This window comes from Pseudomonas sp. FSL R10-2189, assembly GCF_009600325.1.
GTDB lineage: Bacteria > Pseudomonadota > Gammaproteobacteria > Pseudomonadales > Pseudomonadaceae > Aquipseudomonas > Aquipseudomonas helleri.
In genome coordinates this window covers 171344-226829 of record NZ_WIVZ01000003.1, presented here as the reverse complement: position 1 = coordinate 226829, position 55486 = coordinate 171344, and the positions used below count along the sequence as shown (strand labels likewise).

The following is a 55486-nucleotide window of genomic DNA, read 5'->3' as shown; positions in this document are numbered from 1 at the left end:
TTGTGCGCCTCGGAGCCCGCTTGCGGCTCTGTCAGGCAGAAACAGCCGATGGTCTGGCCGCTCGCCAAGTCGGCTAGCCAAGTGTGTTTTTGCGCTTCGCTGCCGTATTTGAGAATCGGCCCGCAGCCTACCGAGTTATGGATGCTCATCAGCGCACCCGTCGCGCCGTCCCCGGCCGAAATCTCTTCGACGGCCAGCGCGTAGGCGACGTAGTCGACATAAGTGCCGCCCCATTCCTCGGGGACGACCATGCCGAGCAGGCCCAGCTCGCCCATTTTTGATACCAGCGCGTCGTCGATCCAGCCTGCTTTTTCCCAGGCTTGTGCGTGAGGGGCAATTTCGCCACGGGCAAAATCACGCGCCATGTCACGGATCATCACTTGTTCTTCAGTCAGTTCGAGGTCTTGCATGGCTTACACCTCGCTCTTTTTGAAGTCGGTGAAGAAGCTGGCGACGTGCTTGGGGTCCAGTTCGCTCAAGGTCGGCGGGTTCCAGTGCGGGGTCTTGTCCTTGTCGATAATCAGTGCGCGCACGCCTTCGATCAGGTCGCCGCGATCAAACCACTGGCGGTCCAGGTGCAATTCCAGCTCGAAGCATTGCTCAAGGGGCAGTTGACGGCCGTGGCGGAGCATTTCGAGAGTGACGGCCATGCCCAGCGGTGAGCGGGTTTCCAGCAGGTCGGCGGTCTCGGTGGCCCATTCGCGGTGTTGCGGTGCCGTCACGGCGCGCAGGTGAGCGACGATCTCGGGCACGCTGTTGTGGGCAAACACTTCGTCAATCAAGGGCCGCAAGTTGGCCAGCGGCGCGTCGGGCAAGGTTTGCACGGCAAAGGTAGCCAGCAGCGCCTTGAGGTCTTCAAGGGGCGATTGGCGCCACTGGAGGCGGTCGAGGCTTTGATCCAGTTCAGGCAGTTTGCTGCTGTCGGTGTACCAGTCGGCCAGCCCGCAATACAACGCATCGCTGGCGCGGATTTGCACGCCGCTGACGCCCAGGTAGGTGCCGATCTGGCCGGGGGTGCGGGTCAGGAAGTAGCTGCCGCCGACGTCCGGGAAGTAACCAATGGCCACTTCCGGCATGGCCAGACGACTGCGTTCGGTGATCAGGCGCAGATCGCAGCCTTGTGCCAGGCCCATGCCGCCACCCAAAACGTAGCCATCGAGCAACGCGAGTAGCGGTTTTGGGTAGTGGTGCAGCGTGCGGTCAAGGGCGTATTCCTCTTCGAAGAACACGGTGTGCAGGGTGTCTTTGCTTTTGTAGCTGTCGTACAGCGAGCGAATGTCGCCGCCCGCACAAAAGGCTTTTTCGCCAGCGCCGCGCAATACCACGGCCTTGATGTTGGCATCGTCGACCCAGGCATCGAGCTGCTGTTGCAGGCTGCGGACCATGGGCAGGTCGAGGGCGTTGAGGCCGCTGGGGCGGTTGAGGGTCAGGTGGCCAATATGGTTGCGGACCTCGGCCAGTACCGTGCTTTGGGTCGGCTCGACATCCTGTGTCGGCGAGGATGAAACCTGAGCAGTCATCACTAACTCCCTGCTGTGCTTTATTTTTAGAATGTGTTCGCGGGCGAACGATGGTCGATGCTAACAGTGCAAATTTGCTGATGACAACCCGGATGCGTGCAGGCTTGGCATGCATTTTTGCATGGCTAACAAGCAGGATTGCGCGCCTGCTATTGCGCCAACCAACCGCCATCGACGTTCCAGGCCGCGCCGCGCACCTGGCTGCCGGCTTCACTGCACAGAAACAGCACCAACTCGCCGAGTTGCGGCGGGGTGACGAACTCCAGAGACGGTTGTTTCTCGGCCAGCAGGTCATGCTGGGCCTGGTACGGGTCGATGCCCTGGCTGATGCGCTGGTCGATTTGCTTTTGCACCAGCGGCGTGAGTACCCAGCCGGGGCAGATGGCGTTGCAGGTGATATTGCTGGTGGCGGTTTCAAGGCCGACCACTTTGGTCAGGCCGATGACCCCGTGCTTGGCAGCCACATAGGCGGCTTTGCCGACCGAGCCGACCAAACCATGAACCGAGGCGATATTGACGATGCGGCCCCAGCCGCGCTTGCGCATGCCGGGCAGGGTGAGGCGGGTACTGTGGAACACCGAGGACAGGTTGATCGCGATGATCGAGTCCCACCGCTCAACCGGGAATTCTTCGACGCTGGACACGTGCTGAATGCCCGCGTTGTTGACCAGTATGTCGATGCCGCCGAATTCGCGTTCGGCGTAGTGGATCATGTCGGCGATTTGCGCCGGGTCGCTGACATCGGCCGGGTGGTGCCCCACCTTGCCGCCAAACTGCTGCAGTTCGGCAATGACTTTGCTGGCGTCGCCAAAACCATTGAGTATCAGGTCGGCGCCCGCCTTGGCCAGGCTTTGCGCGATACCCAGACCAATACCGCTGGTGGAACCGGTAACCAAGGCGGTTTTACCTTTCAGGCTCATGATCAATTCCTCAGGTGAGACACGGTGATTTCATCGTTGAGGAAACTTAGCACGCGTTTCGCGACTGCGGATACGAAACGGCCCACCAAAAGGTGGGCCGCTTTCACGCAGAGCCTGGGGGATTAGTCCTGGCGGCTGGTGACTTCCAGCAGGTGGTAACCGAACTGGGTTTTAACCGGGCCTTGCACCACGTTGATTGGCGCGCTGAAGACCACGGTGTCGAATTCTTTAACCATCTGGCCTGGACCGAACGAACCCAGGTCGCCGCCCTGACGGCTGGACGGGCAAGAGGAGTTGGCCTTTGCAACTTCGGCGAAATCAGCGCCGCCTTCGATTTGTGCTTTCAGTTCGTTGCACTTGGCTTCGCTGGAAACCAGGATATGACGGGCAGTGGCTTTGGCCATGGGGAGTTACTCCTTTCAAGAAAGTGGTGAGCCTACCGGATTCAGTGGCTTTTTTCTCGGCAAAGTTCCCATGGGCTGATGATCCGGCCTTCAGCCTCAAAGGCCTTGGTTCTTCAAGCGTTGCGCATGCTCGATATACAGCGCCACGGGGTTGGCCTTGCGGCGAGTCATGCCGGCCATTTGATTGATGGTGTCCAGATGGTCCATTTCATAATCCGATTGAATGACCGTGCCCAGGTGCGAGCTGAAGCGGCCTACCAGACCGTCATTGGCTTTGCTTTCACGGGTAAAGAAGCTGGAAAACACGCGGCAGGCGTTGTGCATGGGATCAAACAGGTTCATTGATTCTGAGAGTAACGAGCCTTTGATAATGCCGCTCCAGGAGTAATAGAACACGTCGTTGACCTGCGCCGCGCCCATACCGCCCCACGTTGCTGGCAGGCCTAGCGGGTATTTTTTGTTGAAGTCGGCAACACCTTTTGAGGTCAGCGCATTGAGGGCTTCGAGTGAATGTTGGGGCAGTTTGGGTTTGCCGCTGAGTATCGACATGAAGGTGCTGAAGGCGGTGATCAGGGCTGCCGCCGCAGTCTCTGGCAATTGGCCGGGGGTGAAGGCCAGGCGCAGGCGGTCGGCAAGCTCGGAGCCGTGATTGGGGCCGCTGACGGAGGTCACCGAGGCCACCGACTCAGGGTCGATAGCAGCGGCATAGCGTGCGGTCAGGGCGCCCTGGCTGTGCCCGATCAAATTGACCCGCTTGGCGCCCGTTTGCTGGCGCAGGTCATGGATGTGCGCGAGCAATTGTTCGCCACGGGTTTCGTTGTTGTGGGCGGCGGACACGGAGGCCGTGAATACTTGGGCGCCTGAATCGTGCAGCGCTTCCTTGATGCCGTTGAAGTAATGCAATGGCCCGATCCGTTCAAAGCCGAACAGTCCATGGACCAATAAAAGGGGGTAGCGAGTGCTGGGGGTGCGGTGCATGTTGTTTCTCCAGAGAGTGTTTTTGAGGTCATAAAAACACCTTAGTCGACAACAAGAAGCGGGCAGATTGGGTTGCAGGGTATTACCGTCGGCCAGGCCAGGCTGTGGGCCTTCAGGCAGAGCGGGCGCTGGATGATTCCAGGTGCGCGAGGGCGGTAATCGTTTAGAGCCGGGAGTGTTTCAGACGGCATCTGTCGGCTTGCCTGTCAGACGGGATCGACTTCGCGCAACCGTGGGCAGGGCCCAGCGGTGCGCATTCAGTCAGGCAGGACGATTTTTAGCTGGCGGCCAGCAGCGCACGGCGTTGCTGTTGCAGTTGGCTTGCCGCATCGCGCAGTAACTGCTCGGTGGCTTCCCATCCCAGGCAGCCGTCAGTGACGGAGACGCCGTAGCGCAGGTCGTTGCCCAGCGCTTGGCAACCCTCGAAAAGATGGCTTTCGAGCATCACGCCAATCAGCGAGTGATCACCTTCCAGGCGTTGCGCCAATACGTCTTTGAATACGTGCGGCTGGCGCAGAGGGTCTTTGCCGCTATTGGCGTGGCTGCAGTCAACCATCAGGCGCGCAGGGATGGCGTTTTTTTCAAGACCTGCACGGGCCTTGGCCACGCTGCTGCGGTCGTAGTTCGGGCCGCTGTGGCCGCCGCGCAAGACCAGATGGGTGTCCGGGTTGCCGGAGGTCATGATGATGGCGGGATGCCCTTGGCTGTCGACACCGAAGTGGCGGTGCCCGTGGGCGGATGAACGCATGGCGTCGCATGCAATGCCTACGCCGCCGTCAGTACCGTTTTTGAAGCCGACGGGCAGGTCCAGGCCGCTGGCCATTTCGCGGTGGATTTGGGATTCGGTGGTGCGCGCACCAATCGCCGCCCAGCCCAGTACGTCATCGAAGTAGCCGGCCGCCATGGGTTGCAGCAGTTCGGTAGACACGGGCAAGCCCATGCGCAGCATTTCAATCATCAGCTCGCGCGACAGCGTCAGGCCGTGGGCCATGTCGTCGCTGCCGTCCAGATGCGGGTCGTAGGCCAGGCCTTTCCAGCCGATGGTGGTGCGGGGTTTTTCGACGTAGGCACGCATCACCAGCAACAGGTCTTCGCTCAGGTCGCGAGACAGGGCGGCCAGTTGGCTGGCGTATTCCAGTGCCGAGACCGGATCATGAAGGGAGCAAGGGCCAACGACCACTAACAGGCGGGAGTCTTCGCCATTGAGGATGGCGCGGATGGCCTGGCGCTGCTGACTCACCATCAGGCTGAGTTCTGCGCCCAGTGGCAGTTGCTGCTTGAGCTGTGAGGCGCTGGGCAGGCGCTGGGTCAGGGCAGCTTTGGTGTCTGTGTGAGCGGTGTTTGGCAGAGCAGATACAGATGCGTTCATGGTGTGTGCTTCCTGGGCAGGCGGCGGGGTTTCCCGCGCGCTCAGCCCTACTGGGGTGTTCGACAATTGGCCAGACTGGCTGTGAGTTCATGCGTGCCACCGATGTGGGTCCGTTCGGAGGCGGCAGGCTGTCCCGAACGGCGGCTGATAAATCGCCAGGCAGTGCAAAGGTCGAAGCGGTAATAAGTGGTGGAGTTCATGTGTGCATTCCTCAAATAAGTCATTTTTTAGGGGGCTAAAAAAACAAAACCCCCGGTCGGGTAGCCGACCGGGGGTGAGAATTCTCTGGTAGGCGACCCCTTGAAAGTGGCCGCCGGATGGGTATCAGGCGCGCCAGTGGCTAAACCAATACCCAAAATAAAATCGTGCAGTCGAGTGTGCATTGTGCGTGCGCACAGCAGCAGCCTGGCGCTGGGTAGCGACCTGCTTGCTAATGGCTGTGTGTACGTTATGCAACATGTGTGTTCTCCACTGAATGGTCAGGAGCTTACTCGAGAGCGGTAGCGCGATTCAATTAAAAATTGCTATCGGCATCATGTCTTTAAACCTGCGGCTTTGGCACCGTATCTGCGACAGAGCGAGGTGGATGAGCAGATAGTGCTACTCTGATTGCAGGTTCCTCGCTTGTACCTTAGAACAGTTGATCCGTTCAATCAGGTTTGTCTTTTTCACTACCTGTTGATTCGCTGATAGACGGAGCAATGATGCCGTCCTTCATTCCCAGAAGAACAGCCACCTTGTGGGCCTCTCCACGCTTCCCTTTTTTTCGGCCCGCGAGCACTTGATAGGTCGTTGCTGCGTCGACGCCGTGTTCTCGAGCGAACTCTTGAACAGATTTTCCTTGATGTTCAAGCCAGGCCTTGGCTTGTGCGGCAGTACGGATTCCGGGCATAGTTCAAAACCGTTCAAAAAGGTTCAATTCAAGCGAATTATACCATCCTTATGGGTGTTTAAAATGGGATCTAGTATTCAAATGAGTTAGATCGGTTCGCGTTTGAGGCAAGAAAGAGAACGTCTTGGCCTTTCGCAGAAAGTTTTTGGCGAGGTTGGAGGCGTTGAGGCCAATGCCCAAGGTAAGTATGAACATGGTGATCGTGCGCCAAAAGCTGATTATTTGTCACGTGTAGCGCAGCGGGGTGTAGACGTTCTATATGTATTGACCGGTACACGTACCCCAACGCTGGTCGATAATTTGACTCAACTGGAAGAAAAAGTTTTGGTCAATTACCGGGGCCTTCATAAAGATGATCAGGATGCCATTCGCCAGTTGACTACCACCCTGGCGAAAGTGTCGGTTACTCAATCAGTGAGAAAGCTTCAAGAACCTAATGACGCATAAGTCGTTCTAAGTGAATCGTTTTTGTATTGTTCGACGAATGGGATTGAGCCACGCGCGAATGATAGAGAGGTCGACGCAACTATTTTTTGTTAAGGTGGTCGGCACCAACTTAGACGCAATTTGCGAGGTGTCGACTTGATTCGGGTTCTGGTGGTCGATGATCACGATCTTGTGCGTACGGGCATTACACGAATGCTGTCGGATATCGATGGTCTGCAGGTCGTCGGTCAAGCCGAGTCTGGCGAAGAGGCACTCGCCAAGGCGCGCGAGTTGAAACCGGATGTCGTCCTGATGGATGTCAAGATGCCCGGCATTGGTGGCCTGGAAGCGACGCGTAAAATGATGCGCAGCCATCCGGACATCAAAGTCGTCGCGGTAACCGTGTGTGAAGAGGACCCGTTCCCGACGCGTTTGTTGCAGGCAGGCGCTGCGGGCTATATGACCAAAGGGGCTGGTTTGGCCGAAATGGTTCAGGCCATTCGCCTGGTATTTGCCGGGCAGCGCTATATCAGCCCGCAAGTGGCTCAGCAGTTGGCGCTCAAGTCTTTCCAGCCTGCCAGTGATTCCCCTTTTGATGCCTTGTCTGAACGCGAGATCCAGATTGCGTTGATGATTGTCGGCTGCCAAAAGGTCCAGGTCATTTCCGATAAGCTTTGCCTGTCGCCTAAAACAGTCAACACCTACCGCTATCGCATTTATGAAAAACTCTCGGTCAAAAGTGATGTTGAACTGGCGTTGCTCGCCGTTCGTCATGGCATGGTAGATGCTGGCTGACGATGACTGACGTGTTTGATTCCAGTGCATTTCTGTCGACGTGTAGCGGCAGGCCCGGCGTGTATCGCATGTTCGACAGTGAGGCGCGCCTGCTTTATGTGGGTAAAGCCAAGAATCTGAAAAAACGCCTGGCCAGCTATTTCCGCAAAACCGGGCTGGCGCCTAAAACAGCGGCACTGGTTAGCCGTATTGCGCAAATCGAAACCACGATCACCGCCAACGAAACCGAGGCGTTGCTGCTTGAGCAGACGCTGATCAAGGAATGGCGCCCGCCGTACAACATCCTGCTGCGCGACGATAAGTCTTATCCGTATGTGTTTCTGTCGGATGGTCAATACCCGCGCCTGAGCATTCATCGTGGGGCCAAGAAGCAGAAGGGCAAGTATTTCGGGCCTTACCCAAGCGCGGGGGCAATCCGTGAAAGTTTGAGCCTGTTGCAAAAAACCTTCATGGTCCGTCAGTGCGAGGACAGCTATTTCAAGAACCGCACCCGGCCTTGCTTGCAGTACCAGATAAAGCGTTGCAAAGGACCGTGTGTCGGTCTGGTTGAGCCAGAGGTGTATGCCCAGGATGTGCGCCACTCGGTGATGTTCCTTGAGGGGCGCAGCAGTGCATTGACTGAAGAGCTCGGTAACGAGATGGAGCAGGCCGCCAGCACCCTCGATTTTGAGCGGGCAGCCGAAATACGCGATCAGATCTCGTTATTGCGTCGGGTTCAGGACCAGCAAAGTATGGAGGGTGGTACTGGCGATGTGGATATCGTCGCGGCCTTCGTCAACCCGGGCGGTGCCTGTGTGCATTTGATCAATGTGCGCGGTGGTCGCGTGCTGGGCAGCAAAAACTTCTTCCCGCAGGTGGGGATCGAGGAGGAAGTGGCCGAAGTCATGGCCGCGTTCCTCGGGCAGTACTACATCAGCAGTCCCGAGCGCGATTTGCCGAGCGAGCTGATCGTTAACGTCGAACACGAGAGCTTTACTGCTATCAGCGAAGCGATTGAAGCCCTGCGCGGGCGCGAGATGGCCATCAGTTATCGCGTGCGCGGTACCCGCGCGCGCTGGCAGCAATTGGCCGTGACCAACGCTGAGCAGGCGTTGAGCGCGCGCCTGACCAACCGTCTGCATGTTGCGGCGCGCTTTGAAGCGCTGGCGCAAGTCTTGAAGCTCGATGAAGTCCCCCAGCGGCTGGAATGCTACGACATCAGCCACTCCAGCGGCGAAGCCACCGTTGCCTCTTGCGTGGTATTTGGCCCGGAAGGCCCGATCAAATCTGACTACCGGCGTTTTAACATCGAAGGTGTGACCCCGGGCGATGACTATGCAGCCATGCACCAGGCCTTGATGCGCCGTTTCAGTCGGCTCAAGGAAGGCGAGGGCAAGCTGCCCGACATCCTCCTGGTCGACGGGGGCAAGGGGCAGCTTTCGATGGCCCGTGACGTGCTCAATGAGCTGGCCGTACCGGACCTGATTTTGCTCGGCGTGGCCAAAGGCACGACGCGCAAGGCGGGCTTTGAAACTCTATACCTGAACGATGCAGCCCATGAATTCACCTTGAAAGGTGACTCGCCGGCGCTACATTTGATCCAGCAGATCCGCGACGAGGCCCACCGTTTTGCCATTACCGGGCATCGTGCGCGACGTGGTAAAACCCGTAACACGTCTACCCTGGAAGGGATTGCGGGGGTGGGGCCAACTCGTCGCCGTGACCTGCTGAAACATTTTGGTGGATTACAAGAGCTGTCTCGTGCCAGCATCGAAGAAATTGCCAAAGCACCCGGTATCAGTAAAAAGCTCGCTGAGTTGATTTATGCAAACCTGCACAGCGAGTAGAATGCTCCCTCACCTCGTAGCCAGTTGTGCCGATGAATATCCCTAATTTGATCACCGTTCTACGCGTTCTTCTGATTCCGTTCTTTATTCTGTTGTTTTACCTCCCGTACAGCTGGAGTTATGCCGCTGCAAGCTCGGTGTTCGCCTTTGCCGCTGCAACGGACTGGCTGGATGGTTATCTGGCCCGCCGACTGGAACAAAGCACACCGTTCGGCGCCTTTCTGGACCCGGTTGCCGACAAATTGATGGTGGCGGTCGCGCTGGTGTTGCTGGTGCAAGAACATCACAACTTCTGGCTGACCTTACCGGCAGCGGTGATCATAGGCCGTGAAATAGTCATCTCGGCCTTGCGCGAGTGGATGGCAGAGCTGGGCGCGCGGGCCCAGGTTGCCGTGTCGAACATGGGCAAATGGAAAACAGCGGCGCAAATGCTGGCGTTGGTCATTTTGCTGGCCAACCCGTCAGACTTCAGCTTCTGGGTCCTGATCGGCTATGGGTTGCTGATGGTCGCGGCGGGGTTGACGCTGTGGTCGATGGTTCAATACTTGCGTGCTGCCTGGCCGCATTTGAAGACCACCTCGACAAAATAAATAAAACTTTTTGAATCAAGGGGTTGACGCATTCTTTGAAATCTATAGAATGCGCAACACCAAAACGCGGGAATAGCTCAGTTGGTAGAGCACGACCTTGCCAAGGTCGGGGTCGCGAGTTCGAGTCTCGTTTCCCGCTCCAAATAAAGATTCACAGAGTTCAACTGAAGTCTGTGAATCGTTGAAAAAAGGACCTTCGGGTCCTTTTTTCGTTTCTTCGCACCTACTAAAACCATCGTTGTCGGGCGCGCTTACATCTCTCTTGGCCGTTGCGTCAGTGCTCTATTCCATCCTTCAATTCCATAATGTTTGGAATTAATCCCGCATTATCTTTCTCCTAATCTTGACTACAGTGACCTTTCTACTGATTGGGCGTTGGCACCCAATCCCCAGGCATGCATCTTTAAGAGGTCACTGGCATGGACATCAAACTCAAGGCACTGCTGGATCGCGAAGAGATTCGCGCACTTCGCACGCTTTACGCACACCATCTGGACAGCAACAATATCGCGGCGCTGGACCAGGTTTTTTCGGCAGACGCCGTGGTGGAGGTCACGGTCGGTAAGATGCAGGGCATCGACGCCATACGTGCTGGCCTGGCTGAGGCTTTCACGCTGTTCGATCGGGACAAGCAAGGGAGTTATCCCTTTATGCATGCCATTGTGAACCACTGGATCCAGTTGACCGGGCCCGATACGGCGCAAGGTCGCTGCTACTTGATCGATTTTGAAACGGCTTCGAAACCCGATCCAAACCCGTTGCTGTTGCTTGGCCTGTATGCCGATCAGTATCAGCGAATCGACGGGGAGTGGCGCATCACCCATACCCGCCTTGAGGTGGTCTGGCCTGAGCGTAATGCCCGTGAATAAGCCACGATCAAGCTGACAGACGAGCGATCCCTTTCTGAAAGCAACCCAGGCCCCGGAGCGTTTAATGTCTGCAAACCCTTTTGACGGTATTCGCGAGTTTGTGTCTGCCGCTCAGTCACTAAGCTTCACGGCAGCCGCGCTTGAGCTGGGTGTGACCAGTTCGGCGGTGGGTAAAAGTGTCACGCGCCTTGAGGCACGTTTAGGGGTGAAGCTGCTGCATCGCACCACCCGGCGTCTGGTGTTGACCGCTGAAGGCGAGGCATATCTGGCCAGTTGCCTGCGAGTGATGGATGAGCTGGCCGAAACGCAGGGTTTTTTAACCACTGGCCAGCAAGCGCCTGTTGGCCGGCTGCGCATTGATCTTCCTGCAGCCTTTGGCCGTCGGCATATTTTGCCGACGCTGATCGACATGGCGGTGCGTTATCAGCAGCTCGATCTGTCCGTCAGCTTCAGTGAGCGGCTGGTAGATATCGTCAACGAGGGTGTCGACCTGGTGGTCAGAATCGGTGTGTTGAAAGATGACGCCGAAATAGTTGCCCGCAAACTGGGCAGCCAGAGCCTGCTGATTTGTGCGACCCCGGCCTATCTACAAGCGCATGGCACGCCACAGGCGCCCGATGATCTGCTGCATCACGATTGCATTGTCGGCTGGCGTAATGGCACCCGCAAAACCTGGATGTTGAAGGACGAAAAGGGGCAGACCCATGAACACGAGGTGCGGGTCAAGCATGAGGTGGGTGATGGGGAGATGTTATTGAACCTGACCCTTGCCGGGGGCGGCCTGGCGCAACTGCCCACTTGGCTGGTGCAAACACCTGTTGAGCAGGGCCTGTTGGTCCCGGTGCTTGAAGCCTGTGCCGGGGCTGAAATGCCGATTCACGTGATCTGGCCACGGACGCGTTATCTTCAGCCCAAGGTCCGCATGGTCGTGGATGAACTGCTGGCACTGGCACAACGTGATGTGCTGATTTTTCGACCGGATTTGGGCCCTGCGGCAGTTTAAAACAGTGACTTGAAGCGCCCTGGGCGGGCGCTTCAAGTGAGTCCGGTTACTGGGCCGGCGTATAAAACGGGTAGTCGACGTAGCCTTTTTCGCCGCTGTTGCCGTAGAACGTTGAGCGATCAGGCACTGCAATCGGCCAGCCGTTTTTCATCCGCTCTACCAGGTCCGGGTTGGCAATAAAGGGTCGGCCAAATGCGACCAGATCCAGCTCACCTGACGCCAGCGCCGCCTCGGCCGATTCGCGATCAAAGCCACCGGCGGCAATCAAGGTGCCTTGGTACGAATCGCGAAAGGTCTGGGCAAAACCTTCAGGCATGCGTTCGGCGCCAATGGTCAATTGATCGCTCAGGTGAACATAGGCAATGCGACGGTTTTGCAGTTCGCGCGCGACGGCGACCCAGGTCTCTGCCTCGTCAGCAAAGGGCGCCATATCAAACAGCCGGCCAAAGGGCGAAACCCGCACCCCCACCTTGCTGCGACCGATTGCATCGGCGACCGCATCCAGGGTTTCCAGCAGCAGGCGAATGCGATTTTCAATGGAGCCTCCATAGCGGTCCGTGCGGTCGTTGACCGTTGGATTGATAAATTGCTCAAACAGATAGCCATTGGCGCCGTGGATCTCTACCCCGTCAAAACCCGCTTCAACCGCTCTGCGGGCAGCCAGGACAAAGTCGTGTTTGAGCGCTTCAACTTCTTCGGTCGACAACGCACGGGGAGGGCTGGCTTGAATCGGTCCGGGCTGACCGTCTTGGTTGTAGGCATAGGCCAGCGAGTTGGCCGCCAGCTTGGCGCTGCAGGATACCGGGGCGCCGCCATCGGGTTGCAAGGTGGTGTGCGATACCCGGCCCACGTGCCAGAGCTGGGCGAAGATCTTGCCGCCGTCTTCATGCACGGCACGGGTGACGTTTTTCCAGCCTTCTACTTGCTCTTGGGTGTAAAGGCCGGGGTTGAACAGATAGCCGCGGCCCTGAACGGAAACCGGAACCCCTTCACTGATGATCAGCCCTGCGCTTGCCCGCTGGCGGTAATAGAGCACCGTCAATGCGTCAGGCACGGTAGTCAACGCGCGTGCGCGAGTCATGGGCGCCATCACGACACGGTTCTTCAGTTCTATGCCCGACAACGTGTAGGGAGAAAATAGAATGCTCATTAGGGGACCTCTGAAGTGGAGCGCTCCATGGCGCTGATCAGGGCGAATATACGGCGCCCAGTCCTTCAGATAATCGGCTGCTCATTCCAAACATTCAGGCACTCAGTTCCACAATCAGCCATGGAAGCTCGATTGGCACAAACCGAAATAATTAAGAAGCTTAAGCTAATAATTAAATAGTATTTATTTTTGTTTTTTAAGATCGTTTAGCTTTATGCCTCTCTACAGCGTCGGGCTTTAAGCCCGGCGCTTTTTTGCATCAGGCTAACTGTTCTCAGGTCATGCGCTGACGCTCAACTTTTGCAGCCTGTGGGCGAACCAGATGCCCGTTTTCAAGCGGCGTTTGTCAGGAGCACCTGTGACAGTCATTCAACTTCCTTTGGCGGCGGAGCCAACTCCAACGCCACAAAGGCCTCTTCAAGTGCCCACCGAATTCGCCAGCCAGGGCGATGTGGTGCTTGAGTTTCGGGGCGTCACCAAAACCTACTCGGGGAAAAAAGCCGCCCCTGAATTACTGGCCGTCAGCGACGTCAGCTTGCAAGTGCGGCGCGGTGAGGTCTTGTGCCTGATGGGCACTTCAGGCAGCGGCAAGTCAACGTTGTTGCGCCATATCAACCGCCTGATCGAGCCCACCAGCGGTGACGTGTTGATTGACGGTCAAGCCATCAGCGGGCTGAACGACAAGGGCTTGCGGGATTTACGCTCGCGCCGCATCGGCATGGTCTTTCAGCACTTTGGCCTGTTACCCCATCGTACGGTGCTGGATAACGTCGCGCTGCCGCTGGAGCTGCGCGGCGAACCCGAGCCGGTTCGTCATGCCGCTGCCACCTTGCAGTTACAGGCGGTGGGGTTGCAGGGGTGGGGGGAGCACTATCCCCACGAGCTTTCCGGGGGCATGCAGCAACGGGTCGGCCTGGCCCGGGCCTTGGTGACAGAGCCAGACATCCTGCTGATGGACGAGCCTTTCAGTGCGCTGGATCCGACTATCCGCCGCGACCTGCAAAATCACTTTCTGGCGCTGGCGCACGAGCGCGGCATCACCACCTTGCTCGTCACCCATGACCCGGCAGAAGCCCTGCGCCTCGCGGATCGCATCGCCGTGCTGCGCCATGGTCGTTTAGTGCAAGTGGGGACCCCTGAGGCGTTGCTCGAACACCCCGCTGATGCCGAAGTTGCCGACTTTTTCCGTGATTCCCTGCCCGCGCCTTCGGTCGCGCAAAAGGCTGCCAGTGTCAGCCTCCAGGCGCCCGGCAATGAGCCTCAGGTTTCACCGGGTGCGCCAGGTTTGCGTAGCTGGCAAGCCCTGTTACTGGGGCCAGCAGCGCTGGCCGACCGCGGCAAAGGCGGTTTGTTCTGGCTGACGTTTGCCACTGAGCTGGCAGCCCTGGCTACGTTCGGCCAAGGCATTCTCAGTGCATCGTGGCTTGCGGTGTCGGCGGCGGTTGTGGTGTTCGCTGCCAGCCGATTCACAGCGTTGTCGGTCAGCCGCCAACCTGTGCGGCGCAATGCATCGGGGTGGGGGTTGCCGCTGGCCGTGCTGCTGGTCAGTCAGGCGTTGGTGATCTGGCGCGTCTTTACCCCGGACACGGCCAACGCCTTGTTTGAGTTCCCGGCGAACCGGCAGTTGTTATTGCTGGCAGCCGACAGCATCGACCAATTCATTGGCTGGTCCCAAGTGGCGTTCGAAGGGGCGTTTGTCGGCGTGATCGTTGCGGTGCGCACTGTTATCGAGGGTATAGAGAACGTCTTGGGTTGGTTGCCATGGTCCGTCTCGGCACTGGCGTTGGTGTTGCTGGCCTGGCGTTCGGCGGGGTTGGGGCTGGCCCTGACCAGCAGCGTGGCGCTGCTCTACATCGGGCTGTTCGGCTTTTGGGAGCGCACCATCTCCACGCTGGCGCTGGTGGGTTCATCGGTCTTGATTGCCTTGGTCATCGGCGTGCCTACCGGCATTGTGCTGGCGAAACGGGCGCGGATTCGTCGGGTGATCACGCCGTTGCTGGATGCCATGCAGACGCTGCCCACGTTTGTGTATCTGATTCCTGCCGTGGCGTTCTTCTCTGTGGGCAAGACGCCTGCGGTCATTGCCACGGTCATTTTTGCCCTGGCGCCGATGATCCGACTGACGTCGCTGGGTATCCAGGAAGTGCCCAAGGATGCCGTCGAGGCTGCTGTCGCCCACGGTGCCAGCCCTTGGCAAACCCTGATCAAAGTGCAATTGCCGCTGGCGCGCCGTTCGCTGCTGCTGGGGATTAACCAGACCATCGTCATGAGCTTGTCGATGGTGGTGGTTGCCGCGCTGATTGGCGCGGGCGGGCTGGGCTACGACGTGATGACGGCGCTGCGCAACATTAAGGGCGGCGAGGGCATCCTCGCGGGGGTGGCGATTGTTCTGTGTGCATTAATTCCGGATCGAATCATTCAATCGAGCTTGCGCAAGCAAGATCGCGCGCACCATTAACTGTGAGACTTATCGTGAAGACACCTCTGTTGCGTTCATTGGGGGCAGCCGCGCTGCTGGCCTCCCTGATTCTTCCGGCCAGCGCATTCGCCAAAGAAAAAATTGTCATTGGTGAGCAGAACTGGACCGGTGCCATTGCTATTCAGAACATCCTTGGCGAGGTGATCAAAAGCCGCCTCGATGGCGATGTGTCGTACCTGGCCGGGGACGTTCCGGTACTGTTCAGCGCTGCCGCCAAAGGCGATGGCTCGGTGGACGTGCTGACGGATATCTGGCTGCCGAACCAGTCGGCGGCGTGGGCCAAATATGTCACGGATGGCACCCGCTCACTGGTGCCGAACCTCAAACCCTATGCGGGTGAGCAAGGCTTTTATATTCCGGGGTATTTGCAGGACAAATACGGCGTTAAATCCGTCTACGACCTGAAAAAACCTGAAATCGCCAAGCTCTTCGAACCGCTGGGTGGCGGCAAGGCTCAATTGTTGGTCGGGCCGGCGGGTTGGGAGTCGACCTACATTGGTGAAATCAAGGCCAAGGATTACGGTTTTGCAGACAAGTTCGAGTCTGTGTCTACCGAAGCCTCCGTGACTTACGCCAAGCTGGCTGCGGCATACAAGGCGGGGCGCGGCGTGGTCTTTTACGCCTACACCCCGGACTGGATTTTCTCGGCCTTTGACCTGCGCCGTCTGCAAGAGCCTGCGTTCGATGGCTATGCCCAGGACAACAAAAAGGGTGACCCGCTGTACAAAGCCGACGGCTGCTGGAAGTTCATCAGCCCGACAGTTGACCCTGACTGGCTGAACAAAAGCCAGATCACCTGCGCTTATCCGGACGCCAAAGTGCATATCCTGGCATCAACCGCCTTGCAGAAACGCGCGCCGAAAATTGCCGAGTTCCTGCGTAATGTAGCCATTGACCCGGCGCAGTTGAATGACCTGATCCTGAAGATCGAAAAGCAAAAAGTACCGGCTGATATCGCGGCCAAAGAATGGATCAAGGCCAACCCAGCGACGGTTGATCAATGGCTGGCAGCCCCGGCGCCTACCGTGAGTGCCAACCCATGAGCCACGTCTCCTTGCGTTTGCTGGATGGTGGCATGGGCCGCGAATTGCAGCGCAGCGGAGCACCGTTTCGCCAACCGGAGTGGTCAGCGCTCGCGCTGATCGAGGCACCCGAGTATGTGTTTGAGGCTCATCGCGCGTTTATTGCGGCCGGTGCCCGGATCATCACGACTAACAGTTATGCGGTTGTGCCATTTCACATCGGCGATGAGCGCTTTACCCAGCAAGGGCTAACATTGGCGGGGCGTGCGGGGGCGCTCGCCCGCCAGGCCGCATCCGCCAGTAACGAGCCGGTCACGGTGGCCGGCTCGTTGCCGCCAGCCTTGGGCTCTTATCGACCAGACTTATTTGACCATCAGCGTTCGGTGGCGATTCATCGGCAGTTGATCGCGGGTCTTGAGGCCCATGTCGATGTCTGGCTGGCGGAAACCCAAAGCTCCATCGCTGAAGTCCGCGCGGTGGTTGAAGCTCTGGATAACAATCCGAAACCGCTTTGGCTGTCGTTTACCTTGCTGGACGAGGTCGGTGAGCCACCACGCTTACGCTCGACTGAAGCGGTCGCCGACGCTGTGCGGGCGGCCATCGAGTTGGGCGCAAAGGCGGTGCTGTTTAACTGCAGCCAGCCGGAAGTTATGGGCGCTGCGCTGGCGCAAGCGCGGGAGGTGCTTGAACAACTCGGTCAAACCCTGGAGTTGGGGGTTTACGCCAATGCCTTTCCACCTGTGAACAGCGAAGCCAAAGCCAATAGCACGCTGCTTGAAATCAGACGTGATCTTGACCCTGAGGCTTACTTGAGTTGGTCGAGAACCTGGGTGGCGGCCGGTGCCAGCATCGTGGGTGGATGCTGCGGAATAGGGCCTGAGCACATCGCGCAGTTGCATTCGAGTTTATTGCCAGAAAAAGAGAAGGGGGGCGCATGACGGATTTTAATGAAGAGGCACTGGTTGAACAGGCGACCTTTGGTGCCGGTTGTTTTTGGGGCGCAGAGGCGTCGTTCCGGGCATTACCTGGAGTGATCGACAGCCGGGTGGGTTTTGCCCGCTTTGCCGAGGATGAGTCGGCGTTGATCGAGGTGGTACAGGTCGACTTCGATGCCCAAGTGATTACTTACGATCAACTGATCGCTCACTTCTGGACCGTGCACGATCCCGCCTCTGTGGACCGCCAAGGTGCGGATGTCGGTATCAAATACCGCTCAGCGCTGTTTTTCGGGTCTGAAGAGCAGGCGAAGGTCGCATCGGTTGCCAGGCAGGCGCTTGAGGCTTCGGGAAGGTTGAACCGACCCGTCGCGACGGTGATCGTGCCGTTGGTTGAGTTCGTGCTGGCCGATGAAGAGCATCAGCGATACCTCGAAAAACATGGCGGCAGCAGCTGTTCCATCTAATGGCTGCGCTGTGGCGTGAACGTATCAGTCGCATTCTGTGGCGGCTGATACAAAACATGTGATATCGTCCCCGGCATCTTCCTGGAGCATGTCGGTCAATGGCGCGTCCACGTACATTCGATGAAGCAAAGGTTCTCAGCGCCGTTGTCGACGCCTTCTGGGTGCGTGGCTATGAAGGCACGTCTACCCGGGATCTGGTCAGGTGTACGGGCCTCAACCAGCCCAGTCTCTATAACGCGTTTGGCGACAAACGCTGCTTGTATCGTCGTGCCCTTACGCACTATCTGGAATGCAGTGTGCGTGAGCGGATCCGGCGCCTTGAAGGGCTGCCGGATGCCGGAACGGCCATCACTCTATTCTTCACAGAAGTCCTGGATCGTACGTTGAACGATCCGCTTCACCGTGGATGCCTGCTGGTGAACTCCGCGCTTGAGGCGCATACAGACGACGCGGACTTGCGCCAGGCCATCGCAGAAGAGTTCGAGACCATTCGCCGTTTTTTCGAAAGCCGTCTGCAGGCCTTTAGCCTGCAAGGTGACGGTGTCAGGGAGATTGATGCGAAGCAGGGAGCTCACCATTTACTGAGTCTGTTACTGGGGGTACGCGTTTTAGCGCGCCTCAACCCCGACCCCGCGTGCGTCACAGACGCGGTTGACCTTGCACTTAACAGCCTTGGGCTTACGCCTTTGGCGCTTGCGACGCTCACTAAAAGCCCCTGCACGGAGTCACCATGATCAAGTTCTACTATCACCCGTCTCCCAACCCTGCCAAGGTCGCGCTGTTCCTTGAGGAATCAGGCCTCGCGTATGAACTGGTACCTGTTGATACCCGCAAGGGTGAGCAGCACGAGCCGGCGTTTCTCAAAATTAACCCCAACGCCAAGACGCCGGCATTGGTCGACGACGACAACATTGTGTTCGACAGCAACGCCATGCTGCTTTATCTGGCCGAGAAGACGGGGCAGTTCTTGCCTGCCGATAACCTTAAAGCCCGCGGTGAAATGTTGTCCTGGTTGATGTTCGTGGCCACCGGCATTGGCCCTTACTCGGGCCAGCATGTGCATTTCAAACACTTCGCCCCGGAGCCCAAAGACTACGCGGTTACCCGCTACACCTACGAAGCCTGGCGCCATTGGCAGATCCTTAATGATCGTCTGGCCAACCAGCCTTACATGCTGGGCAATGAGTACACCTTGGTGGACATGGCCGTATGGGGCTGGGCCCGCGCGGTGCCTTTCATCCTGGGGGATGATGCGTGGGAAAAACTGCCGCACGTCAAACGCCTGCTGGATGAGATCAATGCTCGCCCGGCCGCGCAGCGTGCCGAAGCGCTGAAGACACAGCACACCTACAAAACCGAAATGGATGCAGCCGCTCGTAAAGCCATGTTTCCGCAGATTGCTGAGTAAAAACGTCAGCTGAAGCGATGAATGTCGGGGAGGGAATGTGCACTTTCTGCCAGTGCCTTTCCCTCACCTTTGTCGCTGCCCAGGCACGAAGGCTGAGATTGATCGGCAAAGCAGATGGTGCGGTTACGCCCGTGTGCTTTGGCTTCATAAACCGCTATATCGGCCTGTGCCAGTAGATGTTCAAGCAGTATCCCGGCTTCGTGGCCGTTCTGCGTCATGCTTGAAACACCGATGCTGACGGTGATGCTCTCACCGGCCACCTGGACCCGGGAAATATGCTGGTGTACCCGCTTGGCCGCGCGTGTTGCGCCCTCAAGGTCTGAGTTGGGCAGCCACAGGGCGAACTCTTCGCCGCCATGGCGAATGACGCTGTCCTGCGCGCGAGCACTGTCTAACAACCGTTGGGCCACGTTGCGCAACACATTGTCGCCCTCGGCATGGCCAAACCGGTCATTGATCTGCTTGAAAAAGTCGATGTCTATCAGTAACAAACTACTGACCGATTGACTGTTTGCGGTGAGCATCCACTGTTTGACACTGCGCGTGAGGGCGCGCCTGTTGCCCAAGTTGGTCAGTGGGTCCGTCAGGCTCAGGTGGGCGAACTTGTCTGCTTTGATTCTGGCTTCTTGCGCATACTCGCTCAGTTGCGCATTGGCATACTGCAGTTCAGTGTTCACTTCAGTCAGTTGCAAGGCGGCTTCTTGGGCATGTTGGCGTGCCTTGAGCAACTCGGCTTCAAAGCGTTGTCGCTCTTTGGCCACGAAAAACAGCCAGATCACCACCTTTTCGCTTTCGGTCTGACTGATCCGCGCGTTCGTCATCACCGGTAGCAGTTGCCCATTGGTGGTCAGCAATTGCAGGTAAAGCTCGCTGAACTCACCATTTTTTAGCAGCATCGGCCAGGCATAGCTGTGCAGAAAAATACGCGAGGCGGGCGGGAAGTAACTGTCCAGGTAATCGCAGTTTTCAGACGCCACCAGTTGCCTGAAGTCCCGATTGGTATGCAGTACGTGACCATTACAGTTTGTGACTACTACCGGGCAGGGCAACCGTTCAAGGTAAAACACAACTGTCGCTCCCTGACAGATAGTGATGTATAGCCGAAGCCACCAGGTGCGGGTGACTCATGTGGGCGCAATGCCCGGAGACGTCCAGAACTTGCAGGACGCTGTGTTTCAGATGTTCGTTCAGGTACTCCCCGACTGGCAGGGGCACCAGCGTATCGCGGCGATGTTGCAGAATGAGGCTGGGAGTTGTGCAACGGCCCAGCGCTTGGCGAATGTCGGAGAAGAAAGTGGCCTGGGCGAATTGCCGCGCCATAACCGGGTCTGTTGAGCAGAAACTGCCTGCCAACTGAGCCGTGATCGGTGGATCTGCCTGTGAGCCAGCCACCACGGGGGCAAAGTACTCTGCCCAACCGATGTAGTTCTGATCCATGAGGGCCAGTAACGCTTCGAGGTCTGCTCGCTCGAAGCCGCCACTATACGCGGGTGGGGCGTTCAAGAAACAGGGCGAAGGCCCCACCAGGACCATTTGTGAGAAAAGGTCAGGGCGTTGGATCGACGCCAGGATGCCGATGCTGCAACTGACGGAGTGCCCGACGAAGATCACATCTTTGGACAGGCCCAAAGCGTCGCACACCTCGATCAGGTCCTGCGCATAACCGGCCAGCGAGCTGTATCTGAGCGCATCAAATGCGCGCGCATCCGAGCTGCCGCTGCCCACATAGTCGAATAATATTTGCCGGTGGGTGGCGGCAAACTCCGGCGTGAGGAGGTGCCACATTTCCTGATTACAGCCAAATCCATGGGCGTAAAGGATGACCGGTGCATCGGGGTTAGCGTGGGGTAATTGCTTAACGTTGTTGCGCTGGATGATACCCACTTCTGCAACACCTCTGTTAAGGGGGCGGTGATCAGAGGCCACAACACAGTCCAAGGTTTGTGTCGACAAGATGGCGTCAGTAGCGCGTCAGTATAACGAGGGTGATGGCAAAACGGCATCCCTGGCTTAGGCGCCAGGTCGCAGCCTGCATCAGCGCTTGCAGGCTGCGCGAAGGTTCGCTCTATAACGCGGCTGTGCGCAAGGCGTGTTTTTTCTCCAGGCCCGGCACGTCGTGCAGGGATATGCGTGATGTTTCTGGCAGCGCCAAGCCGCCTGCCAGGGCGAGTACTGCAACGGCCATCAGGTAAAACGCTGGCGACAGGTTGCTGCCGGTGGTGCTGATGAGCCAGGTGGCTACCAGCGGTGCGGTGCCGCCAAACAGGGTGTAGGCCATGTTGTAGGTGATAGCCGAGGCGGTGTAACGGGTGCGGGTCGGGAAGGTTTCCGAGAGCAGGGCGGCGGTCACCACGCCACACAGCACCGCGCCAATCGCCAGCAGCATGACGCCGATGACAGATGCAGCGAACCCGCCGGAGCTGGCCATCAGGAACGACGGGTACACGGCGACGATCAGCAGCGCGCAGGCGGTCATGACTGTGGCCCGACGCCCCACCCGGTCGGAATACAGCCCGGCCAGCGGGCAGATGGCGGCAGCGAAAATCAGGGCAATCAACGACACCAGCAAGGCCATGGCGCGGCTCAAGCCACCAGCTACTTGCAGGTAGGTGGCAAAGTAAGTGGTGAACATATAGAACGACAACGCCGTCAGCGACACAAAAGCGCCCAGGCAGCAAATGGCAGCGCCATGGTTGCGCAAGGTTTCTTTGAGTGGCGAATGGGCGACGTCGTGCTCTTCGGTGACCGCCTGGAACGCCGGGGTTTCATCCAGTTTGTTGCGCATGTACAGGCCGACCAGCCCCAGTGGCGCGGCAATCAGAAACGGCACGCGCCAGCCCCAACTGCTCATGGCTTCTGCCGACAACGAAGCCTCAAGGGCATAAGCCGCAACGGCCGCTGCGGCGAAGGCGGAGAACGTCGATACCGGCACAAAGCTGCCGTACCAGGCCCGTTTATGGTCCGGCGCGTGCTCCATCAAATAAGCGCACGCGCCTGCGTATTCGCCGCCCGCTGAAAAGCCCTGGGCGCAACGGATCAGCGTCAACATAATCGGCGCCATTACCCCGATCGCCGCATAGGTGGGCAGCACGCCGATCAGGGTGGTCGCCGCGGCCATCAGCAAAATGGTCATGGCCAGGGTTCGCTTGCGGCCGATGCGGTCGCCGAGCATGCCGAAAATCACCCCGCCCAGCGGGCGAAAGGCAAAGGCAACCGCGAACACGGCAAAGGTTTTGAGCAGCGCCGCGCTGGCGTCTTCACTGGGGAAGAACTGCTGGGCGATGGTGGTTGCGAGAAAGCCATACACCGCGAAATCAAACCACTCGACAAAGTTGCCGATCGAGGCCGCGACAATCACTTTTCTCAGCGTTTTAGGGCTGACGTGCCCGGGTGTGGTGCTGGTCATATGAGCCTCGATAATGGATCCGTGATCGATCGATTATCGGGGCAGCCCTGAGGGGGGAACGCTTCAAAAGTGCCCTCGACGTATTCAGGAGCGACGCTGGTCTTTGTCAGTTTGTGTCAAAAAAATAGTGATCAATGCGCGGATCACGGCGGGCAACGCTTCCAGATCGCGGACCAGGATGCTGCGCTCACGCACGCGCCAGGGTTCGTCAAGCTCGACGATGTGCAAGCCCATGGTGTGCTGATGACGCCGGGCCGAGGATTCCGGCAGGATCGCCAGGCCAACGCCGGCTTCAACCATGCGGCACATGGCCTCGAAGCTGTAGACCTTGATGCGCATGTTCAACGCCTGGCCGCTCAGGGCCACTTGTTCGTTCAAAAAGCGCAGCAGCGTGGTGCCTTCATGCAAGCCGATATGCGGATAGGCCAGGGTCTCGGTCAATTTGACCTTTTTGCGTGTGGCCAGTGGATGGTCGAGCGGGGTGACCAGAATCAACTGGTCGGTGCTGAAATGTATGACCTGCAAGCCATCTGCCTTGATCGGGCCGGCGATGATGCCCAAATCGGTGGAGCCGTCCATCACGCCGCGCACGATGTCACGGCTGAGCCGCTCCTGAAGGTCGACCGTAACGCCCGGTCGTTCAGCGAGAAACCCGGCAAGGATTTCCGGCAAGAATTCGGTCGCGGCGGTGGTGTTGGCGAAGATCTTGATGTGCCCGCTGGCCTCGGCTCCGTACTCGGTGAACTCGTTTTTCATGTAGTCCACCTGGCGCATGATCACTCGCGCATGGTGCAAAAACAGCTTGCCTGCGGGCGTCAGTTCTACACCCCGGCTGTCACGGTACAACAGGCGGCTGGCCAGGCTTTCTTCCAGGCTTTTGATGCGCGCACTGGCCGCAGCAGGTGACATGAAGGCCTTGCGTGCGCCCTGGGTCATGCTGGGGGATTCGGCGATTTGAATAAACAGGCGCAGGTCGACCAAATCGAAGTGCATGGCAGATATCCGTTGAGCGTGAGTGCTGGTCCACAGTCTTGGCGTTAAGCAAATCCGAACGCCCCCTTACGAAATCGCAGATTCACAGATCGCCGGGCTTTTAGCAATCTTGGCTAAAACAACAAGCCACGGGACATTACCGATGAGCGATAACGCACTGTCCACCTGGATCGGTCGTACTGAAGAGATCCACGATCACATCAGTCTCAACCTGGTCACCCGCATCGCCGCGACATTGGGCGAGCGTGTGCCACACGCTGGCGAGCCTTTACCTGCACTGTGGCAATGGTGCTTCTTCCAGCCTGCCGTTGAGTCGAGCGGCCTGGGCGGCGACGGGCATCCGGCCCGGGGTGGTTTTTTGCCCCCGGCGCACAACCGCAACCGCATGTGGGCGGGCGGGCGTTTCGAGTTTTACGCACCACTCAAAGTGGGTGCCGACGCTACGCGGGTTTCCACCATCACCAACGTTCAGGAAAAACACGGCAAGACTGGTTCGCTGCTGTTTGTCACGGTCCAGCATGACTACCTGCAAGACGGCCAACTGGCGATCCGTGAAGAGCAAGACATCGTCTACCGCGAACCGACGCCGCCTAAATTGACCAGCGGCGAGCCGTTGCCTGCGGGCACCTGGCAGGAGTCCGTCGACCCTGATCCAACCCTGCTGTTCCGCTATTCCGCCGTCACCTTCAATGGTCACCGCATTCACTACGACTGGCCTTACGCGACGCAAACCGAGGGCTATCCGGGGTTGGTGGTGCACGGGCCGTTGATCGCCACGCTGGCCCTGCGGGCATTTTGCCGGGCCAATCCTGATGCGCGTTTACGCGGTTTTACGTATCGCGGCCTGCGCCCATTGATCGCCCCGCAGCCCTTTGTCGTGGGCGGGCGTGTCAGCGCTCAGGGCAAGGCGCAGGTGTGGGCAGGCAATGCACAGGGCATCGCCCAGCAAGGCGAAGTGACCTTCGATTGACCGTGGCATTCAGCACAATAAATACAACAAGGACCTGAGATGAATCCGTATCTGAACGACGACTACAACGCCATTCGCGAGGGCGTGCGCGCCTTGTGCGCCGAGTTCTCGGCCGAGTACTGGCGCAAGATCGACGAAGAAAAGGGCTTTCCTGAAGCGTTTGTGGCCGCCATGACCGAGGCGGGCTGGTTGTCGGCAATGATCCCCGAAGCCTACGGCGGCTCGGGTTTGGGCCTGGCCGAAGCGTCGATCATTCTCGAAGAAGTCAACCACTGTGGCGGCAACTCCGGCACGGTGCATGGCCAGATGTACAACATGTTTACCTTGCTGCGCCATGGCAGCGAGGAGCAAAAAGGTTATTACCTGCCCAAGCTGGCCAGCGGCGAGTTGCGCTTGCAGTCCATGGGCGTGACCGAACCCACCACCGGCACCGACACCACCAAGATCAAGACCACCGCCGTGCGCCGTGGCGATAAATATGTGATCAACGGGCAGAAGGTCTGGATCTCGCGGATTCAACACTCGGACCTGATGATCTTGCTGGCGCGCACCACGCCGCTGGCCGAGGTCGAGAGAAAGGCCGATGGCATGTCGATTTTCCTCGTTGACCTGCGCGAAGCCATCGGCAACGGCCTGACCGTGCAGCCGATTGCCAACATGGTCAATCACGAAACCAACGAGCTGTTTTTCGACAATCTGGAAATTCCGGCCAGCAGCCTGATTGGCGAAGAAGGCAAGGGCTTTCGCTACATTCTCGACGGCCTCAATGCCGAACGTACGCTGATCGCCGCCGAGTGCATCGGTGATGGCCGCTGGTTCAACGAAAAGTCTGCGCAGTACGCCCGTGATCGCGTGGTGTTTGGCCGTCCGATTGGCCAGAACCAGGGCGTACAGTTCCCGATTGCCGAAGCCCATATCGAGCTGGAAGCCGCCGACCTGATGCGCTGGCGTGCCTGTGACGAGTACGACAACGGGCGCAATGCCGGGGCGGCAGCGAACATGGCCAAGTACCTCGCGGCCAAGGCCAGTTGGGAGGCGGCTAACGCGTGCCTGCAAACCCATGGCGGCTTCGGTTTTGCCAACGAATACGACGTTGAGCGCAAGTTCCGCGAGACCCGCCTGTACCAGGTGGCGCCTATTTCGACCAACCTGATCTTGTCTTACGTGGCTGAGCATTTGCTCGAACTGCCGCGTTCTTTCTGACCACGGTCTTTCGTCTTTCATGGGGAACGCTGCATGAGTCAGCACACGCAAGCGCTTACAGAATTTTTGGCCAATTTGCATCACGCGCAGTTGCCTGAAGCGGTCATTGATCGCACTGAAGAGTTGTTTCTCGACTGGCTGGGCTCGGCGCTGGCCAGCCAGGGCATGCACCCGATTCCGCTGTTCGAGCGCTATGCCGCAATGATGGGCCCCGCCAGCGGCCCGTCCGGTATTTTGGTCAGCGGCAAAACCAGTTCTGCGTATTTCGCCGCATTGGTCAATGGCGCCAGCTCACACCTGGTTGAGCAGGATGACTTGCACAACAGTTCGGTGCTGCACCCGGCGACCGTGGTGTTCCCGGCAGTGCTGGCGGCGGCTCAGGCACTGGGTAAAACCGGTCGCGAATTGATCGTTGCGGCGGTGGCCGGGTATGAAGCGGGCATTCGTATCGGTGAGTTCCTCGGGCGCTCGCACTACCGCATCTTCCACACCACCGCCACGGTGGGCACGCTGGCGGCGGCGGTGGGTGTCGGCAAGCTGATGGACTTTAACCAGGAACAATTCACCCACGTACTTGGTACGGCCGGCACCCAGGCGGCAGGCTTGTGGGAGTTCTTGCGTGACGCCGCAGACTCCAAGCAATTGCACACCGCCAAAGCCGCTGCCGATGGCCTGCTGGCTGCCTACCTGACGGCTGAAGGGCTGAGCGGCGCACAGAACATTCTGGAAGGCGAGCAGGGCATGGCGGCCGGTATGTCCAGCGATGCGCAGCCGGGCAAGTTGTCAGACGGTTTGGGCACGCGCTGGGCGCTGGTAGAAACCTCGTTCAAGTTTCACGCCTCGTGCCGACACACGCACCCGGCCGCCGATGCACTGCTGGCGCTGATGCAGCGCGAGCAACTGAGCGCTGAGGACATCGCAGGGGTCACCACGCGCGTGCATCAGGGCGCCATCGATGTACTGGGCCGCGTGCAGGTGCCGCAGACCGTGCATCAGGCCAAGTTTTCCATGGGCACGGTGCTGGGGTTGATCGCTGTGTATGGCAAGGCCGGGCTGCCGGAGTTTCATCAATACGCGCTGACTGATTCGCGGGTAAGCGATGTGCGCGACAAGGTGCGCATGGTGCTGGACGAGGAAGTCGACGGGGCGTATCCGCAACGCTGGCTGGGCCGGGTCGAGGTCACCACGCTGGCCGGTCAGACCTTGCACGGGCGCATCGACGAGCCCAAGGGCGATCCGGGCAATACCCTGAGCCGCGCCGATCTGGAAGACAAATTTCGCCGCCTGCTGGCGTTCTCCGGAGCACGCACTGACGAGCAGGCGACGGGCCTGATCGGACTGGTCTGGAACCTGCGCGAACTTGATGACTTGAGCGCGTTGACGCGAACCACAACCTTTGCCGGGAGCGCAGCATGAACGACAACACCGCCAAACCCCGCCCGCTGGACGGCATTACTGTGGTCAGCCTGGAGCATGCCATCGCTGCGCCGTTCTGTACCCGGCAGCTGGCCGATCTGGGCGCACGGGTGATCAAGGTTGAACGCCCTGGCTCCGGTGACTTTGCCCGCGACTATGACGAGCGCGTCAATGGCCTGGCTTCACACTTTGTCTGGACCAACCGCTCCAAAGAGAGCCTGACCCTCAACGTCAAGCAGGACGAGGCCGGGCAGGTGCTCGACAAGCTGCTGAGCACGGCTGATGTGCTGGTGCAGAACCTTGCACCGGGCGCCGCGCAACGCATGGGGCTGTCGTTTGCTGACCTGCATGAGCGCTTTCCGAGGTTGATCGTCTGCGATATTTCCGGTTACGGCGAAGGCGGGCCTTACGAGCAGAAAAAGGCCTACGACCTGCTGATCCAGAGCGAGGGCGGATTTTTGTCGGTGACCGGCGGGCCGGGTGAAAACGAGATGGCCAAGGCCGGCTGTTCGATCGCTGACATTGCCGCAGGCATGTATGCCTATACCGGCGTGCTCTCGGCCCTGTTGCTGCGCGACAAGACCGGCGAGGGCAGCCGTGTCGATGTGTCGATGCTGGAAAGCCTGGTGGAGTGGATGGGTTACCCGCTGTATTACGCCTACGAAGGCGCACCGCCACCACCCAGAGCGGGCGCCGCCCACGCGACGATTTACCCCTACGGGCCGTTCCCCACAGGGGATGGCGGTACGGTGATGCTCGGTTTGCAGAATGAGCGTGAATGGCAGCAGTTTTGCGACAAGGTGTTGCTGCGACCAGACCTTGCGCGCGACTCGCGCTTTAATGCCAATGCACGACGTTCAGAGAACCGTGCCGAGTTGCGGGCCATCATCGTTGAGACGTTTGCCCACATGACGGCTGCACAGGTGATTGCACGGCTGGACACGGCGCTGATTGCCAACGCCCATGTCAACGACATGGCCGGGGTCTGGGCGCATCCACAACTGCAGGCGCGTGATCGCTGGCGTGAAGTGGACAGCCCGTCCGGCAAGTTGGCGGCGCTGCTCCCTCCGGGCCGTAACACGGCGTTTGAGCCGCGTATGGATCCGGTGCCGGGTTTGGGCGAGCACACCGACAGCGTGCTGGCCGAGTTGGGTTACAAGGCGCATGACATCCAGCGCCTACACGAACAAGGAGCGGTGTGAGGCTGGCGCCTCACATCCCCTGCATGGAGCAGTTCATGGACAGAAGTACTATTCGCTCGGCACTGTTTGTGCCGGCCACCCGGCCAGAGCGCATCGACAAAGCGCTGGGCAGTGGCGCCGATGCGGTCATCGTCGACCTTGAGGACGCCGTGGCGGAACACCTCAAGGTTGAAGCGCGCAGCAATCTGCAGGCGTATCTGGAGGCCAATCCACAGGCGTGCATTCTGGTACGTATCAACGCGCCAGCGCATGAGCAGCAGGCCGCTGATCTGGCCCTGTGTGCTCGCTACCCCGGTGTGGTCGCCGTGCTGCTGCCCAAGGCTGAAAGCGCTGAGCAGGTGGAACGGGTGGCGGTTTGCGCCAAGCCGGTCTGGCCCATCATCGAGAGCGCCAAAGGCCTGCTTGAGTTACCGGCCATTGCCCGTGCACACGGAGTCGAGCGCTTGAGTTTTGGCGCGCTGGATCTGGGCCTCGACCTTGGTTTGATGAGTGGCACTGCTGGCGCCCAACGCATGCTCGATCAGGCGCGCTACGCCATTGTCTTGCACAGCACCCTGGCGCACTTGTCGCCGCCGCTGGACAGCGTGTTCCCCGACATCAAAAACACCGCAGGCATGACCTGCATGGCTGCCGATGCCCGGGACATGGGCTTTGGCGGCTTGCTGTGCATCCACCCCAGCCAGGTGGCACTGATTCACACGGCCTTTATGCCCGGCCCTGAAGAGCTGGACTGGGCGCGCCGGGTGCTGGATGCGGTGGCGGCTGGCGGCGGGGTCTATGTGGTCGATGGGCAGATGGTTGACGCGCCCGTCATCGGGCATGCCCGCCAGGTATTACATCGGGCCGGTGTGACGCCTGCCTGAGTCAAAAGCATCACCACGAAAAACCAAGCACGACCAAACAATAACAACAAGAGGTACATGCCCCATGTTTAAACACACTCTCAAGGCTTTGGCCTGCGCCCTGCCACTGTATGCCGGTCTGGCAAGTGCGGCAGATCCCATCAGTATCAAATTCGCCCACGTGGTTGCCGAACACACGCCCAAGGGGCAGGGCGCCCTGATGTTCAAAAAGCTGGCTGAAGAGCGTCTGCCTGGCCAAGTGAAGGTCGAGGTGTACCCGAACTCGTCGTTGTTTGGTGACGGCAAGGAGATGGAAGCGCTGCTGCTTGGCGACGTTCAGTTGCTGGCGCCATCGCTGGCCAAGTTTGAGCATTACTCCAAGCCGATCCAGATCTTCGACTTGCCATTTTTGTTCAACGACATCAACTCGCTTGATCGCTTCCAGCAGAGCCCCGAAGGCCAGGGGCTGCTCAAGTCCATGGAAAGCAAGGGCATTACCGGCCTCGGTTACTGGCATAACGGCATGAAGCAATTGTCGGCCAACAAGGCGCTGTACGAGCCCAAGGATGCACGTGGCCTGAAGTTCCGGGTGCAGGCGTCGGCGGTGCTGGATGAGCAGTTCAAGGCGTTGCGCGCAGCACCGCGAAAAATGAGTTTTGCCGAGGTGTATCAAGGGCTGCAGACCGGGGTGGTCAACGGTACTGAGAACACCTGGTCGAACTATGAAAGCCAGAAGGTCAACGAGGTGCAGAAGTACTTCACTGAGTCTGACCATGGCGCCATCGACTACATGGTGATCACCAACACCAAGTTCTGGAACAGCCTGCCTGAAGATGTGCGCACGTCACTGGATCAGATCATGACTGAGGTCACGGTCGAGGTGAACAAGCAGGCCGAGGAGCTGAACCAGGCCTCCAGAAAAACCATCGTCGATTCGGGCACCAGCGAAGTCATCACCCTCACACCTGAGCAGCGCGAAGAGTGGCGTGAAGCCATGCGCCCGGTCTGGAAAAAATTCGAAAAAGACATCGGTGTCGACCTGATCAAGGCAGCGGAGCAATCGAACCAAAGCAGTTAAGACCTGAAGTGCCGCCGGTAATCGCGTGAGCGCTTGCCGGCGGCAGCGTCAATGGCGAAAGCGACAGCCTGCAAGGTCTGTCGCGCCTTGGCTTCATTGGTTTTAGTCGTCGCTTTGCGACCGCTCTTTCAAGGGGAGATTACCCATGCAGGCATTTTTTCGTGTCTGGAATCGTGTGGAAGAAGTACTGGTGGCATTCCTGCTTGCAGGCATGACCCTGGTGACGTTCTCCTACGTGGTCTTCAACAACCTTTACGGTGTTTTTTATTCTTTGGGCGATTCTCTGCCCTTCGCCAACGACGCCATGCTCAGCATCGGCGACGGCATTCTGTATATCGCCCAGGAGATGACCTGGAGCGTGGCGCTGACCAAGGCCATGTTCGGTTGGCTGATCTTTGTCGGGTTGGCCTGGGGCGTGCGCATTGGCGCGCATATCGGTATCGATTTGCTGGTACGCCAGTTCAGTCCTGAGAACCAGCGGCGCGTGGCGTTGCTTGCCTTGGTGATCTGCCTTGGCTATTGCGCACTCATGGCTTACTCCAGCGAACAGTGGGTCGCCACGCTCTATGCCGTCGGCACCAGCGCTGAAGACCTCGACCGTTTCGGTATTCGCCAGTGGCAGATCGTAATGATCGTGCCAATCGGCTTTGCTTTGATGTTCCTGCGCTTTCTGCAGGTGTTCATTCGCGTCGTGCAGGGCAAGCAGCAAGGGCTGGGCTTGCACAGTGAAGTGGATGAGGCCGTGAAACTGGCTGAAAACGACACCTCGGAGAACGCCAAATGACTATCAGCTTTCTATTTGTCGCTCTGTTCGTGCTGATGTTTATCGGCATCCCGGTGGCGATTTCCCTGGGCTTGTCCGGGGCCATGACCATCCTGTTCTTCAGCAACGACTCAGTTCGTTCCCTGGCCATCAAGCTGTTCGAAACCAGCGAGCACTACACGCTGCTGGCCATTCCGTTCTTCCTGCTGTCTGGCGCCTTCATGACCAGCGGCGGTGTGGCCCGTCGCTTGATCGACTTCGCCAACGCCTGCGTGGGGCATATCAAGGGTGGCCTGGCGATTGCGGCGATCATGGCCTGCATGCTGTTTGCGGCGCTCAGCGGGTCTTCACCGGCAACCGTGGCCGCTGTGGGTTCTATCGTGATTGCCGGGATGGTGCGCTCTGGCTACAAACAGGAGTTTGCCGCCGGTATCGTGTGTAACGCCGGTACGTTGGGCATTCTGATTCCGCCGTCGATTGTCATGGTGGTTTACGCCACCGCGACCGAGACCTCGGTGGGCAAGCTGTTTATGGCCGGTGTGATTCCGGGGCTGTTGCTGGGTGTGGTGTTGATGATCACCATCTACATCCTCGCGCGGGTTAAAAACATGCCCGCGCTGCCGCGAGCGTCGTTCAAGGAAATCGTCACCGCAGGTCGCAAAGCGGGCTGGGGCTTGATGCTGATCGTGATCATTCTGGGCGGTATTTACTCCGGCATGTTCACCCCGACCGAAGCTGCGGCCGTAGCAGCGGTGTATGCGGCGTTTGTGGCGATCTTCATCTACAAGGACATGACCTTTCGCGAATGCCCGAAGGTGATTGTCGAGGCGGGCAAGCTCAGCGTGGTGCTGATGTTTATCATCGCCAACGCCATGCTGTTTGCACACGTGTTGACTACCGAGCAGATCCCGCAGTCGATCACCGCCTGGGTGGTTGAACAGGGCTTCACGCCGATTGAGTTCTTGTTGGTGGTCAACGTCGTGTTGCTGGTGGCGGGCACCTTTATGGAGCCGTCCGCGATCATCCTGATCCTGGCGCCGATCCTGTTTCCGATTGCCATGCAACTGGGCATCGACCCGATCCACTTGGGCATCATCATGGTGGTGAACATGGAGATCGGACTGATCACACCGCCAACCGGGCTCAACCTGTTTGTGACCTCGGCGGTTACGGGCATGCCACTGACCCGAGTGGTGCGTGCGGTGTCGCCGTGGCTGTTGGTGATGCTGGCGTTCTTGATTCTGGTGACGTACGTGCCGTTTGTGTCGCTGGCACTGCCGAACTGGCTCGGGATGTAAACGCTGCGGTAAAGCTAAAGGGCCTGCACGCGATAAGCGTGCAGGCCCTTTTTTGTGGCCGCTGACGGGGTGTATCGACTACCAGAGAGGAACCACGTAGCTGACATACAGACGGTTTTCGTCTTGCACGGTCGCGCCAGTAATATCCGGGCTGGCGTGGGCATTTCGCCAGGTCACACCCAGACCTTTGAAGGTACCGGTCGGGATCTGGTAGGCGAGGGTGACGTTGCGTTCCCACTCGCTGGTGGTGCCTTGCGCGGTACGGATGTCATCACCGTGGGCATACGACGTGGCGAAGGTCAGACCGTTTACGCCCAGCTTGCTGAAATCATATTTGTACTGCGCCAGCCAGGTGCGTTCGCCTGCATGCTGGAACTTGTTCAGTTGCATGTTGGTGAGGGCCGGAGTGTCGGCGCCCGAACCTGGACCTTGACGGTTGTCGCCACTGTTCAGGCCAGAGTCCAGGTACGGGAAGTCGCTATCGCCGCTGTTTTTCTGGATGCCCAGGCCCACAGTGTGACCGTCCAGGGTGTAGCTTTCGAGCAGGCTGACGGTGGACTGGTTGATACGGCCCTTGGAGGCGCCATTGTCATACAGGCCGGCAGCGGCATAGTCTTTGTCGCCATCGGCGTTGCCGCCCACACCCAGGCTGCGGTACAGACGGATGTCGGTGTCAAAGGCACCTACAGCCACCGCGTCATGGCGCTTGGCGCCGAGGAAGAACTGCTGGTAGTAATCCTCAAGGTTGGAATACCACAGGCTGACGGTGGTGCCCGGCAAGCCGGTGTAGTCGGCGCCACCGAACAGGAAGCGATCGCTTTCTTTGGTACCGCCAGCGGTGATCATGCCCTGATCGCCAGTTTCGTTACGGATCTTGGTCTTGAGAATGTCACCTGCAGTGAAGGTGAAATCCGTCAGGTCCTTGGACACCAGTTGCACACCGGTGTTGGTCTGCTGATACAGGCGCCCGTCAGTGTTGGCCAGGACCGGGTTGTTGCCGTACAGCGTACCCACGCGCAACTCGTCTTTAGCGAAACGCATTTTGAAAGTAGGGCTCAGAACGCCGAACTGATCGGCAGATTTGCCATCATCCAGCGGGAACATACTGCCCGGGTAACGACCCTGGTGGGACTTATCGTTGAGGTCACCACCGGAGTCCAGCTTCAGACCATAAAACCCCTGCAAGTCCAGACCAAAACCAACCGGACCTTCGGTGTAGCCAGACTTGAAGTTGAATTCAAAGCCCTGGCCCCAATCGCGAATGCTGTGGGCCTTAGCGTTGCTGTTAACTACATCGCGACCCTGTTGATTGAGGTAACGGTTAAGCAGGGTTAGATCGGCGTGACTGTCATCGATAAAGTCGGCGTGTGCTGACAGCATAAAGCTCGCCATGGCGACCCCCACCATAGGGCTTACTAACTTCTTCATTGATCCCGGTCTCCGTCATTATTCTGAAATTAAAGCGTCAAACGCTTCACATAATTAGGCGATTCCTATGTGACAGTTCGGAGTCAAAAGCGGGGTTTGGCAGATGAAATTAAATTTAAGAAAGCCCGTGGATACGGGGGTTTTGCAGGTGTTTCTGAGGTTTTTGGCGAGTGTTGTGACTGCCCTCTGGAGGTCGCGCGCGAGGCTCGGATTCGCCATAAACTGCGCACCCGAGACGTCCCGGAAATTCAACAATAAAGGAGTTATTGCATGACAGCGGACAAAGCGTGCCCGGTGGTATTACGACGGGGTCAAACGCTGGAAATCCTTGCGTTTGAGCACCCTTTGGCAGGCTTGCAACTGGTCAAAGGCAGCGTCGAACCGGGAGAGCCGACCGACGTGGCAGCCGTACGAGAATTGTTCGAAGAAGCGGGGATTACCGCCACGGCAAAATACGCTTTGGGCGAGTGGCGATCGACGCTAACGGGGCACACCTGGGCGTTTCATGAATGTCATGTTGATCAGGCACTTCCCGAGACGTGGGCACATTTTGCCTCCGATGACGGAGGGCATGAATTCCGGTTTTTTTGGCACCCGTTGATGAGTGAACCGTCAGACAGCTGGCATCAGATTTTCAAAGATGCTTTGAGTTTTCTTAGGCAGGCCCTCGCAGATACGTAAATTTACGCTCAACTATCGGCGTGCCATCGAGTCCAAGGACTTCGTCTGGTGACAGTTTTGCAACCAATGTTGAAACGGAGGGAGAGAATGAAAAAAATCATAGGCCTGGCAGCGCTGACCCTCCTGGTCGGATGCTCGGCGAATCAGCCAAAACAGCCCGAACTTAACGACACCCAAGCATGCATGACCTACCGATCAATGATGACTGCCCCCATGGCCCCGGATGCGATGCAGCGTCTGAGAGAAGCGTGTGAACAGTCGAGGGTGCGTCATGCAGAGATCTTGTAGGAGCTGTCGAAGGCTGCGATCTTTTGACGTTCAAAATCAACAGTTGTAGCCTTCGGCAGTTCCTATATCGCATTGCGTTTCGTCAGCCGTAGCTTGACTCACCCCTCAGCACGGCGCTCGAGCGCAAATATCCAGCGTCGAAGTGGGCCCCAATACGCCAAATCAATCACATCAAAAGTAACCCATACCCGGGTCCTTACTGAAAACGCCTGAACCGTTGGGCTGGGTGAGACAGCAAGAGGATTACTGATCGATACGAGCGATTGATGCGCACTCCCGATGTAGGGCGAATTCCTGGTGTCGAGAAGACCGACCTGTAACGTTCCGTTAACGTCTGGAAGGCTCAAGGGCAAGGTCTCGCCAGTTGCCAACTGTCCTATACACGCGCTCTCAAAAAAGACGGCAAGTGGCGCGCTCCGGCCAAAAGCATTGTTTAGAAAACCCTTCTTTCGATGAATGGTGATATCCATGTGCCGCCCTTCATTGACCGAGTGCAATGAGTATTGGTCAGTCTGACGATAATGGCGAATCACTCTCTAACCACAGGGATGGATTAGTACAGGTGTGCTAATTGAAGAAGAGTGTTTTGATGTTATCGTTTTTCTTGTATTGGTAATGTTCGAAATATTACGTGCTTTGATTAAAAGCAAAAATATTTAACGTCTGCTCATTGTTCTGGAAGGTTCGGTAAGTGTATGTCAGGGATATTCAGGTTGGGTGGTGTGCTAATAGTGTTGGCGTCGTTATTGACGGGGTTTAATTCGGCACTGGCCGCCAGTAAAGACCCTGTTGGCGACTGGTGGCTTGTTTACAGCGTCGGTACGGGGAAAAACAACATTATGTTTGTCGCCGACCTCACTTCCATGACACCACCAGTTAAAAAGGGCGGTACACAGTTTGTCGAGGTTAGCCAGATCTTCGCTGATCCATCAAAACCGCTGGTGGACGTCTATACAGTTGAAGTTCAATGCGCCAAACACAGGGCTAGCTTTGTTAAAGGCACATCTACTGATCGAGCCAGCAACGTACGTCGGGATCTGGAAGTGTCTAATGAGTGGCTCACGCTGGACGATAATGCACTGTTATACACGTTTGGATTTGTGTGTAATCCGCGGGATCGAGTCTTCAATGGCATGTTGTCGTTGGGGAAGTTTACTCATAAAAAGCTGCTGGAAACTATCGCGGAGTTACAAGCACCGCCGAAAACGCCGATGCAAGAGTTAGAGCAGATGTTGGGTAATGATAAGCCGCACGGTCCTGGTGAGATGAAATGAAAGTTTATAAATGGCTTAAAACGGTTTTGTTGATAATGCTAGTGCCCGGTTTTATGGTGGCCAGCGGCTGTTCGTTGATTGCCCAGAATCGCTGGGAAGGTCGCGATGCCCAAGAGGCACTGAATTTATTCGGCAGGCCCGATACGATGAAAGCAACGCAAGATTCTGCTGGAGAGAAACTCGTTGTGATGACGTGGTACAAAACCTCTCAGTGGACGACTACCGAAGCGGCCGGTACATCCATGACCCATGGAGCTAATGGCACGACTCATACGGAATATTATGAGCAAGTGGGTCATGGATCGGACTGCAAACTGGAAGCGACGGTCAATCAGGCCAAGAAAATAGTGCTGTTTAAAATTCAGGACGGAAAAATACTGCATGGCAAGTGCCAAAATATTCCTTACGTTCCCGGTTATATTCCGCCTGGTTTTTAGGGGGAACGACCAAAACTTACGCCCTGAACAGTGCATGAACGAGGCTAATGAAGCCATCGCTGCGTGAAATTTCGCGAGGGATGCTTGAGGTGGTCAGTATGATCATCACTTATGACGGCACGATCACTTTTAAATGGGAAATGGTTGCTGATGAATATCGTCAGAGCGAAGCAGACGAATTTGAGCCCGATGCAGACTCTGCACCTTTTTAAATGACACAAAAAAGCCCGCTCGACGGCGGGCTATTTTTTCTAGCTAAGACTTACAAAGAATCATTATTTTGCTTTTTTAGTTCAGCTGTGCATTCAGGTTTATTGTTGAAATCGTACTGCACTACGAAGTAGCCTTTGTCTCTGGAAGCTGCTCTGGCATCAATCGCAATGCTGCTGATGTCATTCTTAATTCCAGGCCCTTTCCATTCAGCCGCCAACGTTCGATCCTGCTTGTAAAGGCTGGTCATCCAGTCATTTGAGTCCTTCCAAATGCTTCCAGGCATCAAGAAGTCATAGATTTTTGGCTTTCCGTAGATTGCGGTCAGGGCATCTCTCATAGAATCGTAGCCTGATTGTAACTGATGCCCGAAGTCATTCGTTTGTATAGATTTCCCAATTGCTCTAATCACGCAAAGCCCGACCGTGGGCGAGATAACCAAACCGTATTGCTCAAAAGCATCGTTCGGCTTCGGAGCCTTATCGAGAAAATACAGATTTTCAGATTCTTTAATGAGCCTTGGAGTTTCTCCTGTCATTTTCTCAATGATTTCTGCACTTATACCTGACTCAAAACCGAAAGGCCCTGTGCCGGTCGGTAAAAGATCAGGTGCGGCGGCTGGTTGAATTGCCGCAACCGAGGGGACAGGGACTGAGCTCTTTGTAGGCAATACCTGCATAGCTGCGCGAACAGGGAGTAGGCCGTATTTTGAAACCAAGTACTGCTGCTCAAGCATCGCAAGGGTTTGCTCACTAGTCGCAATAGTTGAAAGCTTCAGTGCCAGAATAAGTCCTCCACTGTATTGCGCGGCTTCAGCCTTTGCAGAAGCGATATTCACCTTGGTTTGTGCTATTTCGGCAGCTAGTTTGCTGGCGAGTTCCTCATCCGCGTTAGAGGCAACTGTAGCTACGGTTACGCTACTTTTTGATTGGACAGCCAATATTCGTTGCTCTAACAGTGCTTGATTAGTTTTAAGAACCTCAACTCGAGTAGTAATTAGATCCTTTATCAGCCCCCCGCTATAGTTGGCTGACGACTGATTCGCTGAATCAATTTCTTGCTTCGTCTTTGATAGCTCGATCTCCAATTGTGAGACGTAAGCCTTTTGTTCCTGAGTGAGTTCTTTCTCTGTGCAGCCTTGAAGCATGAAGACGGCCCAAAAAACCAGAAAATATCCATATGTGCGCAATTCGCATTCCCTCCTTAGTTGAGTGGGCACTTTACCATTTGTGGCGTTCGGCCACCATTTGGCGTTGAGAGAAGGTAGCGCCATTCGCTTGCCACAACTAAGCATAAAGACCAAAATAAAGACCTTTTCAGGAGGCATAATCTATGCAAAACGTTTTCGCTGACGTGGCTGTGAGCGTGTCCGAGCTCAAGAAGAACCCTTCGGCGGTGCTGAGCGGGGCAGGCGGCGCCACTGTGGCTGTCCTGAACCATAACCGCGTTATGGGTTACATGGTTCCAGCCGAAGTCTATGAGGCCATGATTGAGCGACTGGACGACCTTGAGCTGGCGCAAGTAGCCAAAGCTCGTATTGAGGCGGGCGAGGAGCCTGTCCGTGTATCGCTCGACGATCTGATTGGCGAGGCTGAGGCCGATATCGCAAATGGCCGTTGAGTACACCGTCGAATGGGACCCAAAGGCGCTGAAGGAATTACGCAAGCTGGACGGTGCTGTACGTCTTCAGTTTTTGCGAAAGCTTGAAGAGCGCCAAGGCCGCCCGCGAGTGCCTGGCGATGCGCTTCATGGCTTAAAGGACTGCTACAAGATCAAATTGCGCGGGGCAGGGTACCGATTGGTTTATCGCGTCGAGGATGAGCGGATTGTCATCCTGGTGCTGGCCATTGGCAAGCGAGAGCGCGGCTCAGTGTATGAGCAGGCAGAGAAACGCTAAGCCAGATACAAGAAGCCCGGCGCTTGGCCGGGCTTATCTATGGCGCTTTCTTTTCGGTCATAGGTTGCTGCGTGGCTTGAGTGCTTTCTGCAATTGGTTTTTCCGACTTACCGGCCTGATAAAAATTTGTACTATCAGGAATTGCGGAGCAGCTCCCAAAATTTCGGAGCAAAAAAACAAAGGGCCTGCACGCTGAAAGCGTGCAAGCCCTTGATTTGTTTGGTGCCCGAAGCCGGAATCGAACCGGCACGTCCTTTCGAACGGGGGATTTTAAGTCCCATGCGTCTACCAATTTCGCCATTCGGGCGGTAGCGCTGTAAAGCGGGTCATGCAGGATGTGCTTTGACGTGCAAAGTACTCAGTAGCCTGCGTGACAGGTGGTCGAATATATAGACCCAACAGCGTTGAGGCAAGTTGGTTAGAGCTTTTTAAGCAAGTTTTTTTGATCTGACCTTCGATTAAAATCGTCGAAAAATCAGAGAGCTAGGGAATTAGCGGAAAGGTTTGGTCGGATTTATCGCGATTGTGTGTAGGACCGAGTGGCTGCTCGGGCTGGCGATTGCTGCGGGTTTGTTTAAAAGCGCATTGGCAGTCGAGGTTTATGGGCCAGGCACAGCCAGCATCCCCCTCACAAAAAATATGGCCTGACGGCGAATACCAGCGGCATTGAGGACTAACCTTGAAGCGGATGGTTCTCCAGGTTCGATGAAGGGTAGAGCGTGAGCACTAGGGCATCTTGCTTTTAAAAAGTGCTGGTCTACCCTGATTTCCTTGGCGTTCTTCAGTTTCGCCATTCAAAGCGAGTCGCCTCTTCGGTAAGCGCTAATGCAGTGCAAGGTTAATCAAAGGGAGTTGATGCCACCATGATGTTTGTCGTTTTTGCCGTACTTGCATTGGCGCTGGTTGTGGGCTGGTTCGGTCGCAGGAAGTGGGCGCTGATACTGCTGTTTGTGTTTTTTGTTTTGGCCATCAAGGTGTTTCTCTGGGAAATTTATAGCCCGGAATATGGTTACAGAATGCCCTGGATTCAGGTGAATAATGCGGGTGATGAGTTCCCGGCCAGTACACGTGCGTAATCAAGTTTTCTCGAAAACCAGCGATGGAGCGCCGGATGCCATGAATCGTTTTTCTAATAAAGTAGCGGCGGGGTGGGGTGAGTACGCGTCGCCGCTGCTCTATGTCTATTTGCTGGGGATGATGGCGGTGCTTGCGGGGATATTGACCACTGCCATGACCCTGCAATATGTCGACGGTGAGTTGCCTTGCCCGCTGTGCCTGTTGCAGCGCGCGGCCATGCTGGGTGTTTGTTTCGGGATCATGCAGCAATTGCGGCATGGGTACTCCTGGTTCAATACCGGCATTTGCCTGGCGTTTTCGGTGTTGCTGCTGATTATTTCGGTTCGGCAAACCTTGCTGGATATCTACCCGCGCCCAGGGCATGCCTACGTGGGCAGTGCGGTGTTTGGCCTGCATATGCCGGTCTGGTCAGTGATTATTGCGCTCTGTCTGATTACCGCGATCGCTTTGCAACTGATCATCTGGGGCGCCAATAAGCAGGTCGCCGATAAAAGCATTGGGCTTTATCCGGGCCTGAAGACTATTGCGTGGGCGCTCAGTTTTTATGTGATTGCAATCGGGGTGGTCAATTTTGTCTCGGTTGGGGTTCAGTGCAAGTTCAATCAATGTCACACCTTTAGTTATCAATTACTGGATTGAACAGTGTTGAGTGTGTCGAAAAGGAGTAAATCAGTGAAAACAGCTATTACGTTGGCTTTTGTGGGAGCCTCTTTACTGTCAGGTGTTGCCAATGCACAAACGCCTGAGTACTTGTTTGATGTGACGGGCAAGAGCCCGTACAAACAGGCCTATCAGGACATGCTGGCATTCCCTGAATGGGTCCGCACCGGCCAAGGCACTTCGACGCCGCTGCAAGAAGTGGTCATCGATGGGCAGAAATACACCTTGGGTCAAATGTGCAAGCCCCATGACTGTGCGGATAATCAGCTGATTGTTCTTTTCAGCCCCGACAAGAAAAAAGCCTGGGGTTTGTTGGCCACGCGATCGACTGATGGTCAGTCGTTCAATACACAGCTCTTGGGTGCGCCTGAGGCGGCCATCAAGGAATATTTGATTAAAACCCTGGCCGAGAATAATCCAGAAGATTAAGCGGTTTGCCACGCAAAGCCGGGCCTGGTTCTGTTTCATTGCGCGTTCGATGAATTGGAATCAGGCCCGATTTTTTGTGCCTGACCCTTTGACTCGATGGCGGGATGCAACGCCATAAGTCATCACACGCGTTAGCTGTCGTTCAGGGCTGCATGGGTAGGCTAGGATGCACTCAGGTCCTGAACGGGTTGGCACCATGAATACCAGCGTGATTTATGCATTGGCTGCGGCCGCACTGTTCGGCGCCAGCACGCCGCTGGCCAAGGTGTTAGGGGCTGAGGTGTCGCCGGTGCTGCTGGCCGGTTTGCTGTATTTAGGCAGCGGAGTGGGCCTGGTGCTGGTGCGTTGTCTGCGCGACCGAGGCTGGAAACCCTCGGGTCTGCCTGCTGGCGAATGGCCGTGGCTGGCCGGGGCGATTCTGTTCGGCGGGGTGTTGGGGCCGGTTGCCCTGATGTTTGGCCTGACCCGCACCAGTGGTGCCACCGCGTCGCTGATGCTCAACCTCGAACCGGTGCTGACCGCACTGTTGGCGTGGGTAGTGTTCAAGGAAAATGCTGACCGCCGAATTGTTCTGGGCATGTTGGCGATTATCGTCGGCGGCCTTGTGTTGTCCTGGCCGACTGGGCACACCTCGGATGTTTCGCAGTCGTGGCTGGGGCCCATTGCGGTGGCGTTCGCTTGTTTGTGCTGGGCGGTGGACAACAACCTCACGCGCAAAGTATCGGCTTCTGATTCGTTGTATATCGCCGGTTCCAAAGGCTTGTTCGCCGGCTTGGTTAATTGCACGGTCGCGCTCACTTTGGGCGCGCAATGGGTGCCGATGCAGGTGTTGACGCCAACCTTGCTGATTGGCTTTTTAGGCTATGGCGTGAGTCTGGTGCTGTTTGTGCTGGCACTGCGTGGCCTGGGTGCGGCACGTACCGGGGCTTATTTTTCGACGGCGCCTTTTTTGGGTGCGGCCATTTCGATTCTGGTGCTGGGCGAGTCGGTTTCGCTGCTGTTTTGGCTGGCTGCGGCTTTTATGCTGTTCGGGGTGTGGCTGCACCTGACCGAATCCCATGCCCACCTGCATCAGCATCAACCGCTCGTGCATACGCACCGGCATAGCCATGACGAGCATCATCAGCATGAACATGATGGGGATGAACCTGCGGGCACCGCCCACAGTCATACGCATCAACATGCACCGATTCAGCACAATCACCCGCATTTTCCGGATATTCATCACCGGCACACGCACTGAGCGCAGCGCCTATTGCAGGAAGCAGTAACACTTTTTATTGGAATGGAGCGCCAGAGCGCACATGTTTGAACACATCGATCTGAACCACTTGTTGGCCACTTATGGCTACCTGGCCATTTTTATTGGTTGCCTGCTCGAAGGTGAAACCATCCTGATTTTAGGGGGGATGGCTGCGCATCAGCATGTGCTCAAAATGGTGCCGGTAATCGGATATGCCAGCGTGGCCGGGATGCTCGGTGATCAGTTGCTGTTCTGGGTCGGTCGCTATTTTGGCGAGCGATTGCTGCCCCGACTGCACAAGCAGAAAGCCGCCATCGATCGGGTATCGCAGCTAATCAACCAGTACCCGACAGTGTCGATTTTTTCGGTGCGTTTTCTCTACGGCATGCGCTTGGTCGGGCCGATAGTGATCGGCGCGAGCAAGGTGTCGCCGTTGAAATTCACCTTCATCAACCTGTTGGGCGCGGTGGTGTGGGCAACGCTGTTCGTCAATGCGGGGTATTGGGCCGGGGAGTTTCTGCAAGGCGTTTTTGGCGACCTTAAGCCATACCGTCTGCCGATTGCGCTGTGTGTCATCGGATTGATGGTGGGCATTGGCCTGATTCGTCATTACCGGGCCAAGCGTCGTTCTGCGAACAAATCCGTCTGATCGCGCAGGTATTTCAAGATATTTAGGTGCGGTTGCAATAAATAAACGTGGAAGGCAAAGTCCAAAAGCCCGGTTGCGCCTATGCTTCCTACAACAGGCTCACCGCCGAGGGTTTCAGGGCCTTGGCGGTACATTCGCGGACCCGGTCCGATAAGAAAAGGAGATCTGGATGTTTATCCGTTTATTGATCCTCGCCAGTGTGCTGGTCACCAGTTCGGTCCAGGCCATTGAGGTCCCAAGCCCACTTGAACAGGATCGCGGCAAGTCCCGCCCGTTAATCATTGTTGCCCGTACCCCCGTTGACCCGACACTGACTGCGCTGAAGAAGGAGCTGGAAGACCCGGCGATTCAGCAAGGCTTCAAGGACCGTAACTTGGTGCTCTATGAGGTTGTCGGTATTGCCGGCAAGCGTGATGGCAAAGACCTTGAAACGCAGTCCACGATGTCACTGATACGCGGGCTCAAGCCCGGGATGATCATTGATAAGGCCAAGGTGATTCTGATCGGCAAGGATGGCGAGAGAAAATTTGAGGGCGAGGGTGATGCGGACCTGCCTAAATTGTTCGCCACCATCGATGCTTTGCCGGCCAGCGAGAAAGAAACCCAGGCCCCGCCAGAAGCCGTAGCCCCGGAGAAGCCGGGCAAAGGCGCCAAGCCTGCAAAACCCGTCAAAGCAGTCAAGGCGCTGGAAGATTAACAGCGCTTTGTCACACGCAAAAAAAAGCCCGCTGGGGGGAGCGGGCTGAACGGGATTCACTAAAGGAGTAGGTTCAAAGTAGCCCTGGCGATGTGAAAGTGGTGTGAAAACCATGTCGTCAAAACGCTGAGTCTGATGCAATCTCGCGTTTAGCTTCCAAGTCGTGTTCGTTGAGCCACTCCTGATTCAAAGTGGATGTATCGCCCAGATATTCCAGCAGCCAGCTCATCGCGGGAGACTGATGTGTCTGGTTCCAGGCGATGCACGAAGGGCTGGAGGGGAAGGGCCTTTGCAACGGCAGGGCGACCAGACGACCGTGCGCAATCAAGGGCTGCGCCAGGTGCGCAGGCACCATGCCAACGCACAACCCATCACTCAGGCACGCCAGGCCCGTGGTCCAGTCGGGCACCATCATTCGCCGCTGATTATCCAGGGTCCAGGTATCGCGCTTGGGCAGGCTGCGTGAAGTGTCGTCCATGCACAATGACGGGTAGGGGCGCAGTTGCTCGTCATTCAGCGGGCCCTGAAGTGACGTCAAAGGGTGTGCCGGGCTGGCCACACACAGCCAGTGCAGCGAGCCCATATCGCGGAAGGCAAAGCTGGCCGTGACGGGGATTGCCCGGGTCGCGCCGATGACGATGTCCGTACGCCCGTCGACCAGGGCATCCCACACACCGTTGTACACCTCGTAATGCACCAGCAGCTCCACGTCGGGAAAGTGCCGGTAGAAATCCAGCAGCATTTGTTGGCAGCGGGGTTGTTTGACGATGGCATCCACCCCGACCCGCAACTGGCCACTCCAGCCATTGGCTACCTGCTGGCACAAGCGCCGGGTGCCGAGCATTTTTTTCATCACATCGCGGGCTTCTTTGACAAACACACGCCCGGCGGGCGTCAGCTCGACATCCCGATGACGACGGACAAACAACGGCACAGCGAGCCATTGCTCCAGCTGGCGCACGGTGTAACTGACGGCGGAGGGCACCCGATGCAGCTCTTGGGCGGCGCCACTGAAGCTCCCGTGGCGGGCGACTGCGTCAATGACATCCAGAGAGTATTCAGACCACATAGCATGCCTTCGAAATATTTGATGCCATCAGGCAATAATTCTCGCTTCACAAGGTAATCGTCAGCCGGATAATGCGCGGCAGTCAACAAATTGTTTGATGGCAAGTTTTGGGTGCACATGAAGAATTCTTTTGGTTTTACCTGTTATCTCGCCGGGCTGAGCATGCTCGGCTATCTCGCGATGGATATGTACCTGCCCGCTTTCGGTACATTGCGCAGCGAACTGGGCCTGTCGGCCGGGGCTGTGGGCGCGAGCCTGAGTATCTTTCTGGCCGGTTTCGCTTTTGGGCAATTGCTCTGGGGCCCGCTGTCGGACCGCCTGGGACGCAAGCCGGTGCTTTTGGCGGGCCTGACCATGTTTGCCCTGGGCTGCGTGGGGATGTTGTTTGTCGACAATGCCGCGCTGTTGCTGACCCTGCGGTTTATTCAGGCCATCGGCATTTGCGCGGCGGCGGTGACCTGGCAAGCGCTGGTGATCGATCGCTACCCATCTGACAAAGCCAACCGGGTGTTTGCCGGGATCATGCCGCTGATGGGCTTGTCACCTGCATTGGCTCCGCTGTTGGGCGCCGTGGTGCTCAACCATCTAGGCTGGCAGGCGATTTTTGCGGTGTTGCTGGGGTTGGCGTTACTGCTGATCGTGCCGACGCTGTTGCTCAAAGAAAAAGCCCGAAGCGTGGTTAGCACGCCGCAAGCAACTCAGGTCAGCTACTGGAAGTTGCTGTGCTCGGCGAGTTTTAGCGGCAACGTGATGATGTTTGCGGCGTGCTCGGCGAGCTTCTTCGCCTGGCTGACCGCGTCGCCGTTCATTCTGGGGGACATGGGGTATAGCCCGAGTGATATAGGTTTGAGCTACGCCTTGCCGACGCTGGCATTTATGGCCGGTGGTTATGGTTGCCGCAGTGCCTTGCAGCGCATCAAGGGCCGCACGCTGTTGCCGTGGCTGCTGGTGGCGTACTGCGCGAGCATGGTGGGGTTGTATTGGGTGGCGACGCAAACCGAGCCGACGCTGGCGACCTTGCTGATACCGTTTTGCCTGATGGCGCTGGTTAACGGCGCGAGCTATCCGATTGTGGTGGCCAACGCACTGATGCCCTTTGCCGGAAACTCGGGCAAAGCGGCCGGGCTGCAAAACACCTTACAGCTTGGCTTGTGCTTTCTGAGCAGCTTGTTGGTCTCGACCTACATCAGTCAGCCGCTGCAAATCACCGTCGAAGTGATGCTGGCGACGGCGCCGCTGGCGGTACTGGGGTATGTGATCCAGCGGCGCAAGGCCAATGCCGAGGCGCTAGCCACGTCCTGAAGCCAACAGTCGCCCTGTAGGAGCGAGCTTGCCTCGCGATCTTTTGATTTTCGAAAAGATCGCGAGGCAAATGTGTGTCGGTGATATCAGGCGACATCCACCAGCACGATTTCGCTGTCTTCAATTGCCGTCACCCGCAACACGCTTTCGTCGACGATGGCCACGCCATCACGGGCTTGCGCTCGCAGGCCATTGACTTCAATCACGCCGGTCGCCGGCACCAAATAAGCACGGCGGCCGCTGTCCAGGCGGTATTCGGCGCTTTCCCCGGCCTTGAGGTTGGCGGCTACCACGCGGGCGTCAGCGCGGATGCTCAGGCTTTCGTGGTCGCCCTGTTTGCCGCTGGCCAAGGTCACAAAGCCTTCTTGCTGGCCTTTCGGGAACGGTTTGGCGCCCCATGACGGTGCCTGGCCGGCTTGGTCAGGAATGATCCAGATCTGGAAGATCTTGGTCGGTGTCGACTCCAGGTTGTACTCGCTGTGGGCAATCCCGGTGCCAGCGCTCATCACCTGCACGTCACCGGCCTCGGTGCGGCCTTTGTTGCCCAGGTTGTCTTCATGGCTGATCGCACCTTCACGCACGTAGGTGATGATTTCCATGTCGCGGTGCGGGTGCTGCGGGAAGCCGGTGCCGGGGGCGATGATGTCATCGTTCCAGACGCGCAGGTTGCCCCAGTTCATCCGTTTTGGGTCGTGATAACTGGCGAATGAAAAATGGTGATGGGCATCCAGCCACCCGTGGTGTGCGCCGCCCAGGGTGTTGAAGGGTCTGAGTTCAAGCATGATTCTTCTCCTGTTCAGGTCGCCGGAAGGGTGTAAACGGTTACCCGATTGATGATGGAACTGATTCTCCTGCATGAACATATCGATAAAAAGCGCAAAAAATGCTTAAAAGCTATCAGTTAATTTGATGTTTCAGGTTGTTTACCTAGTGGGGTTTACCTGCACAACAAGCCCTAAACAGCTGATGCTCAAGCAATTGCTAGAAATCTGCGCGTAATGCGGCGACCATAGCCTTTGTGCCCAGACAGCCTCACCCCATGGAGTCAGCGTGACGCAAAACACCCCCGATGTGCCTGAACAACTTGTCCCCCTAGCCCAACTGCCCTGGTTAAAACGCCTCGCTGCTCGCCTGTTTGGCAACGGCTTAAGCCGTTTGCGCGCCCAGCATGCGGCCTCGTGGTTACAAGGGCAGGCTGACGGATTTCGCAGCGGGCACACTTCAGGCTTCGATTACGGCTTCAAGGAAGGGCATACCGAAGGGCTGGAAGAAGGGCGGCAAGTGCTGTTTATCAGCGACACGCGCCCGCAGGTACTGCGTGCACCGGGGATTGATGACAATCTGTTCGACGATTGGCGCCTGCCGTTGAGCCCTGAGCTGAAAAAGCAGATCAAGGCCGATGTCGAGGCGTTATTGCCCGAGCACGCCCAGCCCAGCGCGGCGCAGTGGAAGATGATCTTCAGTGACACCCCGTCGACCTCCGTGGTTGCTGGCGCCGGGGCGGGCAAGTCGACGTCGCTGGTGCTGCGCATCCTGTTATTGACCCACTACCTGGGCTTTGAACTCGACTCCATGACGGTGGTGACCTTCACCCGCGAGTCGCGAAAAGACTTCATCAGCAAGCTGCAAGAGATTTTCGCCTTGTGGGGCCGCACCCTGAGCCTTAAGGAGGCCCGCGATGTGGTGCGAACCTTCCACTCACGGATCTTGCCGATGGTGCGCAGCTTGCCCGGCTATGGCCAGTTGCAGGCCTTTGAAACCCTGAACTCGCGCAATCTGCTGAGTGAAGACGACGCCGACAGCAATCCGTTTGATCTGCGCATCAACGACGCTCAGCGTCAGCAGCTCAATGCCTGTTACCACGGGCTGTACACCCGCGATGCGCGTTTTCGCGAAACACTGGCGCCGTTGTGTCGGCATGCCTTGCAGCTCAAAGAACTGGAGCGTGATCACCCGGATGTGCAAAAACGCATGGCGGTCACCGAACTGGCAGCCAAGCGCGATGAAGAGTTGTGCGACACTCTTGAAGATTTGTGGTTTGCCGCCGGGGCCTGGCCGATCAAAGGGATCGAGCCGAACCGGGAAACCCTGGAGATCAACGGCTCGCAGTTTCATTGCCACGGGTATATCCCGCAGTTGGATGCCTGGGTTGTGTTGGGCTTTGATCCGCGTGAAAACCCGCAAATCTCTCGCCCCGGGGCCAAACTGACGGTACGTGCCGAGTGGGCAGTCAAACGCACACTGTTTCGAGCTTTTTGCAGTAAGCCGCTGATTTGGTTAGAAAGTTATGCGGATGCCAAGCGAGTCATTGCTTCGCTGGCAGGGGATGCCAGTGCCGGGCCTGGTTTTGATTACAAGCTCAAGGGCGAGCTGACTTCAGCGCCGTTGCTCGATTGTTTTGTTGCGGCTGCCAGCTTTATCGAGAACCTGGGCCTCGATGTCGCGGCGGCGGTGGGCGAAATGCGCTTTGCCAAGGATGACCCGGACCGTTTCTTCTTCGAGGCATTGAGCCTTTACTGGCGGGCGCTGGAAGACCATCTGTTGGCGCAAACGCCACCGGTGATGACGTACAACCGCATGTTCTCGTTGTTTGGTGAGAACACGCCGCAGAACTTCAAGCTGCTGAGCCACGAGCAACTTCGGCCGTTGTCGCATTTGATGATCGATGAGTTCCAGGACGTATCACCGCAGATCGTCTCGTGGCTGCGCGCCAGCTTGCGAGAAATCCGCAGCCGTGGGCCTGCAATGCACGTTGGGCGGGGCGCCCAGCGTTCCTCGCTGCTGTGCGTAGGGGATGACTGGCAATCGATCTATGGCTGGCGGGGCAGTTCGCCCAAGTACTTTATGGAGTTCAATAAAGAATTCCCGTCGCCCGCCACCACGCGCGTGATGCTCAGCGATAACTTCCGCAGCCATCAGCACATCATCGACGCGGCTGAACACATCGTGCGGGCGGCGCCGTCGATTGCCGGTAAACGCGCCAAGGCCAGCGGCGAGCCCAAGCAGCCCGTGCCGGTGAATGTCCTCAATCGGGATGACCAGGATTTGGCCGCCCGATTGATCGAGCACTACAACGCGGGCGATCGAGTCTTAATGTTGTATCGAAAAAGCAGCGATAAGCTGTTGATTGAAAAGGATATACAGTCCGTAGTTAATGTGGATTCGAGGTTGGCGCCTGAAGATCGTCGGCTCAAACAGTTGACGTATCACAGCTCCAAAGGCCTGCAGGCCGACGCTGTTTTCCTGCTGGGCGATTGCCAGCATCTGACCTCGTCACCGTATAAAAATCAGGTCTATCGCATGGCGGGCCTGGGCAAGGACGGCGAGCCGGACCCTTACGACGTGGCGCAGAAGGATGAAATCCTGCGACTGGCCTATGTCGGCATTACCCGGGCGGTGACGCATTGCTATTGGTATCTGGAAAGCCAGGACGCCCAAGGGCCGAACATGCCCAAGGCCTCGGACCGGATCCCCAAGGGCAAGGCGTTTTTTGAGGATTTGCGGGGTTTGAAGGTTCCTGCTGGCTAACGTGAACGTGTAGGAGCGAGCTTGTCTCGCGATCTTTAAAGATCAAAAGATCGCGAGGCAAGTTCGCTCCTACAGGGGCATTTTTTACGCCTGCCACGCCAAAGGGGGAACGAAGCTTTCGAGTTCGTCTTCTACGGCCTGGATGATGCGCGCCACTTCCCCGGTGCTCATGCTGGTGGCGCAGGGGATGCCGGCAATGGCAATCATGGTTTCTCCGGTGGCGCGGTCAAACAACCGGGCAACCATGCTCTTGGGCGCGTCCATGGTCGCCTCGAAGCCAATGGGGTGAAAGTGCCAGCGCATGAGTTGGCAGGCGTTGGGGAAGCTGAATTTATCGATGGAGCTGACAGTTTTCATTAAGAGCGATTCCTTTTGCTCTGACGTGATGGCGAGGCGCGAACCTCTCCTTGAGGGTTTGCGAGTCTTTCGTGTTTAACCTAGCACTCATAAGTGATGGCGATAAGCCTTTTTTTGCCCTTCGTCGGTTTAATGGCGCCAGATTTGATATGTGTCATGCGCTGCAGCTGATTTGGCTCAGTCCAGCTGTTATTGAAGCGTGCGGGTAAACTCGGCATTCTGTGTTTTTTGCCAGTTGAGCGTTCTATGTCACTCCCCGACGACGGCCCTGAACAGACCCAGGCGACTGGCGAAACGGTCATGCGCTACCACCTGTGCTGGAAGTACCGCGATCTGGACGGAGTGATGGCGCTTTATCATCCTGACGTGCGCTACCACGACTTCTTCCAGAACCGCGTCATGGTCCTCTCTGAATTGCGCGAGTACGTGCAAAAGTCCATGCCCAGGGCGGCAGATGAGGCGCTGGAACACAGCGACCGGATTCGTCTGGACGGCAATACCGCGTTCATTCAATACCGCATGACCTTGCGCGGCAGTCAGGGGCTGGTATCGTTTCGCGCCAGTGAAGCGATTACCGTCCGCGACGGCCTGATCTGGCGCGTCAATGAATACGCCTCGCTGGTGCACGAAACCGCTCCTGACACCGCACAACAACCGCCGCTGCGCCCGGCGGTCAGTCGCCTCGGGCTCTCGGCCCGGCAATTGAGCTTTATGGCCCAAGACCTGCAAACCTACTTCGAACATCAGCAGCCCTATCTCGACCCCGAACTGGACCTGCAACAGGTGGCCAAGGCCTGCGGCTACACGCGCAACCAGATGTCGTATTTGTTGAACAAGGTGCTGGGCCAAAGCTTTTATCGCTATGTGAATCAGGCGCGGTTACAGCATGTGTTAGCGGCGATGGATAGGGCGGTTGCACCAATCAAGGTGGATGAGGTGGCGTTTTCGGCGGGCTTCAACTCGATATCGGCCTTTTACACCTGTTTTCGCCAGCACACCGGCCAGTCACCCAAGGCCTACGCCAAGCAAATTTCTTTGCGTGCACGCACGCAAGACGCTGGCTGAGCACTGACGCTAGGATCGACCCATTCTTGAACCCAAGGTGGAGTCGGTAATGCCAGCATGGCGCGCGATCAGTTTATGGATGGACCAGCTTGAGGAAACCCTGACGCCTCGGCCCTCGCTTGAGCACGACCTGGAGGTCGACGTGCTGATCATTGGCGCTGGCTACACCGGGTTGTGGACCTCGTACTACCTCAAACGCCATGCGCCCGAATTGAGCGTCGCCATTGTCGAGGCGCAGACCGCAGGTTTTGGTGCGTCGGGCCGCAATGGCGGCTGGCTGATGGGCAACCTGCTGGGCGGTGACCGCTTGCTTGCCGGGCTCTCGGCCGAACAACGGCGCGCCTCATTCGATTTGCTGCACGGCATCCCGGACGAAGTCAAAAGCGTGATTGATCGCGAGGGCATTGACTGTGACTACCGCAAAGGCGGCGCCTTGTACTGTGCCGCGCGCTACCCGGAGCAAGAAGCCAGCATGCGCCGGTACTTGGGCAAGCTGCATGCTCAAGGCTTGAATGACGCCGACTACCGCTGGCTAAGCCCTAATGAGCTGGCGCAGCAGATCTGTGTCGCCAAACCCTACGGCGGTATCTTTACACCCCACGTGGCAACGATTCACCCGGCCAAGCTGGTGCGCGGGCTGGCCCGCGCTGTCGAGCGTATGGGCGTACAGATTTTTGAGCAAAGCCCGGTGACCGATTGGCAGCCCGGCAAGGCCCGCACGGCCAAGGCGCAGGTTCGCAGCCGCTGGGTGGTGCCGGCGGTGGAAGGCTATGCCAACACCCTGGCGCCTCTGGGGCGTTATCAGTTGCCGGTGCAAAGCTTGATTGTCGCCACCGAGCCGTTGTCCGGGGCGCTGTGGGACAGCATCGGCCTGTCGCAGGGGCAAGCCTTTAGCGAGAGCAGCCGCCAAGTGACCTACGGCCAGCGCACGGCGGATAACCGCCTGGTGTTCGGCGCGCGCGGGGGCTACCAGTTTGGCGGGCGCCTGCGCGAAAACTTCGACCTCACCGCCAGCGAAATCGAGCTGCGCCGCTACCTGTTTGGTGAACTGTTCCCGCAATTAAAAAACGTCGAGATCAGCCATGCCTGGGGCGGAAATCTGGGCATGTCGCGGCGCTTTCAGCCGCACATGCTCTGTGATCGCCAGCAGGGTGTTGCGCTGGCCGGGGGCTACGGCGGTGAAGGCGTGGGTGCCAGTCATTTAGGCGGCCGAACTTTGGCCGACCTGATTCTGCAACGGGACACGGCAGAGGTTAAACAGCCTTGGGTGTTAACCGAAGGCGGGTTAAAAGCGCTCAAGGCCTGGGAGCCCGAACCGTGCCGCTGGTTGGGTTACAACGCGATCATTCGCAGCTTTGTGTACGAAGACAAAACCCTGGCGAATCTCGATAGCCCGCCGTGGCGTAGGCAATTTGCCAGCCGTATGGCGGATTTTATGGAAGGTTTCATGCAGTAACCCTTGTTGTCTTGATCAGGAAGTTTTTCATGAGCATCACGCACTTTAAAAACACCGCCCATGCTGTGCTGCAAGAGTCCTTCCCGGTGGCTGTGCCGCTGGGAACGCCGGTATCGGTCACCTCGGTCACCTGTGTTGAGCGCACCGATGGCGTTGAAACCGGAATCTGGGAGTGCACGCCTGGGCGCTGGCGCCGGCAAATCGTCCAGCAGGAGTTTTGCCACTTTATTCAAGGCCGCTGCACCTTCACCCCCGATGGCGGTGAACCCCTGACTATAGAAGCGGGCGATGCACTGATGTTGCCTGCCAACAGCACTGGTATCTGGGACATCCAGGAAACCGTGCGCAAGACCTATGTATTGATCTTTTGATCGCTGAACACTGCCGATACCTGCCTATAAAAAAGCTGCCCAAAACATGCTAGGAATCGAATCATGAAGCGTATGACTACCCTGTTGCCCCTAATGCTGGTTGGTACGTTGTGTCAGGCCGCCGAGACGGTGAAGGTCTACAACTGGTCGGATTACATTGCGCCCGACACGATGAAGAATTTTCAACGCGATACCGGCATCGGTTTTACCTATGACCTGTTCGACAGCAACGAGACGCTGGACGGCAAGTTGATGACCGGCAACTCCGGGTATGACGTGGTGTTCCCGTCCAACCACTTCATGGCCCGGCAGATTGAAGGCGGGGCGTTGAAGAAGCTCGACAAGAGCCAATTGCCCAACTGGAAAAACCTCAACCCGGTGCTGCTCAAGGCGCTGGAAGTCAACGACCCGGGCAATGAGCATGGCTTCCCTTACTTGTGGGGCAGCACCGGGATTGGCTACAACGTGGCCAAGGTCAAAGCGGTCTTGGGTGATAACGCGCCGGTCGATTCCTGGGACTTGATCTTCAAGCCCGAGAACATGGCCAAACTCAGCAAGTGCGGTGTTGCGATTCTCGACAACGGCCCTGAAATCCTCCCGGCTGCTCTGAATTATCTGGGCTTGCCACCCCACAGCAAAAACCCGGATGACTACAAAAAAGCCGAAGATTTGCTGATGAAAGTCCGGCCTTACATCAGTTACTTCCATTCTTCGAAATACACCAGCGACCTGGCCAACGGCAATATTTGCGTTGCGGTAGGCTTCTCGGGGGACATTTTGCAGGCTGAGACCCGGGCAAAAGAAGCGAAAAACGGTATCGAGATTGGTTACTCGATTCCCAAGGAAGGGGCGGCGATCTGGTTTGACATGGTTGCCATGCCCGCCGATGCGCCGGACGAAAAAGCCGCGTACAGCTTTATGAACTACTTGCTGCGCCCGGATGTGATGGCGGGCATCAGCAACTACGTGCATTACGCCAACGGCAACCAGCAGGCGGACGCGTTGGTCAGCCCTGAGATCAAGGCCGACACCAAGATTTACCCGACGCCAGAAATGATGGGCAAGTTGTTTGCACTCGAAGCCATGCCGCTAAAAATTGACCGGGTCCGCACCCGCGTGTGGACCAAAATCAAGGCGGGCGAGTAACTCTGTAGGAGCGAGCTTGTCTCGCGATCTTTTCAAAAAATCAAAAGACCGCGAGGCGGGCTCGCTCCTACAGTTTCAGCTCAGTTCACCCGATTGGCCGGGGGTTCACCCGTGAGGGCGGCCAGCAGGTTATCGACGGCGCAGCGTGCCATCGCTTCTCGGGTTTCAACGGTAGCCGAGCCGATATGCGGTGTGGCCACCACGTTGTCCAGTTGCAGCAACGGCGAGTCCACTTCCAGCGGCTCGCGTACAAACACATCCAGCCCGGCGGCGCGGATCTGGCCCTGTTGCAAGGCCTTAATCAGCGCCGCTTCATCCACCACTTTGCCCCGCGAGATATTGATAAAGATGCTCTCGGGGCGCATCAGGGCGAACTGCTCGGCACCCATCAAACCCTGGGTTTGCGCCGTCAGCGGCAAGGTCAGGCACACAAAGTCGGCTTCTTGCAGCAGCTCGTTGAGGCTGCGGTAGCGCGCATTGAAGCGCGCCTCAACCGCAGGCTTTGGCGAATTGCTGTGGTAGATCACCGGCATGCCGAAACCAAAGTGACCGCGCTGGGCGAGGGCTTCACCAATGCGGCCCATGCCGATAATGCCCAGGGTTTTGCCATGCACGTCGGTGCCAAAAGATTCGGGCCCGATGTTTTTCTGCCACTGGCCATTGCGCACCTTAATTGCCAGTTCCACCACGCGCCGGGCGCTGGCCAATATCAACGCAAAACCGGTGTCTGCCGTCGTCTCGGTCAAGACATCCGGGGTATTGGTGAGCACGATGTTGCGCCGGGTCAGGTAGTCAATATCGTAGTTATCAACGCCCACAGACACGCTGGCCACGGCTTCAAGCTTGGGGGCAAGGTCGAGCAATTGCGCGTCGAGTTTAAGGCTCGCGCCGAGCAAACCGTGGGCGTGAGGCAGGGCGGCGCGCAGTTGCTCCAGCCCTTGAGCGTCAAGGCGCTTGATCAGCGTGACGTCTGTTTCGGCTTGCAGTCTCTGCATCAGCGGTTCAGACAGTTCTTTGTACAGCACGACGTGTTTTTTCAAGGGGTTCACCGTCTTTCAAATCAAGAGTGGGCCAGGTGCTGCGGGGCGCGGCGTTTAGGGGCAACCGGATCTTTGTGGGTTGGGGTGAGCATCAAGGTCAACAGCACCGAAATCAGCAGGGCGCCGCTCATCAGCAGGTACGACGCGCCCGGCGAACCGGTTTCGCTGTTCAGGTAACCCACCAGGTAAGAGCCGCCAAATGAGCCCAGGGCGCCCATGCTGTTGATCAACGCCATGGCGCCGCCTGCCACGTTAGCCGGGAGAATTTCCGGAATGATGGCGAAAAAAGGGCCATACGGCGCGTACATACAGGCCCCGGCAATGACCAGCAATGTGTAGGACCACCAGAAGTGCTCGGCGCCCAATGCGTAGGAACCGTAGAAGGCGATAGAGGCAATCAGCAGCGGCGGCCAGACAAAGCGTTTGCGCTTTTGCAGTTTGTCCGAGCCCCACGACACCACGAGCATGCCGATCACGGCTGCCAGATAGGGCAGGGCCGAGAGCCAGCCAGCCTCGATCATGTCCATGTGCGCGCCCTGTTTAAGGATCGACGGCAGCCACAGCACAAAGCCGTACACGCCGATGCTCCAGCAAAAGAACTGCAAGGCCAGCAGGATGACTTTTGGCGAGCGGAAGGCCGCCGCGTAGTTTTTCACCGGGGTCATGCCCACTTGCTCGGCATCCAGCGCGCTTTGCAGGTCTTGCTTCTCTTGCTGGCTGAGCCACTTGGCGTCGCTTGGGCGGTCATCGGCCAGGCGCCACCAGATAAACGCCCAAAGTACGGCAGGCAAGCCTTCAACGATGAACATCCAGCGCCAGCTGTAATGCTCCACCAGGTAGCCCGACACCACCGACATCCAGAGCATGGTCACCGGGTTGCCAAGGATCAGGAAGGTGTTGGCGCGCGAGCGTTCGGCACGGGTAAACCAATGACACAAGTACACCAGCATGGCGGGCA

General features: G+C 57.5%; 58 protein-coding genes and 2 tRNA genes (2 of these 60 cut by a window edge). 39 read left to right on the top strand and 21 right to left on the bottom strand.

The features are described 5' to 3' along the window. The 7 genes from GHO32_RS04260 to GHO32_RS04230 all read right to left on the bottom strand — a co-directional run. On the bottom strand, window positions 1-410 hold the start of the coding sequence (locus GHO32_RS04260) for an acyl-CoA dehydrogenase family protein (protein ID WP_153333159.1). 742 nt of this gene lie to the left of the window's left edge; 410 of the gene's 1152 nt are visible here — the first part of the coding sequence; its start codon is at window positions 408-410; the stop codon falls past the left edge of the window. Window positions 411-413: 3 nt separating this feature from the next. Beyond that, entirely contained in the window at window positions 414-1520 is a 1107-nt protein-coding gene (locus tag GHO32_RS04255; RefSeq protein ID WP_153333157.1) for an enoyl-CoA hydratase/isomerase family protein, read from the bottom strand. Window positions 1521-1669: 149 nt separating this feature from the next. Continuing rightward, complete coding sequence (locus GHO32_RS04250; RefSeq protein ID WP_082148725.1) at window positions 1670-2440, bottom strand: 3-hydroxybutyrate dehydrogenase; 771 nt, start codon at window positions 2438-2440, stop codon at window positions 1670-1672. A 122-nt stretch (window positions 2441-2562) separates the two neighbouring features. Next, window positions 2563-2844: a peptidylprolyl isomerase gene (locus GHO32_RS04245; protein WP_048370005.1), complete on the bottom strand. Its 282-nt coding sequence runs from the start codon at window positions 2842-2844 to the stop codon at window positions 2563-2565. Window positions 2845-2940: 96 nt separating this feature from the next. Continuing rightward, window positions 2941-3822 carry a triacylglycerol lipase gene (locus GHO32_RS04240; RefSeq protein ID WP_153333155.1) on the bottom strand — a complete coding sequence of 294 codons (882 nt, stop codon included), beginning with the start codon at window positions 3820-3822 and terminating at the stop codon, window positions 2941-2943. Between the two features lie 277 nt (window positions 3823-4099). Beyond that, window positions 4100-5191, bottom strand: coding sequence for a 3-deoxy-7-phosphoheptulonate synthase (locus GHO32_RS04235; protein ID WP_153333153.1), 1092 nt, complete (start codon window positions 5189-5191; stop codon window positions 4100-4102). Between the two features lie 649 nt (window positions 5192-5840). Then, entirely contained in the window at window positions 5841-6083 is a 243-nt protein-coding gene (locus tag GHO32_RS04230; RefSeq protein ID WP_048391702.1) for a DNA-binding protein, read from the bottom strand. Window positions 6084-6185: 102 nt separating this feature from the next. On the opposite strand from GHO32_RS04230, the gene GHO32_RS04225 reads away from it, so the two are divergent. The 7 genes from GHO32_RS04225 to GHO32_RS04195 all read left to right on the top strand — a co-directional run bounded on the left by GHO32_RS04225 (window position 6186) and on the right by GHO32_RS04195 (window position 11592). After that, window positions 6186-6530: a helix-turn-helix domain-containing protein gene (locus GHO32_RS04225; protein WP_256665470.1), complete on the top strand. Its 345-nt coding sequence runs from the start codon at window positions 6186-6188 to the stop codon at window positions 6528-6530. A 135-nt stretch (window positions 6531-6665) separates the two neighbouring features. Next, window positions 6666-7304, top strand: coding sequence for a UvrY/SirA/GacA family response regulator transcription factor (gene uvrY, locus GHO32_RS04220; protein WP_082148726.1), 639 nt, complete (start codon window positions 6666-6668; stop codon window positions 7302-7304). 2 nt (window positions 7305-7306) lie between these two features. Further along, window positions 7307-9130 carry an excinuclease ABC subunit UvrC gene (uvrC, locus tag GHO32_RS04215; RefSeq protein ID WP_153333151.1) on the top strand — a complete coding sequence of 608 codons (1824 nt, stop codon included), beginning with the start codon at window positions 7307-7309 and terminating at the stop codon, window positions 9128-9130. Between the two features lie 32 nt (window positions 9131-9162). Next, entirely contained in the window at window positions 9163-9720 is a 558-nt protein-coding gene (pgsA, locus tag GHO32_RS04210; protein WP_048370021.1) for a CDP-diacylglycerol--glycerol-3-phosphate 3-phosphatidyltransferase, read from the top strand. Between the two features lie 66 nt (window positions 9721-9786). Further along, window positions 9787-9862 (top strand) — tRNA-Gly (locus tag GHO32_RS04205). A 277-nt stretch (window positions 9863-10139) separates the two neighbouring features. Beyond that, a complete protein-coding gene (locus GHO32_RS04200) occupies window positions 10140-10589 on the top strand; it encodes a nuclear transport factor 2 family protein (RefSeq protein WP_048370024.1) in 450 nt (149 codons plus the stop codon). Window positions 10590-10653: 64 nt separating this feature from the next. Further along, window positions 10654-11592 (top strand): LysR family transcriptional regulator, encoded by a 939-nt coding sequence (locus GHO32_RS04195; RefSeq protein ID WP_153333149.1) that lies wholly within the window; start codon window positions 10654-10656, stop codon window positions 11590-11592. 46 nt (window positions 11593-11638) lie between these two features. Here GHO32_RS04195 and GHO32_RS04190 read toward each other — a convergent pair whose 3' ends face one another. Then, window positions 11639-12742 (bottom strand): alkene reductase, encoded by a 1104-nt coding sequence (locus GHO32_RS04190; protein ID WP_153333147.1) that lies wholly within the window; start codon window positions 12740-12742, stop codon window positions 11639-11641. Window positions 12743-13163: 421 nt separating this feature from the next. Between GHO32_RS04190 and GHO32_RS04185 the strand changes: the two genes are divergently transcribed. From GHO32_RS04185 to GHO32_RS04160, 6 genes are all read left to right on the top strand, one after another. After that, window positions 13164-15200, top strand: a complete 2037-nt coding sequence (locus tag GHO32_RS04185; RefSeq protein WP_368668380.1) for an ATP-binding cassette domain-containing protein — start codon at window positions 13164-13166, stop codon at window positions 15198-15200. Between the two features lie 14 nt (window positions 15201-15214). After that, window positions 15215-16264, top strand: a complete 1050-nt coding sequence (locus tag GHO32_RS04180; protein WP_368668379.1) for a glycine betaine ABC transporter substrate-binding protein — start codon at window positions 15215-15217, stop codon at window positions 16262-16264. After that, on the top strand, window positions 16261-17181 hold the full coding sequence (locus GHO32_RS04175; protein ID WP_153333143.1) for a homocysteine S-methyltransferase family protein: 921 nt from the start codon (window positions 16261-16263) through the stop codon (window positions 17179-17181). Before GHO32_RS04180 ends, GHO32_RS04175 begins: the two co-directional genes overlap by 4 nt. Then, on the top strand, window positions 17178-17645 hold the full coding sequence (gene msrA / locus GHO32_RS04170; protein ID WP_153333141.1) for a peptide-methionine (S)-S-oxide reductase MsrA: 468 nt from the start codon (window positions 17178-17180) through the stop codon (window positions 17643-17645). Before GHO32_RS04175 ends, msrA begins: the two co-directional genes overlap by 4 nt. Window positions 17646-17743: 98 nt before the next feature. Further along, window positions 17744-18379, top strand: coding sequence for a TetR/AcrR family transcriptional regulator (locus GHO32_RS04165; protein WP_153333139.1), 636 nt, complete (start codon window positions 17744-17746; stop codon window positions 18377-18379). Then, entirely contained in the window at window positions 18376-19053 is a 678-nt protein-coding gene (locus GHO32_RS04160; RefSeq protein ID WP_153333137.1) for a glutathione S-transferase family protein, read from the top strand. The genes GHO32_RS04165 and GHO32_RS04160 overlap by 4 nt, the downstream gene beginning before the upstream one ends. A gap of 5 nt (window positions 19054-19058) precedes the next feature. On the opposite strand, the gene GHO32_RS04155 is transcribed toward GHO32_RS04160, so the two are convergent. The 4 genes from GHO32_RS04155 to GHO32_RS04140 form a co-directional block, all read right to left on the bottom strand. Further along, complete coding sequence (locus tag GHO32_RS04155; RefSeq protein WP_178113836.1) at window positions 19059-20030, bottom strand: GGDEF domain-containing protein; 972 nt, start codon at window positions 20028-20030, stop codon at window positions 19059-19061. Window positions 20031-20106: 76 nt separating this feature from the next. Beyond that, on the bottom strand, window positions 20107-20937 hold the full coding sequence (locus GHO32_RS04150; RefSeq protein WP_368668378.1) for an alpha/beta fold hydrolase: 831 nt from the start codon (window positions 20935-20937) through the stop codon (window positions 20107-20109). A 181-nt stretch (window positions 20938-21118) separates the two neighbouring features. Continuing rightward, window positions 21119-22459 (bottom strand): MFS transporter, encoded by a 1341-nt coding sequence (locus GHO32_RS04145; RefSeq protein ID WP_153333135.1) that lies wholly within the window; start codon window positions 22457-22459, stop codon window positions 21119-21121. 84 nt (window positions 22460-22543) lie between these two features. Next, window positions 22544-23452 carry a LysR family transcriptional regulator gene (locus GHO32_RS04140; RefSeq protein WP_153333134.1) on the bottom strand — a complete coding sequence of 303 codons (909 nt, stop codon included), beginning with the start codon at window positions 23450-23452 and terminating at the stop codon, window positions 22544-22546. Window positions 23453-23594: 142 nt separating this feature from the next. Between GHO32_RS04140 and GHO32_RS04135 the strand changes: the two genes are divergently transcribed. From GHO32_RS04135 to dctM, 8 genes are all read left to right on the top strand, one after another. After that, window positions 23595-24422 (top strand): MaoC family dehydratase N-terminal domain-containing protein, encoded by an 828-nt coding sequence (locus GHO32_RS04135; RefSeq protein WP_153333132.1) that lies wholly within the window; start codon window positions 23595-23597, stop codon window positions 24420-24422. Between the two features lie 39 nt (window positions 24423-24461). Beyond that, window positions 24462-25625, top strand: a complete 1164-nt coding sequence (locus GHO32_RS04130; protein ID WP_153333130.1) for an acyl-CoA dehydrogenase family protein — start codon at window positions 24462-24464, stop codon at window positions 25623-25625. A 33-nt stretch (window positions 25626-25658) separates the two neighbouring features. Further along, window positions 25659-27041, top strand: a complete 1383-nt coding sequence (locus GHO32_RS04125) for an MmgE/PrpD family protein (protein WP_153338138.1) — start codon at window positions 25659-25661, stop codon at window positions 27039-27041. Continuing rightward, window positions 27038-28243: a CaiB/BaiF CoA-transferase family protein gene (locus GHO32_RS04120; RefSeq protein WP_153333125.1), complete on the top strand. Its 1206-nt coding sequence runs from the start codon at window positions 27038-27040 to the stop codon at window positions 28241-28243. The genes GHO32_RS04125 and GHO32_RS04120 overlap by 4 nt, the downstream gene beginning before the upstream one ends. A 35-nt stretch (window positions 28244-28278) precedes the next feature. Next, on the top strand, window positions 28279-29106 hold the full coding sequence (locus tag GHO32_RS04115; RefSeq protein ID WP_153333123.1) for a CoA ester lyase: 828 nt from the start codon (window positions 28279-28281) through the stop codon (window positions 29104-29106). A 64-nt stretch (window positions 29107-29170) separates the two neighbouring features. Next, window positions 29171-30163, top strand: coding sequence for a TRAP transporter substrate-binding protein (locus GHO32_RS04110; RefSeq protein ID WP_153333121.1), 993 nt, complete (start codon window positions 29171-29173; stop codon window positions 30161-30163). 145 nt (window positions 30164-30308) lie between these two features. Beyond that, the gene (locus GHO32_RS04105) at window positions 30309-30947 is read left to right on the top strand and encodes a TRAP transporter small permease (protein ID WP_048370054.1); all 639 of its coding nucleotides are present in this window, start codon (window positions 30309-30311) and stop codon (window positions 30945-30947) included. Then, window positions 30944-32224 (top strand): C4-dicarboxylate TRAP transporter large permease protein DctM, encoded by a 1281-nt coding sequence (gene dctM / locus GHO32_RS04100; protein ID WP_048370056.1) that lies wholly within the window; start codon window positions 30944-30946, stop codon window positions 32222-32224. Before GHO32_RS04105 ends, dctM begins: the two co-directional genes overlap by 4 nt. Window positions 32225-32302: 78 nt before the next feature. On the opposite strand, the gene GHO32_RS04095 is transcribed toward dctM, so the two are convergent. Continuing rightward, complete coding sequence (locus GHO32_RS04095; RefSeq protein WP_082148729.1) at window positions 32303-33631, bottom strand: OprD family outer membrane porin; 1329 nt, start codon at window positions 33629-33631, stop codon at window positions 32303-32305. A 291-nt stretch (window positions 33632-33922) separates the two neighbouring features. On the opposite strand from GHO32_RS04095, the gene GHO32_RS04090 reads away from it, so the two are divergent. Beyond that, window positions 33923-34333 carry an NUDIX domain-containing protein gene (locus GHO32_RS04090; protein WP_153333119.1) on the top strand — a complete coding sequence of 137 codons (411 nt, stop codon included), beginning with the start codon at window positions 33923-33925 and terminating at the stop codon, window positions 34331-34333. A 386-nt stretch (window positions 34334-34719) separates the two neighbouring features. On the opposite strand, the gene GHO32_RS04085 is transcribed toward GHO32_RS04090, so the two are convergent. After that, window positions 34720-35091, bottom strand: coding sequence for a hypothetical protein (locus tag GHO32_RS04085; protein WP_153333117.1), 372 nt, complete (start codon window positions 35089-35091; stop codon window positions 34720-34722). A gap of 261 nt (window positions 35092-35352) precedes the next feature. Here GHO32_RS04085 and GHO32_RS04080 point away from each other — a divergent pair, with 261 nt between their 5' ends. The 3 genes from GHO32_RS04080 to GHO32_RS04070 are packed head-to-tail and all read left to right on the top strand — an operon-like array spanning window position 35353 to window position 36544. Then, window positions 35353-35895: a hypothetical protein gene (locus GHO32_RS04080; protein WP_153443845.1), complete on the top strand. Its 543-nt coding sequence runs from the start codon at window positions 35353-35355 to the stop codon at window positions 35893-35895. Beyond that, window positions 35892-36332 (top strand): hypothetical protein, encoded by a 441-nt coding sequence (locus tag GHO32_RS04075; RefSeq protein ID WP_153333113.1) that lies wholly within the window; start codon window positions 35892-35894, stop codon window positions 36330-36332. The genes GHO32_RS04080 and GHO32_RS04075 overlap by 4 nt, the downstream gene beginning before the upstream one ends. Before the next feature lie 47 nt (window positions 36333-36379). Beyond that, window positions 36380-36544, top strand: coding sequence for a hypothetical protein (locus GHO32_RS04070; protein ID WP_153333111.1), 165 nt, complete (start codon window positions 36380-36382; stop codon window positions 36542-36544). Between the two features lie 50 nt (window positions 36545-36594). Here GHO32_RS04070 and GHO32_RS04065 read toward each other — a convergent pair whose 3' ends face one another. Then, window positions 36595-37869 (bottom strand): hypothetical protein, encoded by a 1275-nt coding sequence (locus GHO32_RS04065; RefSeq protein ID WP_256665468.1) that lies wholly within the window; start codon window positions 37867-37869, stop codon window positions 36595-36597. A gap of 5 nt (window positions 37870-37874) precedes the next feature. Between GHO32_RS04065 and GHO32_RS04060 the strand changes: the two genes are divergently transcribed. Together GHO32_RS04060 and GHO32_RS04055 are read left to right on the top strand one after the other, a co-directional pair. Further along, complete coding sequence (locus tag GHO32_RS04060; RefSeq protein WP_123748888.1) at window positions 37875-38162, top strand: type II toxin-antitoxin system Phd/YefM family antitoxin; 288 nt, start codon at window positions 37875-37877, stop codon at window positions 38160-38162. Continuing rightward, a complete protein-coding gene (locus GHO32_RS04055) occupies window positions 38152-38439 on the top strand; it encodes a type II toxin-antitoxin system RelE/ParE family toxin (RefSeq protein ID WP_153333109.1) in 288 nt (95 codons plus the stop codon). The genes GHO32_RS04060 and GHO32_RS04055 overlap by 11 nt, the downstream gene beginning before the upstream one ends. Window positions 38440-38659: 220 nt before the next feature. Here GHO32_RS04055 and GHO32_RS04050 read toward each other — a convergent pair. After that, window positions 38660-38746: transfer RNA gene (locus GHO32_RS04050), tRNA-Leu, on the bottom strand. 556 nt (window positions 38747-39302) lie between these two features. Here GHO32_RS04050 and GHO32_RS04045 point away from each other — a divergent pair. The 6 genes from GHO32_RS04045 (at window position 39303) to GHO32_RS04020 (ending at window position 43194) form a co-directional block, all read left to right on the top strand. Beyond that, window positions 39303-39515 carry a hypothetical protein gene (locus GHO32_RS04045; protein ID WP_153331013.1) on the top strand — a complete coding sequence of 71 codons (213 nt, stop codon included), beginning with the start codon at window positions 39303-39305 and terminating at the stop codon, window positions 39513-39515. Window positions 39516-39555: 40 nt separating this feature from the next. Continuing rightward, window positions 39556-40155 (top strand): disulfide bond formation protein B, encoded by a 600-nt coding sequence (locus GHO32_RS04040; RefSeq protein ID WP_153333107.1) that lies wholly within the window; start codon window positions 39556-39558, stop codon window positions 40153-40155. Between the two features lie 33 nt (window positions 40156-40188). Then, window positions 40189-40605 carry an Ivy family c-type lysozyme inhibitor gene (locus GHO32_RS04035; RefSeq protein ID WP_368668377.1) on the top strand — a complete coding sequence of 139 codons (417 nt, stop codon included), beginning with the start codon at window positions 40189-40191 and terminating at the stop codon, window positions 40603-40605. 196 nt (window positions 40606-40801) lie between these two features. Continuing rightward, window positions 40802-41848 carry a DMT family transporter gene (locus GHO32_RS04030; RefSeq protein ID WP_153333105.1) on the top strand — a complete coding sequence of 349 codons (1047 nt, stop codon included), beginning with the start codon at window positions 40802-40804 and terminating at the stop codon, window positions 41846-41848. A 61-nt stretch (window positions 41849-41909) separates the two neighbouring features. Next, window positions 41910-42497, top strand: coding sequence for a DedA family protein (locus GHO32_RS04025; protein WP_153333102.1), 588 nt, complete (start codon window positions 41910-41912; stop codon window positions 42495-42497). A 169-nt stretch (window positions 42498-42666) separates the two neighbouring features. Further along, window positions 42667-43194 carry a DUF4174 domain-containing protein gene (locus GHO32_RS04020; RefSeq protein ID WP_153333100.1) on the top strand — a complete coding sequence of 176 codons (528 nt, stop codon included), beginning with the start codon at window positions 42667-42669 and terminating at the stop codon, window positions 43192-43194. A gap of 118 nt (window positions 43195-43312) precedes the next feature. On the opposite strand, the gene punR is transcribed toward GHO32_RS04020, so the two are convergent. Beyond that, on the bottom strand, window positions 43313-44263 hold the full coding sequence (punR, locus tag GHO32_RS04015) for a DNA-binding transcriptional activator PunR (protein WP_153333098.1): 951 nt from the start codon (window positions 44261-44263) through the stop codon (window positions 43313-43315). Window positions 44264-44380: 117 nt separating this feature from the next. Here punR and punC point away from each other — a divergent pair, with 117 nt between their 5' ends. After that, window positions 44381-45565 carry a purine nucleoside transporter PunC gene (gene punC, locus GHO32_RS04010; RefSeq protein ID WP_153333096.1) on the top strand — a complete coding sequence of 395 codons (1185 nt, stop codon included), beginning with the start codon at window positions 44381-44383 and terminating at the stop codon, window positions 45563-45565. An 86-nt stretch (window positions 45566-45651) separates the two neighbouring features. Here punC and GHO32_RS04005 read toward each other — a convergent pair whose 3' ends face one another. Beyond that, a complete protein-coding gene (locus tag GHO32_RS04005; protein ID WP_153333094.1) occupies window positions 45652-46347 on the bottom strand; it encodes a pirin family protein in 696 nt (231 codons plus the stop codon). Between the two features lie 268 nt (window positions 46348-46615). Between GHO32_RS04005 and GHO32_RS04000 the strand changes: the two genes are divergently transcribed. Next, a complete protein-coding gene (locus GHO32_RS04000) occupies window positions 46616-49093 on the top strand; it encodes a UvrD-helicase domain-containing protein (RefSeq protein ID WP_368668376.1) in 2478 nt (825 codons plus the stop codon). An 84-nt stretch (window positions 49094-49177) separates the two neighbouring features. On the opposite strand, the gene GHO32_RS03995 is transcribed toward GHO32_RS04000, so the two are convergent. After that, a complete protein-coding gene (locus tag GHO32_RS03995; RefSeq protein ID WP_153333092.1) occupies window positions 49178-49450 on the bottom strand; it encodes a DUF1652 domain-containing protein in 273 nt (90 codons plus the stop codon). A 246-nt stretch (window positions 49451-49696) separates the two neighbouring features. Here GHO32_RS03995 and GHO32_RS03990 point away from each other — a divergent pair, with 246 nt between their 5' ends. The 4 genes from GHO32_RS03990 to GHO32_RS03975 all read left to right on the top strand — a co-directional run bounded on the left by GHO32_RS03990 (window position 49697) and on the right by GHO32_RS03975 (window position 53488). After that, window positions 49697-50515: an AraC family transcriptional regulator gene (locus tag GHO32_RS03990; protein ID WP_153333090.1), complete on the top strand. Its 819-nt coding sequence runs from the start codon at window positions 49697-49699 to the stop codon at window positions 50513-50515. Window positions 50516-50564: 49 nt separating this feature from the next. Then, the gene (locus tag GHO32_RS03985) at window positions 50565-51971 is read left to right on the top strand and encodes an FAD-binding oxidoreductase (protein WP_153333089.1); all 1407 of its coding nucleotides are present in this window, start codon (window positions 50565-50567) and stop codon (window positions 51969-51971) included. A gap of 29 nt (window positions 51972-52000) precedes the next feature. Then, window positions 52001-52342: a cupin domain-containing protein gene (locus tag GHO32_RS03980; RefSeq protein ID WP_048370089.1), complete on the top strand. Its 342-nt coding sequence runs from the start codon at window positions 52001-52003 to the stop codon at window positions 52340-52342. A 63-nt stretch (window positions 52343-52405) separates the two neighbouring features. Further along, entirely contained in the window at window positions 52406-53488 is a 1083-nt protein-coding gene (locus tag GHO32_RS03975; RefSeq protein WP_153333087.1) for a polyamine ABC transporter substrate-binding protein, read from the top strand. 80 nt (window positions 53489-53568) lie between these two features. On the opposite strand, the gene GHO32_RS03970 is transcribed toward GHO32_RS03975, so the two are convergent. After that, complete coding sequence (locus GHO32_RS03970; protein ID WP_153333085.1) at window positions 53569-54528, bottom strand: D-glycerate dehydrogenase; 960 nt, start codon at window positions 54526-54528, stop codon at window positions 53569-53571. Between the two features lie 20 nt (window positions 54529-54548). Further along, a protein-coding gene (locus tag GHO32_RS03965; protein ID WP_153333083.1) for an MFS transporter crosses the window boundary here: on the bottom strand, window positions 54549-55486 show its 3' portion. It continues 358 nt past the right edge of the window; 938 of the gene's 1296 nt are visible here — the last part of the coding sequence; its start codon lies beyond the right edge, outside the window; the stop codon is at window positions 54549-54551.

Coding starts and splice junctions, on each gene's coding strand:
- GHO32_RS04255 (WP_153333157.1), bottom strand. CDS start 1,520: ATGACTGCTCAGGTTTCATCCTCGCCGACACAGGATGTCGAGCCGACC.
- GHO32_RS04250 (WP_082148725.1), bottom strand. CDS start 2,440: ATGAGCCTGAAAGGTAAAACCGCCTTGGTTACCGGTTCCACCAGCGGT.
- GHO32_RS04245 (WP_048370005.1), bottom strand. CDS start 2,844: ATGGCCAAAGCCACTGCCCGTCATATCCTGGTTTCCAGCGAAGCCAAG.
- GHO32_RS04240 (WP_153333155.1), bottom strand. CDS start 3,822: ATGCACCGCACCCCCAGCACTCGCTACCCCCTTTTATTGGTCCATGGA.
- GHO32_RS04235 (WP_153333153.1), bottom strand. CDS start 5,191: ATGAACGCATCTGTATCTGCTCTGCCAAACACCGCTCACACAGACACC.
- GHO32_RS04230 (WP_048391702.1), bottom strand. CDS start 6,083: ATGCCCGGAATCCGTACTGCCGCACAAGCCAAGGCCTGGCTTGAACAT.
- uvrC (WP_153333151.1), top strand. CDS start 7,307: ATGACTGACGTGTTTGATTCCAGTGCATTTCTGTCGACGTGTAGCGGC.
- pgsA (WP_048370021.1), top strand. CDS start 9,163: ATGAATATCCCTAATTTGATCACCGTTCTACGCGTTCTTCTGATTCCG.
- GHO32_RS04200 (WP_048370024.1), top strand. CDS start 10,140: ATGGACATCAAACTCAAGGCACTGCTGGATCGCGAAGAGATTCGCGCA.
- GHO32_RS04195 (WP_153333149.1), top strand. CDS start 10,654: ATGTCTGCAAACCCTTTTGACGGTATTCGCGAGTTTGTGTCTGCCGCT.
- GHO32_RS04190 (WP_153333147.1), bottom strand. CDS start 12,742: ATGAGCATTCTATTTTCTCCCTACACGTTGTCGGGCATAGAACTGAAG.
- GHO32_RS04175 (WP_153333143.1), top strand. CDS start 16,261: ATGAGCCACGTCTCCTTGCGTTTGCTGGATGGTGGCATGGGCCGCGAA.
- msrA (WP_153333141.1), top strand. CDS start 17,178: ATGACGGATTTTAATGAAGAGGCACTGGTTGAACAGGCGACCTTTGGT.
- GHO32_RS04165 (WP_153333139.1), top strand. CDS start 17,744: ATGGCGCGTCCACGTACATTCGATGAAGCAAAGGTTCTCAGCGCCGTT.
- GHO32_RS04160 (WP_153333137.1), top strand. CDS start 18,376: ATGATCAAGTTCTACTATCACCCGTCTCCCAACCCTGCCAAGGTCGCG.
- GHO32_RS04145 (WP_153333135.1), bottom strand. CDS start 22,459: ATGACCAGCACCACACCCGGGCACGTCAGCCCTAAAACGCTGAGAAAA.
- GHO32_RS04140 (WP_153333134.1), bottom strand. CDS start 23,452: ATGCACTTCGATTTGGTCGACCTGCGCCTGTTTATTCAAATCGCCGAA.
- GHO32_RS04135 (WP_153333132.1), top strand. CDS start 23,595: ATGAGCGATAACGCACTGTCCACCTGGATCGGTCGTACTGAAGAGATC.
- GHO32_RS04130 (WP_153333130.1), top strand. CDS start 24,462: ATGAATCCGTATCTGAACGACGACTACAACGCCATTCGCGAGGGCGTG.
- GHO32_RS04125 (WP_153338138.1), top strand. CDS start 25,659: ATGAGTCAGCACACGCAAGCGCTTACAGAATTTTTGGCCAATTTGCAT.
- GHO32_RS04120 (WP_153333125.1), top strand. CDS start 27,038: ATGAACGACAACACCGCCAAACCCCGCCCGCTGGACGGCATTACTGTG.
- GHO32_RS04115 (WP_153333123.1), top strand. CDS start 28,279: ATGGACAGAAGTACTATTCGCTCGGCACTGTTTGTGCCGGCCACCCGG.
- GHO32_RS04110 (WP_153333121.1), top strand. CDS start 29,171: ATGTTTAAACACACTCTCAAGGCTTTGGCCTGCGCCCTGCCACTGTAT.
- GHO32_RS04105 (WP_048370054.1), top strand. CDS start 30,309: ATGCAGGCATTTTTTCGTGTCTGGAATCGTGTGGAAGAAGTACTGGTG.
- dctM (WP_048370056.1), top strand. CDS start 30,944: ATGACTATCAGCTTTCTATTTGTCGCTCTGTTCGTGCTGATGTTTATC.
- GHO32_RS04095 (WP_082148729.1), bottom strand. CDS start 33,631: ATGGTGGGGGTCGCCATGGCGAGCTTTATGCTGTCAGCACACGCCGAC.
- GHO32_RS04090 (WP_153333119.1), top strand. CDS start 33,923: ATGACAGCGGACAAAGCGTGCCCGGTGGTATTACGACGGGGTCAAACG.
- GHO32_RS04085 (WP_153333117.1), bottom strand. CDS start 35,091: ATGGATATCACCATTCATCGAAAGAAGGGTTTTCTAAACAATGCTTTT.
- GHO32_RS04075 (WP_153333113.1), top strand. CDS start 35,892: ATGAAAGTTTATAAATGGCTTAAAACGGTTTTGTTGATAATGCTAGTG.
- GHO32_RS04070 (WP_153333111.1), top strand. CDS start 36,380: ATGAAGCCATCGCTGCGTGAAATTTCGCGAGGGATGCTTGAGGTGGTC.
- GHO32_RS04065 (WP_256665468.1), bottom strand. CDS start 37,869: ATGCCTCCTGAAAAGGTCTTTATTTTGGTCTTTATGCTTAGTTGTGGC.
- GHO32_RS04060 (WP_123748888.1), top strand. CDS start 37,875: ATGCAAAACGTTTTCGCTGACGTGGCTGTGAGCGTGTCCGAGCTCAAG.
- GHO32_RS04055 (WP_153333109.1), top strand. CDS start 38,152: ATGGCCGTTGAGTACACCGTCGAATGGGACCCAAAGGCGCTGAAGGAA.
- GHO32_RS04045 (WP_153331013.1), top strand. CDS start 39,303: ATGATGTTTGTCGTTTTTGCCGTACTTGCATTGGCGCTGGTTGTGGGC.
- GHO32_RS04040 (WP_153333107.1), top strand. CDS start 39,556: ATGAATCGTTTTTCTAATAAAGTAGCGGCGGGGTGGGGTGAGTACGCG.
- GHO32_RS04030 (WP_153333105.1), top strand. CDS start 40,802: ATGAATACCAGCGTGATTTATGCATTGGCTGCGGCCGCACTGTTCGGC.
- GHO32_RS04025 (WP_153333102.1), top strand. CDS start 41,910: ATGTTTGAACACATCGATCTGAACCACTTGTTGGCCACTTATGGCTAC.
- GHO32_RS04020 (WP_153333100.1), top strand. CDS start 42,667: ATGTTTATCCGTTTATTGATCCTCGCCAGTGTGCTGGTCACCAGTTCG.
- punR (WP_153333098.1), bottom strand. CDS start 44,263: ATGTGGTCTGAATACTCTCTGGATGTCATTGACGCAGTCGCCCGCCAC.
- punC (WP_153333096.1), top strand. CDS start 44,381: ATGAAGAATTCTTTTGGTTTTACCTGTTATCTCGCCGGGCTGAGCATG.
- GHO32_RS04005 (WP_153333094.1), bottom strand. CDS start 46,347: ATGCTTGAACTCAGACCCTTCAACACCCTGGGCGGCGCACACCACGGG.
- GHO32_RS03995 (WP_153333092.1), bottom strand. CDS start 49,450: ATGAAAACTGTCAGCTCCATCGATAAATTCAGCTTCCCCAACGCCTGC.
- GHO32_RS03990 (WP_153333090.1), top strand. CDS start 49,697: ATGTCACTCCCCGACGACGGCCCTGAACAGACCCAGGCGACTGGCGAA.
- GHO32_RS03985 (WP_153333089.1), top strand. CDS start 50,565: ATGCCAGCATGGCGCGCGATCAGTTTATGGATGGACCAGCTTGAGGAA.
- GHO32_RS03980 (WP_048370089.1), top strand. CDS start 52,001: ATGAGCATCACGCACTTTAAAAACACCGCCCATGCTGTGCTGCAAGAG.
- GHO32_RS03975 (WP_153333087.1), top strand. CDS start 52,406: ATGAAGCGTATGACTACCCTGTTGCCCCTAATGCTGGTTGGTACGTTG.